Below are 55,477 nucleotides of genomic sequence, written 5' to 3' on the forward strand. Positions count from 1 at the left end.
TGAAACCACGCGGAAGGATGCGCTGACCCGGGAAAACTCGGATTTGCGGTCCAGGGCATTCGAGACCGTCTCTTCGCCTATCCTCCCACGAGGATCGCTGGTGGCGCGGACCCTTGCATGCTGCCTCCGGGACTGCCCGCGTTTCCAAGGCCTGGTCATATGAGGGCAGCTTTGGCCGGACGAATCCTGACCCAATGCTGACTTTACTGACCAGTCATCAGCACATGGTGAAGCGGTGTGCTCACTCCTTGGAGCTCGGCATGAGGGAGAGATCATCTGCGTCGCGTTGTCGGCTGATGCTGCCCCCGGAGCCGATTAGCCTTCGGGGCCGGTCGTCGTAGGCCGACCACTCGGGCGATTGTGGGAACCCAACAGCTTCAGGGGGAGGGGCACTACCGTCCGATCCCGGCGGCGAACATGGCATCCCAAGAAACGACCGCTGCCTGCAAGGCGGCATCCGAACTGCCCGTGACCACGCCCCTGCCCCGAGCGCACACGCCGCCCCGGAGAGGGAATTCCCGGCGATCCGCTTCTTACCGGATCCCGCCTCCGCGCGAGCGGGGCCATGCCCGATGATGGGCAGGCCATGACCAAGCTCCGTACGACGCCGCAGCGCGCGCCGCTCCCTGTTGCGCGGGCGGCCGTGTTCGCCGTCGTCGGTACGGTCCTGGGGGTGAGCGCACACCATCTCGTCGCCGAGGGGCCGATGCCGTGGCGGCATGGCGCGGCTGCGGGCGCGGTGCTGTTTGCCGTGGGGCTTCTGGGCGCTCAGCGCCCGCGCTCGCTGGCCGCCGTGGTGGCAACCTGCGGTGCGGCCCAGGCCGGACTGCATCTGTGGCTCATGACGCAGCACCCGGACGCTTCGGCTCCCATGGCCATGCCGGGGGACATGCATCACGGCACGGGCGCACACGGCGCCTGGCACGAGCGGCTGCACGACTCTCTGGCGATGACGGCGGTGCACGCGCTCGCGGCCGTGCTGGTCGCCGTACTGCTGCACCGAGCGGACGCCGTCTGCTGGGCGCTGGCGCGTGGTCTGACGACCGCGGTCGACGTCGTACGGCAACACATCGCCACAGCCTGGAAGCTGCTCACGCAGCGTGCAGCACCGGCGGAAGCCGGGCTGCCGCCTCTGCTGCACACTTGGCTGGAACGGCCGCCCCTGAAGGGGACGGTGCTCGCGGACGTGGTGGTGCGAAGGGGTCCTCCCCGCACGGGACTGACTCACGCCAACTGACCTTGCGGGAACGGCCGTTCGACCGCCCCGCAGTCCCCCACGCCTGGAGACACCCATGCTTCGTGCCATCAGCAAGCACCGCACCGCCCGCCGCCTGACCATGCTGACCGCCTCGGCCGCCACCGCCGTCCTGCTCACCGCGGGCCCAGCCTCAGCCCACGTCGAGGTCGAGTCCGACCAGGCACAGGCCCTCGCCAAGAACGCGAAGATCACCTTCGAGGCCGAGTCGGAGTCCGACACCGCCGGCATCACCAAGATCCGCGTCGTCCTGCCCGAGGGCATCGCGCCCGCCGACGTCGTCTACGGCGAGGGACCCAAGGGCTGGAGGTTCAGCGCCGGCGACGACGGCTACACCGTCGAGGGCCCGGCCGTGAAGACCGGCGACAACGCGGAGTACTCCATCGTCGTCAAGCAGCTCCCCGACGCGAAGGAGCTGGCGTTCAAGACGCTGCAGACCTACAGCGACGGCCGCACCGACCGCTGGATCGAGCTGGACGAGAACGGCGAGAACCCCGCGCCCGTCCTCAAGCTGAAGGCAGCCGCGCCGGGCGCGAAGCCGATCAGCCCGTCTCCCAGTGAGACCGCGTCGGCCTCCCCCACACCGACCACGCAGGCGACGACCCCGTCGGCCTCTCCCGCCGCCAAGGCCGAGGAAAAGGGCGAGGACGGCGGGCTGTCCGCCAGCACCTGGGCCGGCATCGGCATCGCGGTGGTCGCCGTGGCGGGCGGCGCCATCTATCTCGTACGTCGCCGGGGCACCGCGTCCGCGTAACCAGCTGCTCCGACCGGCCCGGCCGACCCGGCGGCACATGTCCGCTGGTCGGCCGGGCCCTCTCGGTGGTCCGCGCAGACCCGGTCAACCGTGCGGGGCCTGCCCACTGACCCGGTGATCGGCGTGGCTCAGCGCCTCCAGCACCAACCGCCGCAGATGCCCGTCGCGGAGGCTGTAGTAGACATGCCGGCCCTCGCGCCGCGTCTCCACCAGCCCGGCGAGACGCAGCTTCGCCAGATGCTGGCTCACCGCCGTGCGGGACGCCGCACACCGATCGGCCAGCGATCCGACATCCGACTCCCCTTGCGCGATCAGCCACAGCAGGTGCAGCCGGGTTACGTCGGACAGCATCGCGAACACCTCGGTCGCCTCCGCGAGACGCGCGCTGTCCGGGGGGCGCAGATGCGCACCAGGTGCAGTTGGCAAGGGCTCGCGAGCAGGCATGCACACAGGGTAGAGGCCGCCATCGAGCCAAAGCCGCCGCCCTCACGCCGAACTTGGCCGTCAACATGTGCGCAGGTGCGCACCTATATGTACAGTGACAGGCAGTCGCGCCCACCTCCGACGTGCCGAGGGACTCTCGAGTGCTCACCGTCCTGCGCAACCGCACCTACCGGCATCTCTTCACCGCCCAGGTCATCGCCCTGGTGGGCACGGGTCTCGCCACGGTCGCGCTCGGTCTGCTGGCGTACGACATCGCAGGTGCCGACGCGGGCTCGGTCCTCGGCACGGCGCTCGCGATCAAGATCGTGGCGTATGTGGCGATCGCCCGGCGATCAGCGCGGTCGCCGACCGGCTGCCGCGCCGGGCCCTGATGGTGGGCGCGGACCCGACCCGGGCCACCGTCGCGCTGACCCTGCCGTTCGTGGACCAGGTCTGGCAGGTATACGTCCTGGTCTTCCTGCTGCAATCGGCGTCCGCCGCGTTCACTCCGGCCTTCCAGGCCGTCATCCCCGACGTGCTCCCCGCCGAGCGTGACTACACCCAGGCGCTGTCCCTCTCGCGCCTCGCCTACGACCTGGAGAGCCTGTTGAGCCCTACCCTGGCCGCCGCCCTGCTCTCCCTGATCACGTACAACTGGCTTTTCCTCGGCACCGTGGCCGGGTTCCTGGCCTCAGCGGCCCTCGTGGTCTCGGCGGTACTGCCGAAACCGGCCGCCGCGGCCGAGCCCCACACCGGCGGCGTCTACGCCAGGGCCACCGCAGGCAGCCGCCTCTTCTTCGCCACGCCCCAGCTGCGGGCCCTGCTCCTGCTCAACCTGGCCGTGGCGGCGCCGAGCGCGATGGTCACCGTCAACAGCGTGGTGTACGTCCGCGACCACCTGGGCCGCAGCGCGGCCGACCTGTCCTGGGCGCTCGGCGCCTACGGCGGCGGCTCGATGGTCGTCGCGCTGCTGCTGCCCCGCGTCCTGGAACGGGTCTCCGACCGCACGGTGATGCTGCGCGGCGCCCTGCTGATCACCGTCGTCTTCGTCGCGCTCGGCGTCCTCACAGCCGCGGGCGGCGGCACCTGGCGCTGGCCCGCCCTGCTGCTGACCTGGGCGGCCTTCGGCGCCGGCTGCTCGATGGTGCTGACCCCGACCGGACGGCTGATCCGCCGCTCGGCCCCACCCGAGGAGCGTACGTCCGCCTTCGCCGCCCAGTTCTCCCTGTCCCACAGCTGCTGGCTGCTGACATACCCGCTGGCCGGGTGGCTGGGGTCGATGGCGGGCCTGGAGTCGGCCGTGGCCGCGCTGGGCGCGATCACACTGGTGGCCGGGCTGCTGGCGGTGGGGATGTGGCCGTCGAAGGAATCGGCAGTCCTCGAGCACGAGCACGCCGACCTGCACCAGGACCATCCACACCTGGTGGGCGCCGGACGAGCGGAGGGTGGCTGGCGGCACAGCCACCACCCTGTGGCCGACGGCCCCCACGCCCACCGCTGACGGGCCGGGCGGTCCTCAGTCCTCGACGGCTCCGATCGAAGGCCCTCCAGGTGGCAGGGCCCGCACTGGCCATCTGGCGGGGACGTTCCGGACTTCTGGCGGATGGCTACGGCAGGAGTGTGCGTGAACCCTGGAGAGCGCGTCACGCAGCGGGTCGACCGCTCGTGCGCCGCGACGTGGAGAGGAGGGCAGCCGTATGAGGATCCACCTGACACTTCTGTGCGCGCAGCCCGCAGACACATCCGCAGACACAGTCTTCGGTCAGCCCCCGCTCAGGGAGCGCCGGCTCCCCGGCGAGGGCGCTGCCCCGGCATCGGTTCCTCCGCACTCGTCGGCCATGAGATCGCCTTCGGCCGACGCGGCGCTGACCGCCGCAGCCTTCGGGCTGAAGGCCGCAGTGGAGCCCGCACTGCGCGACATCGACTACGGCACCTGGCGCGGCCGCACAGCGGACGACATCGCCGCCGCAGACCCGTACGGATACAGTGCCTGGCTCACGGACCCTGATGCCGCGCCACACGGCGGCGAAACCGTACGCCAGCTCTGCCACCGGACCGCGCACTGGCTCGGCAGCCTGCGCCCGGACACGGGCCGCGCACTGGTCATCGCCGAACGAGCCGTCGTTCAGGCCATGCTCGTGCATGCCCTGTCCGCACCGGCCCGAGCCTTCCGGGCACTCCAGGTACCGCTCCTGTCCACCGTCTGCCTCACGTGGCACGGTGGCGTCTGGAGCGTCCAGCCGGCCGACGCATGTCCTGGCCGAGACTCTGGTCAGCATCCGTCCCTCCCCATCACCGTGCTGACCGGGCCCTTGTGCACAGTCAGCGGTCACGGAACGAACCTCTGCGGGGAAAGAGCGGCGTAGTGGCTGTCGCAGAACGGGTGCTGCGGCCTGACCTGCCTGCTGCTCCGAGCAGCGCGTCGCCTCATCCCGGTACAGGAACAGGCTTGGCCGCGAGGTAGCCGGCACGGTGCAGCCGGGACACGAGCCCCGCGCAGACAAGTCCGGTGCCGGCCAGAGCGGCCCACGGCAGCCACGGCACCCCCGTGTCGAACAACGCGCCGACGGCCAGGTTGCCGAGGGAGACCGCTACGCCCGAGGCGGTGTTGTAGGCGCCGTAGTACGTCGCGACGAGCCGGTCGCCGGAGAGCCGGACGACGGTGTCCATCTCCAAGGGATAGAGCAGCGCCCCGCCCCAGGCCAGCAGCGCCGCGCATACCGCAAGGGCGCTGATCCCGACCGCGGCGTCGTACGACGTGGGGAGCAGCGGCAGGAAGGCGGCCCCCATCACCACGAGCCCGTACACGATGGCCCGTGGTCCGGGCAGAGTGCGCTTCGCCCACGCCGTGAGCTTCAGCTGCCCGGACAGCGCGGCCAGCGCCGAGACGGCGAAGACCGCACCGGTCACCAACCCGGTCTGCTCACCGAAGACGTCACGGGCGCGGAGCGGGAGGGCGAGATAGACCTGGAAAGCCAGGACGTAGGAGCCCGACATGGCGGCGGCGAAGAGCAGGAAAGGGCGGTTGGCGGCGATGGTCCGCCAGTCGGCAGCCATCGCCCGCCAGGCAGGCTCGGCCCCGCGGTCGGCCGGGGGGGTGGGCAGGCAGGGCGCGGACCTGGAGCACGGCCAGCGCCCCGAAGATGAGCGCGGTGACCGCGCATACGGCGCTGAAGTCCCAGGTGAGCAGGGTGAGTCCGGCGAGCGGGCCGACGAGGACGCCGGCCTGGTAGAAGACGTTGAAGGCGGCGAACGCTTCGACGCGCCGGTCTTCGCCCGCATCCTGGGCCAGGTACGCTCGCACGGCCGGGTTGAAGAGTGCTCCGGCCAGGCCCGTCAGTGCCGAGGCCACGATCAGTGCAGGGAGCGAACTCGCCGCGGAGAGAAGCCCGAACGCGACCGTCCTGAGCGTGCACCCGATTAGGATCATCGGCTTGCAGCCGTAGCGGTCGGCGAGGGTGCCACCGACGAGGAACATGCCCTGCTGGCTGAGGTTGCGCACGCCGAGCACCAGGCCGACGGCCCAGGCGGCGAGGCCGAGGCCGTGCGCGAGATGGTCGGCCAGGTAGGGCATGAGCATGGAGAAGCCGAGGTTGATGGCGAACTGGTTGGCCATCAGCAGCCGGACCGGCCGGTTGAAAGAGGCCACCTGGGCTTGCAGCCGCCTCATCGCACACCCGCCTTCACATCAACGCGTTCGGCACCCAGCAGGTCGCGGCTCGCCTTCACGCCGATGCGCTTATCCCCCAGCGGGTCACGGACCCGACGGCACCGCGTCCAGCGGGTCACCACGCGCTCGTCCGGGTCGGCGATCTCGTCGGGCTCGAAGGATTTGTCGCTGTCGAAGAGTTGGTGGTCACGGCATCAGGCGTCGTTGTAGACGGTTTCCAGGTAGCGGTGCGGGCCGTCGGGGAAGATCGTGGCGATCCGGGTTCCGGCCGGGTAGGTCCGTGCGGCCCATCCGGCGACGAGCGCGACCGCGCCAACGCTCCAGCCGCCGGACGCGTAGTGGCGGCGGGCCAGCTGTCGGCATGCCCATACCGCCTCGGCGGGGCCCACCCAGTGCACCTCGGCGAAGGCTGCGTAGTCGACGTTGGCCGGGTGGATGCTGGAGCCCAGGCCGCGCATGGGCCGCGGCCCGGCGGGCTGGCCGAAGATGGACGAGCCGACCGCGTCCGCTCCGATGAGGATCAGGTCGGGGAAGGATTCGCGCAGCACGGCGGCGGTGCCGGCGGAGTGCCCGCCGGTGCCCACTGCGGCCACCAGGACGTCGATACGGCCGAGCTGGGCGATGAGCTCGACGGCCAGCGGCCGGTAGGCCCCGACGTTGTCGGGGTTGTGGTACTGGTCGGGGCAGTAGGCACCCGGGGTGAGGTCCAGCAGTTCGGCGACCCGCTCGCGGCGGGCCTGCTGCCAGCCTCCCTCCGGGTGGGGACGGGCCACCTGGTCGACGTGGGCGCCGAGCGCGGTGAGCAGCCGGACCATCGACGCTTCCAGACCCGGATCGGAGACGACGGTGACCGGATGGCCGTAGGTCAGCCCGGCCAGGGCCAGCCCGAGGCCGAGCGTGCCGCTGGAAGACGCCACGATCGGCGCACCCGGCGCGAGATCGCCGCGCTGCCGGGCCTCACGCCTGGGGGGCGTGGACCGGGTGCTCGGCGGGGACGCTGGTGGAGGCTGAGCTGACGGACCTGGCGCTGCCGTCGCTGCGGCCCGAGAAGGGCGAGGAGCCGGGAGGCCTCTGACCCCGCCCAGGCGTGGCGTCGCCTCCGTCCTACTTGATGTGCCGCGCGGGCCGAGTGGCGAGGTGCAGCAGGTACTCGAGCGGGCCGCGCCGGAACAGCCGGGTCCATACGGTCGCCAGGAGCATGGCAGCCGCGATGAAGCCGAGGAGTACCGGCAACGCGCTCATGGTTTCGCCCTCGATCGCCGGTACGTACCAGACGTCGGCGAAGAACCACAGGGCGAGGATGTGCAGGACGTAGACGGTCAGGGCCATCACGCCGACCGCTGCGACGGGTGTGGCCAGGCGCGTGATCCGCGGCATCCGGTCGGCGACGGCCATGCAGCCGGTCACCACCATCAATGCGACGCCCGTGTTGCCGAGGATCGAAAATGTCGTCTGGCTGTGCGGTGCGGCCACCAACAGCCAGGCGAACGGGGCGCCGTTCTCGGGTTCACCGACGGTGTCGGACCACCATGCCGACGACGCTGAACCGCCGTCCGTCGCGGCCGCGACGGTGGACAGAGCGTGCGGGACCAGACGCAGGGCCAACCAGGAGCCGCCGTAGCCGAACAGAGCGAGCGCACCGCCGGCGACAGCCAGCCGAGACCTGATGACCGACCGAGTGAGATCGAGCCGGGCCACAGCCATGCCCGCGACCAGGAACGGCATCCAGGTCAGAACCGGATACTCACCGGTGAACAGAAGTTCGAGGATGCCCTCTGTGCCGCTGATCCGGGCCAGCGGGTCCCAGCCCATGACAGCGTCCGCCCAGGTTCCCTCCTCGATAGACATCCGTACTACGTACAGGGCCTGGGGCAGGATCAAGGCGACCGCAGCGGCGATGAGGGCGAGCGGACCCGCCCGTAGCCGGTGCAGCGGGAGGACGACCAGGAAGAGCAGCCCGTAGAAGCTGAGGATCACGTCCACCTTGGTGCCCAGGGCGGTCAGGGCGTAGCCGAGTGCCACGAGGAAGGCGGCGCGGATCGCGATCCTGGCCACCGCTTGACGGCCGGCCTGCCCAGTGCGGGGATACGGACGGCCGGTGATGATGACCAGCGAGAAGCCAGCGAGCACCGCGAAGAGGGCGGAGGATCGACCTCGCGCCGTCTCCACCAGGAACCCCACCGGTCCGCCCACTGCTGCGTCGGGGCCGACATGGGCGGAGTACATGCCGAAGACTGCGAGGCCGCGGGCCAGGTCGATACCGATCAGCCGTCCCGTCGAGGACGTCCCGGCTGGGCCGGAGGAGGCATCCGCCTCAAGCTCACGCGGCGCTTCTGTCGGCGCAGCAAGCGTTGCGCTCTGCATCATGTCTTCAAGTCTTGCCAAACACCCGCCACGGATCACCCGGCGCCTTTCCGGAAGCACCCTGCCAACCGGCCACACCCATTCCGGCCGACTGGCTGGGGCCGCGCCGCCAATCGGCGGAAATCGCCTCAGACCCGCCGCATGACGGCTCCCTCGGTGGTACGCATCCAACGGCGGGCATGCGACGAGCGGAGCGCAAGTGATCCGGGTACTGGTGGTCGACGACGAAGCACTGATCCGCACGGGCTTCACCCACATCCTCAATGCGTCAGACGACATCGAGGTCGTCGCGGCGGTTCCCGGCAGCGAGGCCGTGCGGGCGGTTCGCAAGTCACGCCCTGACATCGTTCTGCTGGACATCAGGATGCCGGACGTCGACGGCCTCACAGTCCTGGCTGACCTCCACCGCATGCCGGACCCCCCGGTGGTGGCCATGCTCACCACATTCGACACCGACGAATACGTGACGACTGCGCTGCGCTCGGGCGCCGCCGGCTATCTACTCAAGGACAGCGACCCCGAGCAGCTCCCCTATCTCGTGAGAGCCCTGGCCGAGGGCGGGACGGTGCTGTCGTCCAAGGTGACCCGCACGGTGGTGAACGGTTACCTCGACCAGGACGGCCGCGAGCCCGCCGCCCGCCTCGCCGCCCGGCTGACCGAGCGCGAGAGGGCCGTCCTCGTGCTCATGGCCGAAGGGCTGGCGAACAACGACATCGGCGAACGGATGCACCTGAGCACCGGCACAGTAAAAGGCCATGTCAGCACCGTGCTCAGCAAACTGGAAGTCAGCAGTCGCGTCCAGGCGGCCTTGCTCGCTGAGCGCGCGGGCCTGCTGCGTCCATCGCGGGACGAGGACGCCGGGTGAAGCGCCGAGGGGCACCGGCTCCGCTGGTGGACGCCGTCCTCGTGCTGGTCGCGCTGGCGGACACGTGGGCCAACGTCGACTTCGACCAGCGAGCGGCCATGGCCTGCGCGCTACTCGCCGCCTTCGCCCTCGCTCTGCGCCGCCGCCTACCCTTGACGACCTTCCTGCTCGCTCTCCCCGCCGCTCTGGTCACCGACGCGGTGTTCGCCACCACGGCCGCGCTGTATACGCTCTCCTCGCTCAGCCGCCACCGCGTCCTGCTGGCCGGCTGCGCCCTGACGTACGCGATCAGCGACTTCCTGCCATGGCCATGGACGACCCTGAGGAGCACCGAACTCGCCGGCACCGACAACCTTGTCCGCCTCATCTACGCCGTCGCCACGGCTGCTGCCCCCGTCTTCCTGGGCCAACTCGTCCAGGCCCGCCGCGAGCTGTCGCTCCGGCTCACCGAAATCACCGAGGCCCGCGAGCACGAACGGCTGCTGACCGCCCAGAGCGTCCTGGCGAAGGAGCGCGCACAGCTTGCCCGGGAGATGCACGACGTGGTCTCCCACCAGGTCAGCCTCATCGCCGTACAGGCCGGAGCACTCCACGTGGGCAACCGGGACGCTGAGACCAAGGAAGCCGCGGCTGCGATCCGGCGCCTCAGTGTGCAGACCCTGGAGGAACTGCGGCACATGGTCAGTGTGCTCCGCGCCTCCGGCAGCCGTCCGACAGAACTCACCCCACAGCCCTCGCTCGCCGACCTGCAGCGACTGGTCGACAACAGCGGCATCGACGCAGAACTGAAGACGGACCTGCCCGACGACCTTCCCCCCACCGTCCAGCGCGCCGTCTACCGCACCGTCCAAGAAGCCCTGACCAACGTCCGCAAACACGCCCCGGGAGCCAGAGCCACCGTCCACATCCGCCACGTGAACGGCAGTGTCCGCACTGCCGTCACCAACACGGCCCCCACCCGACCCGCTCTCTCCCTACCCGGCTCCCACCACGGCCTCGTCGGCTTGCGCCAACGCGCCGAACTCCTCGGCGGAACCATCACATCCGGCACCACGCCCGACGGCGGCTACGAACTCAAGCTGGAACTGCCGACCACCTATTCGCCGTGACCGCTGCATGCGAATGCGCTGTGCACCCGCTGTCCCCGTGGCGCAGGGAACTTCCGATTCCTAGTCATCCGGAGTGAACACCCTCGACCTGGCTGTCGATGTGAGCGACGTTCTCGGACCGCAGTACGACAGCGGCGGCTCCTCGTCGGGCGGCGCGCAGACCGACTGCCGACTCCGCAAACTGGCCGTCCCGTATCGCCGCTGCCCGCAGGTCCGGAAGGATCCCGGAGACGAAGGAGCTGTACGGGGGCTGGTGCCGTGGCGGGTACGAGGTCAAGCTCGTCGACATCCCCGCCTGGCGTCTTGCCGTCCTCGAACCCGTCCCGTGCCCTCGCGGCTCGTGCGGCCGCACCCCGTGGTCCGGGCCATGCAGAACGAACTTCGGCCGCTGGGCCTGACCAAGCCCGTCCAAGGGCGTGCTCTCCGACTCGTCCAGGCACTGATCGCCGCCGCCGAGAACGACGGACACTCCAGTTCGGCAGGACAGACTGGCTTCGCACCCCCGTCTCATCGCCGGCGCAGGGCATCTCCCCACTTCACCATCACGGCGCAGGGACAGACCGTGGGGTTCCTCGTCCTCCAGGAGCAGGACCGGACGGAGCACGTCGCCACCGAGAAGGAACTCACCGAGGCGAAGAAGTACTCCTGGGTCAGGATCCCCCGCTTCGACTACACCCCGTCCGAGCGTCTCCGCTTCGTCCTTAGCGGTGGCCAACCGCACCGGGCGGGCGAATGGGCCGACACTCTCGGACGCTTCCTCGAAGAGCAGCTCGCCGAGATCGCCCAGGAGGTGCCCTCCGCGGTGAAGCCGCAGAACGCAGACGTCTCGACGAGATCGAAGCGGCACGCCAGAAGCGCGTCCGCTGGGAAGCTGCCATGGAGGGGGCTCGCGTCCGGTACGCGGAGGCGTACCGCGTCAGGCGAAACTCCGCCCCAGTTGCCCGACGTCCCCGAGCCGCGAGCCGACGACCTGAAGCCCTTCCTCGGGCACTGGAGCCCCTACGGCCCCTGACGCGCCACCCGCCCGACGGCCCGCCCAGCGTCACAGCGAATTGCAGCACGAGGCGTTCAGCAACGGCTACTTCACATCACCGTGAGACCAGGCACATAGCTGGACCCACGGTGACGCACCACAGTTCGTCAGGGCCGGCAGGACGGCCGGACGCCAAGCAACTCGGTCCGCAGCGCGGGCATGCCGTCGACAGGCGCCGGGTCCTGCGAAGTTGGCTCGATACCGCCAGCAGCGATCTTGTCGAGCGTCTTCAGGCCGGCGGCACCGACAGTGCCGAACACCGTGTAGTCCGGTCGCAGCGCGGAGTCGCCGTAGACGACGAAGAACTGCGAACCGTTCGTGTTCGGCCCGGCGTTGGCCATCGCCAGCAAACCGCGCCCGTAAAGGCGACGGACGCCGGTCGGATCGCTCGGTGCCGGCGGCAGGTCCACCGGCAGCTCGTCCTTGTACTCGTACCCCGGCCCACCCTCGCCAGTGCCGGTCGGGTCGCCACACTGCAGGACCTTCAGCGTCGGATACGCCGTCAGCCGATGGCACACCGTACGGTCGTAGAACCGGTGCCGCGCCAGGTGCACGAAGCTCTGGACCGTGCACGGCGCCTTCGCCCTGTCCAGACGCAGCGGGAGCGGGCCCTGGCTGGTCCGGACAGCCATACCGACCGTGCCGTGACTGGGGGTGTGCCGTGGGTCGGGCGGCAGGGGAACCGGCCGCGCCGCCGGCTCGTCCGGGGTCTGGGTGTACTGGCAAGGACCGTGCGTGGTTCGCGGCGGGGCATCGGAAGCGGAGGCGGTGGTGCTGCCCCCGGACACGACCAACGCTGCTGCCGCCAATGCGGTCATGAGAGCTCGGTTCATCCTGCACACCTTCCAAAAGATCGCCAGATTTCGGAGCGGTCGCAGCCTAAAGCGTGGCCCGGCGGGCGAGAACCCGCCCGCAAGCCACATCCGCCTCCCAGCCTTCGGCCCGCGGCCGCAGGCCACTTCGGTCGGATGCGGCACAGCGTCGGCTGGCTGATCAGGGGCACGGACCGACCTGGCGGCTGATGCCGATGGCAGGGGCCAGCAAGGGCGGTCGGTGCCTGCACGAGCCTTTTCAACAGTTCAGCAGCGCGCAACATTGCCCATCATCGCCGGTTGGCCAAACCGGCAATTGACCAGACCCTGGAATCCTCAACGCGCGGTCCACTGACAAGGTCACGGCGGCGGTTGCAGAGCGGACCACAGGACTCTTGAGGGGCTATGGCACCGCAGTTCATGAGCGTGCGAGAAAGGGCAGAATACCTGAACGTGTCCATCTCCTGAACCTGCAAGAATGCCGCCCACGCGGGACTCGCCTCTCACCGGTTCGGAGCAGGGCCTAACGGCGTTCCATGAGGCGGATGAAGCCGTCAACCACCTTGTGGTCGAAGGAGTTCGTCCGTCGGCTGGCGAGCGCCGGATAGAGATGGTGCTCCAGGACGGAGTCGAGGTGTCGCACCGACGCGACAGCCAGGTGCCGTTGCCCGGCCTTCCACTCCTCGACGTACTCCTCGAACCTCATCGACCCGTAACTCTGGATGCGCTCCGCCTTCGACTGAGACCGCGGTGCCGCCTTCTTCTCGTTGTAGATCTCCGTCAAACGTCCAATGGCCTTGTCGCGGTCCGCGAACCCCGACTCCTCCATCTGCTTGCTGGCCGCCGACCGGTATCGGAACTTGTAGGGGTGGGAGCACTTCGACCACCGAGACCGCGGGTGTTCGCGCTCCTTGGAGAACGAGCCCATCCCACGAACCAACGTATCCCGCGCCACGGCCGACCGACTCCTCGCGACTGATGCTGACCTTTTACCCCAGGAGCAGTCGCGCAGGTCGTTGACCTGCGGAAACAGCGGCGGAGTGAGATATGTGGAGGAACTTCGCCGCCCGCTCCCAGGCCGAGATCGAGCAGGCCCGGGAGGACTGGACGAAGGGGGTCCGGTTCGGTGAGGTGCAGGGCTACGACGGGGCCCCGCTGCCCGCACCAGAACTCCGGGAGTACCGCTGAAACCACGAGGAAGGACACGCTGACCTGCGCAAACGACTCGCTCATCGGCGAAGTTCACTCCCCGGCTGGCCGGCGTCGCAGCGCTTCACCTGCACGGACGTCACGACCACCGAGTCGCAGGGCAAGCAGATCGACCAGGCGCTGAAGGGCATCGACTTCTACAAGGCATGACCCGCACAAGACCCAGGCCCGGCCCGCAGCGGCCGGGCCTTCGCGTGTCCGGGAGGAGGCCCGCGCACCCAACCGCCTCACAGGAAAGGTCCCGGCAAGGACCAGCGGCAAACCGCCTCGCAGGAAAGGTCCCGGCAAGGACCAGCGGCGCCCGTCACCGACGCTGACCGCTCAGGGTCTGACGCCCTCACGCCCAGGCCTCGGACCACAACGGCATCGCCCGCGACAGGGGCCGCGGCCCCTGCACCGGCTCCGTCATCGCCGCCGACCTGCGGCCACACCATGGCCGAAGAAGCCACCCGCGCCCGGAGGGACCCGACCAGGTCGGGCACAGGATGTCGGGTCCGGCAGGGTGGTGCCTCCCTAACGTGAGTGATCGAAAGGGAAGGGGACCGGGATGCTGGAGCGGCTCAACCAGGCCATGGAGCACATCGAGTCACATCTCGATCGGCAGATCGATGTGGCCGAGCTCGCGCGCATCGCAGTGATGTCGGAGTATCACTTCCGTCGGCTGTTCTCTGCGCTGGCGGGCGTCCCGCTGTCGGAGTACGTGCGCCGCAGACGGCTGACCGTGGCGGGCGCCGAAGTGCTCGCCGGTGAACGCACGCTGCTGGATGTCGCGATGCGCTACGGCTACGGCTCGGGAGAAGCCTTTGCCCGTGCGTTCCGGGCTGTCCACGGTGTGGGTCCGGGCGAGGCCCGGCGGACCGGTGCGGTTCTGCACTCCCAGCCCCGGATGTCCTTCCGACTCATCATCGAAGGGAGCAGCAGTATGCGATACAGGATCGTGGACAAGGACGAGTTCCGTGTGGTCGGCAAGAAGGCCCGTGTCCCGCTCGTCCATGAAGGGGCCAACCCGGCGATCGCCGAGTTCGTCCGGGGCATCGGCCCCGAGATGCTGGGGCGTATCACGGCGTTGTCCGACCAGGAGCCGGCGGGGATCGTCGCGGTGAGCGATCAGCTCGATCCGAGCCGGGCGGAGGGGACCGAACTCGACTACTACCACGGCGTGGTGACGTACGCCGAGGCACCTGAGGACATGGACGCCCTTGCCGTCCCGGCCGGGGCGTGGGCCGTCTTCGAGAACTCCGGCCCGTTCCCGCAGGCGCTCCAGCACCTGTGGCGGGATGTGTTCACGCAGTGGTTCCCGTCGAACCCGTACCAGAGCAGGCCGGGACCCGAGATCCTGCAGGTGAGCCTGTCGCAGGACGAGGCACAGGCGGACGCCGTGCTGTGGATTCCCGTGGAACGATCCGCCGCCTGAGCGAAGCACCACGCGGCGGCCCGGGCGCAGTCCCCGGCCGCCGCGACCTGCTGAGGACGCGGGCCACACGATCTCGGGGTGGCCCGGGCCGACCTGGCGGGTGAGCAGTGCGCCGTCATCGCGCCCTGAACCCGATGACGGCGCGCCGCCGGGTCACGGCGTACAGCCGATCCAGGGGTGCGCCGGGCCGGCCCCGTCGCAGGTCCACTGCGTGGCTACGGCGCTGTTGGAGGTGCTGCCGCTGCCCTTCTCCGCCAGCGCCCCGAACCGCGCCGCCGTCCCGGCGGGCAACTGCGGCACCACATCGTCCACGGGACGGCAGCACGCTCGGCGTTTCGGCCACCGCCGTTCCCGCGCCGGCCCTTGCGCCGCACGGGTCGGTGCAACCCGCAAGCTCCGGCGGGCGCTCAATCATGGGGTTACCGACACGACCGAAACACATGTGTTCGAAATTCCGGCTGGTTCGTTGAGCCGTACGAACCAGCCGCACAACCGTCAAGGGGGACGACGTTGACTACGGCCGACGCAGACGAACAGATGAGATCGACCGCGATGGCGCGGCGGCTGCCCACGCCGGCTCTTCGGGCGCTGAGCCGGTCCGGGCCGGGAGGCGGCCTGTGAAGAGGTTCTTCGGACGCGTGCGGATGGCCGAGCCGGAGGTCTCCGACGCCGAGCAGGAGCTTTTCGGCGGTCCGTTGCGTTACGACTTCGGCTGGTCGGAACACGAGCGTGCCCGACTCGACTTGACGATGGTGTCGGCTCTGCGCTCCATGCCGAGGCTGGTCGGGGCGACCTTGCGGATGGCGTGGCACGCGGACCGCCGCGCTCTGCTCACCGTCGCGATCAGCGAGATCGGGCAGGGTGCCGCCGCGGCGGTCGGGTTGCTCGCGGTCAACGCCGTCATGCACGCGCTGCTCGGCTCGGGTACCCCCGGGCAGCGGCTGCACTCGGTGCTGCCGGGCTTGCTCGCCGCCGCCGGCGTGGCCGTGGTGAACTCGGGCCTGGCCGGCTGGTCCACCTCGCGGGCGGGCCGGCTGGAGCCGCTGGTCGAGCGGATCGCCACGACCCAGTATCTGGCCGCCGCCGCGTCAGTGGAGCTGGAGGCCATCGAGGACCCGGAGTTCCGGCGGCTGATCGACATCGCCCAGTACGGCCCCGGATCCGCCCGCCGCATGATCGGCGCCTGCGTGGCCGCGCTGAACGGGATCATCTCCCTGATCTCCACGGCCGGCGTGCTCACCATCCTGCACCCGGTCCTCTTGCCGATGCTGCTCCTGATCGCGGCGCCGCGCGGCTGGGGTGCGATGCGGGTGGCGCAGGAACGGTACGTGTCGGTGATGAGCTGGATCGAGCACGTGCGGGCCAGCCGCCTCATCGGCAACCTGCTCACGGAGCGCACCGCCGCCCAGGAAGTGCGCATCCACGCCGTCGGGCCGTTCCTGCTCAGCCGCTACGAGCGGATGGCCGAGAGCGCCGAGGCCGAGCAGGAGCGGCTGGCCTCCGGCAAGGCCGTCACCGAGTGGGTGGCCGCCGCGCTGTCCGGCCTCGCCATGGCGGCGACGTACGCGGCCATGTACGTGCTCATCATGAGCGGGCACATGAGCCTGGCCGTGGCCGGGACCGCCGTCATCGCCGTCCGGTCCGGCTCGGCGAGCCTGGGCGCACTGGTGATGAACGTGAACCAGCTGCACGAGGAGTCCCTCTACGTCCGCGACCACGCCCGGTTCCTGGAGGAGGCGGCACGACGCACCATTCCCAGCGGGGGCGATCCCGTTCCGGCACAGGTCGGGCAGGTCGTCCTCGACCGGGTCGGCTACCGCTACCCGGACCGGGAAACTCCCGCCCTGGACGGGGTCTCACTCACGCTGCCCATGGGCTCGGTCACCGCCGTGGTCGGCGAGAACGGCTCCGGCAAGAGCACGCTGATGAAGGTGTTGTCGGGTCTGTTGCTGCCGCAGAGCGGGACCGTGCTGTGGGGTGATGCCGACGTCGCTTCCCTGGACCGCTCGGAGATCTTCGACCGCGTCGCACTGCTCACCCAGGACTTTCAACGCTGGCCCGTGACCGCGGCGTTGAACATCCGGATCGGCCGGCCCGCCCGGGAAGCGGATCCCGAGGACCTTCAGCCGTCCGTCGACTACGCGGGTGCCGGACCGGTCATCGCGAAACTTCCCGACGGCTTGCACAGCCTGTTGGCTCGGATGTTCCGCGGCGCCAGCGAACTGTCCGGCGGCGAGTGGCAGAAGGTCGGGCTCGCTCGTACCCACTGGCGCAGTTCCACCTCGGACGACGACGGCGTGCTCATCGTGGACGAGCCCACCTCCGCCCTCGATCCGGAAGCCGAGATCGCCGCCTTCGACCGCATCCGCCGACTCGCCGCCCCGAACCGGGCCGTCGTCCTGGTCACCCACCGCATGTCCGGCGTCCGCTACGCCGACCGCATCTACGTCCTGCACCACGGACGGCTCGTCGAACACGGCAGCCACGACGAACTCATGGCCACCCAAGGGCGCTACGCCTCGATGTTCGACGCACAGGCCGCCCAGTACGCCCCCGCGGGCACCATCCCCCACCCCGGCTCCCCCACCGTCGCAGATCCCGCATGACCCCGGCCGCGCCCGCCCGCCCCCGCGTGATCCCAGCCCTGAACGGGCGGGAGCGCAGGGACAACCGCACGAACGGCTCCCCCTACCGCCTCACCCATCGCCGAAACAACAAGGACCGATCCCGTGACCACTCCCCGCCGCGCAACGCCCGACGACGCCGAAGGCATCACCCGCCTGCGATCGGAGCTGATCCTCTCCCAACCGCTCGACTCGGCCTGGCTGGCCCTGTGCCGAGACCAGCTGGCAGAACGTCTCCAGCCCGGTGGCGATGCCCGGGCCTACGTCGTCGACGCACCCGGCACAGGACTCGCCACCTGCGCTCTGGCCCTGGTCAGCCGCGTACTGCCCGCGCCTCGGTACCCGCAGGGACTTGCCGCGCGCATCCAGGCCGTGGCCACCCAACCCGGACATCGACGCCGCGGCCACGCCACGGCCGCCCTCACGGCGCTCCTCGACGACCTGAGGCAGGAAGGCATCACCCTCTTCGAACTGCACGCCAGTGACGAATCCAGGTCCCTGTACGAGGGACTCGGATTCACCAGCGATCCGGCACTCATGCGAAGGACCGAAGTGCCCCGACAATCCCGCGAGCACCGCCCGCATGCCACTGCCGCCGACGACTGGGACACGGTCCAACGCCTGGCCGACACGTTCAGCCGCCTCGACACCGAAAGCGGGCTCCAGCCAGAGGAGCAATGGACGTTGCAAGTACTCAAGCTCGCCGAGGAGGTGGGCGAGGCCGCGCAGGCCGTCATCGGCGCCCGGGGCACCAATCCCCGAAAAGGGCACAGCCACTCGTGGGCAGACGTCCAGGCCGAGGTTGCCGACGCCGTCATCACCGGCATGGTCGCCCTGGCACGGCTGCGCCCCGACGCACGCGAGTACTTCACTGCCGTCCTCGCCCGCAAATCCGTGAAGTTCCTGCAACAGCACGACTCCAGCAACGATGTGCGTCGCTGAGCACGGCGCCGAGTGAGTACCGCCACGGCGACCGCAGAGGCACCGCCGGTAGCCACCCCCCAAGGTACGAGCCCGGCCGTCAGTCCCCCTCGTCCGGCGGCAGGCTGGGTACGTCGGCGCGGAAGAGGCTGACCAGCAGCCCGTACGGCGTGCTGTGTGCGCTGTCGGTGGCCGGATGCGGCTCCTCGGCCATCGCGCGCAGCCGGGCTTCCAGCGCGTGCGCCTCGTCGTCGGTGAGCCACAGGTGGCGCAGCACGGTGTGCGAGGGCCGGCCGGGCTCCGTCGGCAGCATTTCGCCGAGCGCGGCGTTGATCAGGAACTCCGGCCCGACCGCCGCGTCCTCGTGCACCTTGAAGCCGGTGCTGACCAGCGCGAAGTACTGCTCGGTGCCACCGCGCACCTGGCGGGTCTCGGCCAGCCGGACCAGTCCGGCCTCGCGCAGCACGCGCACGTGGTAACCGATGGTGCCCTTGCTCATCCCCAGCACGTCGGCGAGCTGACGCAGCGTTGCGGGACGCTGGCGCAAGACGTTGACCATACGGTGACGCACCGGATGCCCGAGGGCCTTGAACTGCTCGGGCGAGCGCAGCACCAGGTGGCCCTGCTCGTCACGGCGGTGCTCCTCCTGGTCGGCATCGCTCCCGTGGGCGGGGGACTGCTCTTCTGCCATGAACGAAAGTGTCCATGAACCTAAACACTTTTGACAACTCCGTCGTGGCAGCCCCAGAATCCCCCTCAGGAAAGTGGCGAGAATTCTCGTCGCTTAGCCCTGAGACACCCCAAGGAGCACGATGCCCCTCGCCACCGCCCGTGTCGCCACCGTCCGCCCCGCCCGCTACGTCAAGCAACTCGTCTCGCACATGGGCCACAAAGCTGCCGCCACCCTCACGCCCGACGGCCGCGGCACGATCACGGTCGCTTCCGGGACCTGCACCCTGACGCCCACGGCGGACCGGCTGGAGCTGACCGCCACCGCGGTCGACGCCGAGTCGCTGACCCGGGTCCAGGACGTCATCACCCGTCATCTGGTGCGCTTCGCCACCCAGGAGGAACTCGCGGTCGAGTGGACCACCGCGATCGACGGCGGCGAGCTGGAACCCACGGCCCCGGTCGTCGCCGACTACCTGCTCGGTCATCACACTCCGGCCGACGGCATCCTCGGCGAGCTGGCCGTCGCCACCCGTGAGGCCGCCGCCGGCGCTGCACACATGCAGGTCTCCGCCGACGAGGGCACGCTGCTCACGATGCTGACCCGGCTGACCGGCGCCCGCTTCGCGGTCGAGGTCGGCGTCTTCACCGGCTACTCGACCCTCTGTATCGCCCGCGGCCTGGCAGACGGCGGCCGGCTGCTCGCCTGCGACGTGAGCGAGGAGTGGGCCTCGATCGGCCGGCCGTACTGGGAGCGGGCCGGCGTCGCCGACCGGATCGACCTGCGCATCGCCCCCGCGCTGGAGACGCTGCGCGCGCTCGACGCGGAGCCGGTAGTCGACATCGCTTTCATCGACGCCGACAAGACCAACTACCCGGCGTACTACGAGGAGATCGTGCGCCGACTGCGCCCGGGCGGGCTGGTGGTGCTGGACAACGTCTTCCTCGGCGGTCGCGTCCTCGATCCCGCGTACCAGCAGGAGCACCACGTGGCCATGCGGCGCCTGAACGACCTGATCAGGGCCGACGAGCGGGTGGACTCGGTGATGCTCCCGCTGCGCGACGGAGTGACGATCGCCCGGCGCCGCTGACCCGCCGCAGGCGGGTGACACGAGTCCCGGTGGTGTGCAGGCCGGACTCGTGGGGGCGCAACCCGCTCCAACGCCACGGTCTGCCCGCTCACCCATGTAGATGTCGCGGAGCAAGACCGATGAGTTTCGCCTCGCCGCGTCGTCTGCATGTGAGGAACATCCTCCCTTCCGCTGCATGGGGGGGAAGAGCCCCCCCCCCCTTCCGCGCCTGCGGGAGGTCCGAGACGAGATGACAAGGAGTGTGCACACCGTGGACCAGGAGACCGTGGACCGGGAAACCGTGGACCAGGAGAACGTGAGCGCCACCCTGGCTGTCGCCGCGCCCGTCGCGAGGGTCTTCGCGGTGCTGGCGGACCCGACGACCCATGCTGCGATCGACGGCACCGGCTGGGTTCAGGAACCTGTCGACCGGGCGCCGCTGACCGAGGTGGGGCAGATCTTCCGGATGGACATGTACCACGCCAACCATCCCAACGGTGACTACCAGGTCGCCAACAAAGTCCACGTGCTCGACCCGCCGCGCGCCATCGGCTGGCTGACGGGGCAGCAGAAGGACGACGGTCACCTGGAGTTCGGCGGCTGGTTCTGGCGTTACGACCTTTCGCCGCTCGGTCCGTCGGAGACCGAGGTCACGCTCACCTACGACTGGTCGGCGGTGCCGCAGTTCATCAGGGAGTACATCCAGTTCCCGCCGTTCGGTCCGGAGCATCTCACCGACTCGCTGCACCACCTGGCCGAGCTTGCCGCATCGGCGTCCGAGCCTCCACGCCCGGCGGCTGGAGGGTGACATCCGCGGGCGGCGGCGGGGATCGCCGCCGCCGAGCCCGGCCACCGCAACTCTCTCTCCTCCCCCCGAGGCGGGCTGTGCTGTGAGCAGCCGTAATTCGCTTGACCTGGCCACGGGGCGACGCTGCACTGTGGCGGGACACCATGAGTCGTGGTGTCGGTATCCAGGGGGAGGCAGCGGCAGTGATGGAGATCCGTTCCACGACCGACCAGGATCTCGACGTCTTCGTCGACACACTCCATGCCGCGTTCGGGCGCTTCCCGGAAACCCCGGCCGAGGGCGGCGGGGTCTGGTGGTCGGCCTACGAAATGGACCGCGGACTGCTCGCCGTGACGGCGGACGGGCGGCCTGTCGGCACCGCCGGTGCGTATTCCTTCGAGCTGACCCTGCCCGGTGAGGTCCTCGTTCCGGCCGCCGGGGTGACCGGCGTCGGCGTCCTGCCCTCGCACCGACGCCAGGGCGTGCTCAGCGCGATGATGCGGCATCAGCTCACCGAGTTGCGGGCGCGAGGGGAGTTCCTCTCCGTACTGCTGGCCTCCGAGGCCCTGATCTACCGCCGGTTCGGTTACGGACCGGCGACCTACACGCAGCGGCTGACGGTGCAGCGCCACAAGGCCGCCTTCGCCCTCCCCCGAGCGCGCGGAACGGCCGACGCCCCGGCGACCGGCTCGGACACCGGCTCGGTGGAGCTGCTGCGGCGTGCCGAGTGCGGCGAGATCCTGGAAGAGGTTTACGACCGGTACCGCCGCGCGCAGCCCGGCGCGCTGTCCCGGCCACACCATTGGTGGGCCTTGGGCGCGGGGCACCCCCCGGTCTCTCCGGCGCCCCGGTACGTCGCCGTCCACCGGGACGCCGACGGCGTCCCGGACGGGTACGCCAGCTACTCGCTCGGCGAGCCCGGCACCCTGACGGTCGACGAGATCATCGCCACCGACGACGCCGTCTCCACGGCCCTGGTCACGTTCGTACTCGGACACGACCTGGTCACTCAGGTCGTGTTCAAGCACCTCCCGCCCGACCACCCACTGCGCTGGCAGCTCGCCGACTTCCGGGCCGGCCAGGTGAGCGACGACACCGACTGGCTCTGGGTACGGCTGCTGGACGTCCCGCGTGCGCTGACCGCGCGCGGCTGGTTCATGGACGGCGAGCTGGTGCTCGACGTCGACGACCCGTTCCTCGGCGAGCACGGGCGCTACCTGCTGACCGTCCGGGACGGCAAGGCCGACTGCGTCCCGACCGGCCGGGAGCCCGACCTGTCCCTGGACGTGAGCGACCTGGGCTCGGTCTACCTCGGCGGCACCGCCCCGAGCACGCTCGTGCGTGCCGGACACATCCGGGCCCACCGCCCGGGCGCGGCCACCCTCGCCGACGCCCTCTTCCGCGCCGAACGCTCCCCGCACTGCCTGCACTGGTTCTGAAGCGCGCTCGTCGTACCGCACCGGTTCTGAAACGCGCTCGTCGTACTCCTCGAAGCGCCGAACGCCCGATGGCCTCGTCCTCGTCGCGGTCCGCGAGTTCCGGCTCCTCCGCCTGTTTCCCGGCCGCCGGCCGGTACCGGATCGCCGATCTGCCAGTTCGTTGCCTGAAGCTCTTGTTCTGCGAGGTACGTCGAACTACCTCATATTGAGACATGGTGACCTCCCTCAGTGTGAGGTGACGCCCGCGCCCGGGTGCCGGGGACGACCGGGTCCGATCGGTAGTGTCTTCGACGCGGTGGGGGCCGTCCGGACAACGTTGTCCCAGGTCCGTGCACGGCCGGCATCGGGAGACCGACGCCCTCGGAAGTGACGCGCCCTGCGGCGCATATAAGGAGGCTGTATGTCGTTCCACGACACGGCAGTGCTCGACTGCCCCTTCGACTTCGCCGACGCGCTGGAATTCGACCCCTCCCTGGCCTCCTTGGCCCAGCGCGGCCCGGTCAGCCGGATCAGGCTGCCCTACGGTGAGGCCGAGGCGTGGCTGGTGACCAGCTTCGCCGGCGTGCGTCAGGTGACGTGCGATCCGAGGTTCAGCCGGGCGGCGATCGTCGGGCGCGACTATCCGAGGATGACGCCGGAGCCCATCGTGTCGCCGGAATCCATCAACGTGACGGACCCGCCGCACGTCACACGGTTGCGGCACGTGGCGGCCCAGGCGTTCACCCGGGAGCGGGTGGCGGGCATGCGGCCGGCGGTGGACCGGGTGGTGGCCGGGCTGCTCTCGGCGATGGCCGAGGCGGGGCCGCCCGCGGATCTGGTGACCCATCTGTCGGTTCCCCTGCCCCACCTGACGATCTGCGAGCTGCTCGCCGTGCCCGAGGCCGACCGCGAGGACCTGCGTGCGTGCACCATGCGGCTGCTGGCCACCTCGCCGGACGCCCGGCAGGACGCGGCCGACGCCAAGGCCCAACTACGGACGTACTTCGCCGGACTGGTCCCGGCCCGGCGGAGCAACCCGGGCGAGGACCTGCTCAGCGCGATGGCGGCCGCCCCGGTGCCGTCGGGCGAGGAGCCCCTGAGCGACGACGAGCTGGCGGTTCTGGCCGTGACGCTCATCCTCAGCGGCAACGACACCGCGACCTGCCAGATCAGCAACATCGCCTATGTGCTGCTGAGCCGCCCCGAGGAGTGTGCCGCGCTCGCGCGCGACCCCGGCCGGTTCCCCGGCGCGCTGGAAGAGCTGCTGCGGTTCATCCCCTTCCGCAAGGGCGTGGGCATCCCCCGGATCGCGCTGGAGGACGCGGAGATCGAGGGAACCGCGATCAGCGCCGGCGACTATGTGCACGTGTCCTACCTGGCGGCCAACCGCGACCCGGCCGTCTTCCCGGATCCGCACAGGCTCGACCTCGAACGGCCGGTGCGCCCGCACATGACGTTCGGCTGGGGCGGGCACCACTGCCTTGCCGCACCTCTCGCCCGGGCGGAGCTGGAGAGCGCGGTCACCGGCCTGCTGACCCGATTCCCCCACCTGCGCCTGGCCGTCGCCCCCGACGACATCGAGTGGGACACCGGGACCATCCGCCGCTTCCCGGTGCGTCTGCCGGTCACCTGGTGAACCCGGGGCGGGCCGGCAGCCCGGCCCGCCCGGCCTCCCCCTGCTCCCCTGCTGCCCTGCTCTCCCTGCTCCCCGTCAGCACCGGCCGAAGGGACGGATGACCTCTTACGGAGTCGTGACGTACGGGCGCGCTCGCGTGGCCCGGCGTCGCGGCGGGCCTAGCGTGGCCGTATGCGTGTACTGGTCACCGGCGGTGCCGGGTTCATCGGCTCTCATGTCGTGGCGGCGCTGACGGCGCGCGGCCACGAGGCCGTCGTCTTCGACGTGCGCACGGATCCGGGCGCCGACGTGCGCGATCCCGCGGCGGCCGGCCGGGCCGTGGCCGGCATGGACGCCGTGTGCCATCAGGCCGCGATGGTCGGGCTCGGGACGGGGTTCGGGGACGCGGCGGAGTACGTCTCCCGCAACGACCTCGGCACGGCCGTGCTGCTCGCCGCCATGGCCGAGGCCGGCGTACGGCACCTCGTACTGGCCGGGTCCATGGTCGTCTACGGGGAGGGGCGCTACGAGTGCCCGCGCGACGGCATCGTACGGCCGGGGCCGCGGGCCGTGGCCGACCTGGACGCGGGGCGGTTCGAGCCGACGTGTCCGGTGTGCGGTGCCGACCTCGCTCCCGGGCTGGTCGCCGAGGACGCGCCGGCAGACCCGCGCAACGTGTACGCCACGACCAAGCTGGCCCAGGAACACCTGGCCGCCGCGTGGGCGCGCGCGACCGGCGGGTCCGCCGTCTCGCTGCGCTACCACAACGTGTACGGGCCCCGGATGCCCCGCGACACCCCTTACGCCGGCGTCGCCTCCTTCTTCCGGTCCGCGCTCGCCCGGGGCGAGGCGCCCCGGGTGTTCGAGGACGGGCGGCAGCGCCGGGACTTCGTGCACGTACGGGACGTGGCCGCGGCCAACGCCGTGGCGCTGGAGGCGGGGTCCGCGCCGGGGGCGCTCGTCGCGTACAACACCGGAAGCGGCGAGCCGCACACCGTCGGGGAGATGGCCCGCGCGCTGGCCGACGCCCACGGCGGGCCCGCGCCCGTCGTCACCGGGGAGTACCGGCTGGGGGACGTACGGCACATCACGGCCGACTCCTCGCGGCTACGGGCCGAGCTGGGGTGGCGGCCGGAGGTCGGATTCGTGGAGGGCATGCGCGAGTTCGCGGCCTGCGAGTGACCCGGGCTACGGGGCCGCGGGCAGCGTGACCTCGAAGCGGCAGCCGCCGGGGATGTTGCGGACGGTGGCCCGGCCCCGGTGGGCCTCGACGATCCCGCGCACGATGGCGAGGCCGAGGCCCGCCCCGGCCGGCGGGGTGCGGGCGTCGGTGCCGCGCCAGCCGGTGTCGAAGACGCGGGGCAGATCCTCCTCCGGGATGCCGCCGCAGCCGTCCGTCACCGACAGGACCACGCGATCGGCCGACCGTTCGGCGGCGACGGCGACGGTGCCGTCGGCGGGGGTCCGGCGGATGGCGTTGACCAGCAGGTTGCCCAGGACGCGGCTCATCTCCTTGGCGTCGACCTCGACCGGGACCGGCTCCACACCGTCCCCGACCAGCCGTACGCCGTGGGCGCGGGCAAGCGGGTCGGCACCCGCGAGGGCGTCGCCGACGAGGTCGTAGAGGGAGATCCGGGACGGGGTCAGGGGGAGGGTACCGGCGTGGATGCGGGAGAGTTCGAAGAGGTCGCCGACCATGTCGTTGAGGCGCTCCACCTCGGTGCGGATCTGCTTCAGATAGCGGTCGGGGTCGCCGGCGACGCCGTCCTCCAGGGCCTCCGACATGGCGCGCAGCCCGGCGAGCGGGGTGCGCAGGTCGTGGGAGATCCAGGCGACGAGTTCCCGGCGCGAGGTCTCCAGCAGCCGTTCCCGCTCGCGGGATTCGGCGAGTCTCGCGCTGGTGACCGCCAACTCGCGGCTCACTTCGGCGAGTTCGGCGATGGCGGGGGCCGCCGGCGCGGCGAAGTCACCGGCCTCGCCGAACGAGCGTGCCGCCATGGCCAGTTCGTGGCTGCGGGCGACGACCCAGCGGCCCAGTGTCAGCGCGGTCGCCAGGGATACCACGGCCGCCATCGCGACGACCGTCGTCACCACGGTCAGGTCGTGCGGGGACAGGAACATCGCCCATGCGACCGCGAGGGTGCCCGCGAGCACGCCGGCCACGCCGACCGCCGCGACCACGGCGAGGGATGCGGTGAGAGAGCGGCGCCGCAGCAGCCGCAGCGCGACGGCCCCCGCGAGGCCCGTGGCCGCGGCCCCGGCGAAGGCGTACATCGCGATGAGCAGGGTGTCGCGCACGTCAGCCCACCTCTTCCCGGCCGCTCGGGTCGAAGCGGTAGCCGACGCCCCACACCGTCTGGATCAGGCGCGGCCGGGCCGGGTCGTCCTCGACCTTGCCGCGCAGCCGGCGGACGTGGACCGTCACGGTGGAGAGGTCCCCGAAGTCCCAGCCCCACACCTCGCGCATCAGGTCCTCTCGGCTGTACGCCCGCCCCGGGTGCCGCAGGAGGAAGGCGAGCAGGTCGAACTCGCGGAGGGTGAGGGCGAGTTCGGTGCCGTTCTTGGTGGCGCGGCGGGCGCCGGGGTCGACCGTGAGACCGGCCGCGGTCAGCGGGCGGGTGCCGGTGTCCGGGCGGGCGCGGCGGAGCACCGACTGGACCCGCAGGACCAGTTCGCGGGGGCTGAACGGCTTGGTCACATAGTCGTCGGCACCGACCTCCAGGCCCAGGATGCGGTCGTCCTCGTCGCCGCGGGCGGTGAGCATGACGACGGGCACCGGGGCCCGGGCGCGCAGCCGCCGGCAGACCTCCAGGCCGTCCATGCCGGGCAGCATCAGGTCGAGCACCACCAGGTCCGGCCAGTGTGCGGCGGCGCGGCCGAGGGCGCTGGGGCCGTCGTCGGCACGGTCCACGACGTACCCGGCCCGGCCGAGGTATCCGGCGACGACCTCCGCGACGGTCGCGTCGTCGTCCACGACCAGGACACGGGCGGCGCCGGGGGCGGACGGCCCGCAAGCAGACTGGGCGGAGGCGGACTCGGCGGGGGCGGACGGGCCGGAGGCGGACGGGCCGCGGGCGGACTCGACGGAGACGGGCCGGCCGGAGACGGACTCGGCGGAGACGGACGTGCCGGAGGCGGACCGGCCGGAGGCGGACCGGCCGGAGGCGGACCGGCCGGAGGCGGGCGGGCCGGAGGCGGGCGGGGAAGTGGGTTCGGCGGTGTCGGGCGCGGTCGCGTCGCGCGGCTGCGGCCCCGCGATTCCGTCCACGGCGCTCGCCCTCGTGGGCACGTGCGGCTGCTGCATGCCACCAGCCTCGCACCGGGCCGTCACGGCTGTCGCTCCCGGGACCGCGTCCGGGCCCCGACGTCCGCGTTTCGTAAGGAGCGGGAGTCCGATATGTCCGCTCCCGGTTCGTAGGGTGAACGGCGTGACCCCCTCGACACCATCATCACCGGCGGGCGTGGATGTGGTGCTGCCCTGCCTCGACGAGGCCGAGGCCCTTCCCTGGGTACTCGCCCGGATCCCGGCGGGCTGGCGCGCCCTCGTGGTCGACAACGGATCCACCGACGGCTCGGCGGACATCGCCCGCGCCCTCGGCGCGACCGTCGTCCACGAGCCGCGGCGCGGTTTCGGCGCCGCCTGCCACGCCGGGCTGACCGCCGCCACCGCCGACGTCGTCTGCTTCTGCGACTGCGACGCCTCCCTCGACCCCGCTCTCCTCGTCCCTTTCGTACGTGAAGTCCTCGACGACGAGGCCGACTTGGTCCTGGGACGGCGGCGGGCGCGGGGCCGGAGTGCCTGGCCCGCGCACGCCCGGGCCGGCAACTTCGCGCTCGCGCGGCTGCTGCGCCGCCGTACCGGGCTGCGCCTGCACGACCTCGGTCCCCTGCGCGCCGCCCGCCGGGAGCCGCTGCTCGCGCTCGGTCTCAGCGACCGGCGCAACGGCTATCCGCTCCAGATGGTGGTGCGCGCGGCCGACGCGGGCTGGCGGATCGCGGAGCACGACGTGCCGTACCTGCCGCGCACCGGCGCCTCCAAGGTGACGGGCACCTGGTGGGGCACCTGGCATGCGGTGCGGGACATGAGCCGCGTCCTGGCCGAGCCTCCGGCCGGCGGGAGGGCCGTACGGTGACCACGCTGCTCGTCATCGCCAAGGAACCGGTGCCGGGGCGGGTCAAGACGCGGCTCACCCCGCCCTTCACCCCCGCCCAGGCGGCGGCGCTCGCGGAGGCGGCGCTCGCCGACACCCTGCACGCCGTGGCGGCCGCGCCCGCCACCCGGCGCGTCCTGGTGCTCGACGGCTGCCCCGGCCCATGGCTGCCGCCCGGCTTCGACGTCGTACCGCAGTGCGCGGGCGGTCTGGACATGCGGCTGGCCGACGCGTTCGCGCGGTGCGCGGGACCCGCCCTGCTCATCGGCATGGACACCCCGCAGGTGACCCCGGAACTGCTCACCGTGGACTTCGCCGGGTGCGATGCGTACTTCGGTCCGGCGGAGGACGGCGGCTTCTGGGCCCTGGGGCTGGCCGCGCCCGACCCTGCCCTGCTGCGGGGCGTGCCCATGTCCACGGCCGAGACCGGCGCGGTGCAGCGGCGGCGGCTGGTGGCCGCCGGACTGCGGGTGCGCGATCTGCCCCGGCTGCGGGACGTGGACACCGCCGCCGACGCGGCGGCGGTCGCCGCCCTGGCTCCGCACGGCCGGTTCGCCGCCCGGCTGGCCGGGTGCACCGCGCGCACCCGGAGCGGGCGATGAGCACACCGCGGGCCGTCGCCTGGGCCGTGGCCGATCCCTATGCGGCCGCCCTGCGCACCGGGCGCGGCCCGCTGTTCCTGCGTCGTGCCGACGGATGGCTGCTGCCCCTGGAGGTCGAGCGGTGGTGCGCACGGGCGGACCCGGTCGATCAGGCGGTGCTGGACCGCTGCGAGGGTGCCGTGCTCGATGTCGGCTGCGGGCCGGGCCGGCTGGTGGCGGAACTCGCCGCCCGGGGCCGTACCGTCCTCGGTATCGACGTCAGCGAGGCCGCCGTCGACCACACCGTGCGGCGCTTGGGATCCCCGCTGCCCGAGCGAAGCCGAGAGCCGGGGGAAGGCCGGGCGCTGCGGCGCTCGGTGTTCGAGCCGCTGCCCGGCGAGGGAGGCTGGGGCACCGTCCTGCTCATGGACGGCAACATCGGCATCGGCGGCGACCCGCGCGCCCTGCTGGACCGGGTGGCCCGGCTCCTCTCCCCCGGCGGTCTGCTGATCGCCGAGACGGCCGCGGTGGATGTCGACGAACTGACCGAGGTGCAGGTCGTCGACCACACCGGCGTGCGGACCGGCAGCGGCGGCGCGTTCCCGTGGGCCCGGCTCGGCACCCCGGCCCTGCTGCGGTACGCGGGCCGGGCGGGCTGGCGGACCGTCGGTCAGTGGACGGGCGGCGGCCGCCGCTTCGTCGCCCTGCGCAGCCTCCCCCGCGCTCGGATTCGCTCGCGCGGGGGGACCCCCATCGCCAGCAGCAGTGCCGAGCCGCCGAACAGGACCGCGGTGATCAGCAGCCAGCGGTCGAGGAAGCCGTCCGCCGACAGGCCGGTGGCGGACCGGTAGCGACGGTCCACCATCCCGCCGATCAGCGGGAACCACACGAGCAGCAGCAGCCCGGAGAGGGCGGCCGGGACACGGACGTACAGGGTCCACTTCCGGCGACCGGCGGCGCCGAGGCCGCGTACGACCGCCCGGTCCGCGAGCGCGTACAGCGGCAGCAGCACGAGGTCGTGCAGCAGGGCCGCCCCCACCAGCCACAGCGCCACGCCACGCCAGTCGCCCGCGAACAGCCGTACCCCGGCGTAGGCGGCGAGCGCGAACGAGCAGGCCAGCAGGAGGATCTGGAAGGGGTTGCCGAGTGGCAGGCGCGGGCGCATCACAGATCTCCGAAGGTCAGCCGGGCCACCCACTTGGTGTTGAGCACACCGGGCGCGGCGGGCACGATGATCCGCGCCGGGTAGCCGTGGTCGGGGGACAGTTCCTCGCCGTTGACGTACAGGGCGAGCAGGGAGCGCGGGTCGGCCACCTGGTTCGCGCGCAGGGCGGCGCGGCGGAAGGCGCCGTGCCGCTGGAGCGACTCCACGAACACGTCCGGCGGGTCGCCGTCGTAGCCGACCAGCGCCGCGAGGTCGCGCAGCCGCACCCCGCGCCACCACTGGTCCTCCGTCGACCAGCCCTCGACGCAGGCGATGGGCAACGCCGAGCTGTGCAGCGGCAGTCGGAGCAGCGCGGCGCGGGTCAGGCGGACCGTCCCGGTGCGTCCGGTGACGACGAGCCGCCATGCCTCCTCGCCGGTCTCCGCCGTGTCGATGCCGGCGTACGCGGCCGTCTTGTTGATCTGGAAGCCGTTCGGCCCGCTGCCGGGATCGGCTCCGCCGTGCGGGGCGAGGAGGGCCGTGCGGCGCCACGCGCCCCCGATGCTCTGCCCCACGGTCGTGGCGAGGAACAGCAGCGAGGCGCCCCCGACGAACCACAACGCGCCGCGCCGGGAGACGGTCGGCGCGTCGGGCCGGGGTGTCACCAGGTCACCCTGTTCCTGCCGTCGTTGCCGGACGGCCCGGACGGCGGTCGGCACCTTCAGCACGGCATGCGCCACGAACGCGGCGAAGAACACCCAGGCGCCGTAGAAGTGCAGCGGGTAGAAGGAGCCGGGGAAGACGTAGTCGAGCTGGACGTTGAGGACACCGGTCGTGAACTCGAACAGCCCGCCGCCGACGAGCAGCAGCAGGGAGAGCCGCTCCAGGGCGTGCGCGAACGAGCGGGCCGGGGGGAGCGCGAACAGCCTCGGCACCACCGACCACAGCTTGGCCAGCAGGACCGGGATCAGGGTGATGCCGAGGGTGACGTGCAGGCCCTGGGTGAGCCGGTACAGCCAGTACGGGTTCGTCGGCCAGGCGAAGAGATAGAAGCCCAGGACGCCCTTGTCCGGGGTCTGGTCGTTCACCCGTGCCAGGTCCGGGTTGTAGGCGGCGTACGACACCAGGCCCGTCACGAACAGCACCGTGATGCCCACGAGCAGCACGAGACCGAGCACCGAGGTGAAGGTGGGGCCGCGCAGCGGGCTGCGCCAGAAACCGGGCGAGGAGGGAAGCCGTGCGTCGTGGTCTCGCATGTTCCGACGGTAGGCCGGAACAGCCTGGGCAGCGGTGCGCAACCCATGACGAAACGCTGACGTCGTGCCGCCGGTCCGTTCCTTCCCCCGGCTGCCGCCCTAGCGTGCCGGTGTGACCCAGGCTCCCCTCCGTGACCGGTACGCCGGCCTGCGCGCCGACCTCTGTGCCGCTGCCGCCGCCGCCCTGCTCGTCCTCGTCGCCGTGCTCGTCGGCCGGCACGTCCAGGACACCCACCACACCCTGTTCGTCCACTGGCCGCCGCTGTTCGCCGACTGGGGCCCGCATGCGGGCCCGGGCACGGTGGCCGCGGTCCTGGTGGCCGGCGCGGTGGTGGCCTACGGTCCGGCGGTCGCCGCCCGGCTGCCGTGGCAGGGGCTGCTGCTCGCGGCCTGGGCCACCGCCCTGGCCTGGACGTGGTCGCTCGCGCTGGTCGACGGCTGGCAGCGGGGTGTGGCCGGCCGGCTCACCACCCGCAACGAGTACCTCACGGTCATCGGCCGCTTCCACGACATTCCGGCCGCCCTGCACGACTTCACGCACCACATCGTGAGCGGCTCCCCGGGTCCCTGGCCCGCCCACATCGCCGGGCATCCCCCGGCGGCCACGCTCACCTTCGTCCTCCTGGACCGGGCCGGACTGCGCGGTGGCGGCTGGGCCGGCGCCTGGTGCATCACCGTCGGGGCGAGCGCCTGCGTGGCGGTGCTGGTGGCGGTGCGGGCGCTGGCCGGCGAGCGCCTGGCCCGGCGGGCGGCGCCGTTCCTGGTGACGGCCCCGGCCGCCGTGTGGGTGGGCGCCTCGGCCGACGGGTACTTCACGGCGGTCGCCGCCTGGTCCATGGCCCTGCTGGCCCTCGCGGTGACCGGACGGTCCCCGGCCTGGGCGGCGGGCAGCGGGCTGCTGTACGGGCTGACCTGCTTCCTCTCCTACGGCCTCACTCTCTTCGCGCTCATCGGGGCGGCGGTGCTGGTGGCGGGCCGGCGCCGGGTCCGCGCGCGACCGGTGCTGCTGGTCCTTTTCCTTGCCGGGACGGCGGTGGTCCCGGCGGCGTTCACGCTCGCCGGTTTCGACTGGTGGGAGGGGTACCGGCTGCTGGTCACCCGCTACTACCAAGGCGTCGGCGGCACCCGCCCCTACGGCTACTGGGTGTGGGCCAACCTCGCCTGCACGGTACTGATCACCGGTCTGGCCACGGCGGCGGGGCTGCGGCGGACCGGCACGGTACTCACCCGCCACCGCACGGCCCCCGCCACCGAGGCCCGACTCGACCGCCACCACACAGCCCCCGCCACCGAGGCCCGGCTCGACCGCCACCACACAGCCCCCGCCACCGAGGCCCGACTCGCGCTCCTCGTGGCGGCCGCCCTGCTCGCCGTGCTCGCCGCCGATCTGTCCGGGATGAGCAAGGCGGAGACGGAACGCATCTGGCTGCCCTTCGCGATGTGGCTGCTCCCGGCCTGCGCACTCCTGCCCCGCCCCCGCGCCTGGCTCGCCGCCCAGACGGCCCTGGCCCTGCTGCTGAACCATCTGCTGTTCACCGGGTGGTGACCCGCCCGCACGGGCGAGGATCGCGGCACCGGGCACGTTGTTCACCGGGCAGAGGCAGGCGGCGTTCAGCCGGATCGAACGCTCCCGTGTCTCCCGGTGGCTGGACGAGGCGGGAACCCGGCACGGCCCGCAGTGACCTCGGGCCGTGGCCGGTCGGGGAAGGGGCCCGCTCGCTCCGGGCCGGAGAAGCGCCGCCCCTCGGGTGTGGGCCGTGGCCCCCTGTGTCGCCGAGCCTTCCTTCCCGCCGGCGTGCTCGCCCGCGTTGGCGCAGCGGTTGCCCATGGCGGGGTTGAGCAGTCCGGCCACGTTCACGGTGTTCCCGCACACGGTCACCGGGACGTGCACCGGCAACTGGATGCCGTTGCCGGAGATCAGTCCGGGCGAGCCGGCCGCGGCGGCGTCCGCGGCGGAGTCGGCGTGCACCGGTCCCGCGACGGCCAGGGCACCGGAGGCGGCGGCGACGGCGGTCACACTGTTTCGGGTAACCGTTTCATCGGTTCCCTGTCCTTCCGGATACGGTCACGGGCACTCGCCCGCATCCGGTGAAACTCATCGCAAACCGTGCAAGTTATGGCTTATCAACCTTTCGACCGCTAGAACGCGCGTATGAGCACCCCGCACAGATGGCCGAGCGTGCCGCAGCGGTGGAACCCGGGGAACTGGTAGCTCTCGGTAGGGCAGCCGCCGCCGGAACCGACCGACCCGGGAACCGACCGAGGAACCGACCGAGACGAGGAGCGATGGCGACCATCGTGCGCGACACCAGGGCCGAGACCGCGCCCGCCAGTCTTCAGCTGCCCGGGATCCTGCTGGGCGTGGGGCTCGGCGGATTCGCGGACGGCATCCTGCTGCACCAGCTCCTGCAATGGCACCACATGCTCACCAGCACCGACCACGACCACATCGGTGTGAAGTACTACGACCCGCACAGCGTCTCCGGGCTGCGGATGAACACCGTGTGGGACGGCGTCTTCCACACCGTGTGCTGGCTCGCCGTCCTGACCGGGCTCGCCGTGCTGTACGCCCGGGTGACCACGGGCCGGCGGCGGGTGTGGGCCTCACGGGTGCTGTGGGGCTGGATCCTGGCCGGCTGGGGCCTGTTCAACCTCGTCGAGGGCGTGCTGGACCATCACGTCCTGGGGATCCACCACGTCCACGGCGGGCCGCACCAGCTCTGGTGGGACAGCGGCTTCCTCGCCCTCGGCGCGCTGCTGGTGGCCGGCGGCCTGCTCCTCCGGCGCAGGGGGCGGTCCTTCGACCCGGCGGACCGCGGCGCCGGACGAACCGGACACGCCGGCTGATGGGCCACCACGCGCCGCACATGCATCACCAGGAAGGCGGCGGTGCGCTGGGCGTGCTGCTGCCGGCTCTGGCCCTGCTGGCGGGCGCGGGCGGGTATCTGCTGCTCGCGCGCCGGGCGCGCCGCCGGAATCCGGGCCGCGGCTGGAGTCCCTGGCGGACCGTCGGTTTCTGCGCGGGCGTCGTCCTGCTGGCGGCGGCGCTGCTGCCGCCTCTCGCGCCCTTCGCACACCGCGACTTCCGCGGTCACATGGCCCAGCACATGCTCATCGGCATGTACGCGCCGCTCGCTCTCGTGCTCGGCGCCCCCGTCACCCTCCTGCTGCGGGCCCTTCCCGCGCCCCGCGCCCGCCGCCTCACCGCCGTGCTGCACAGCGGCCCGGCCCGCCTGCTCGCCCACCCGGCCGTCGCCCTGCCGCTGTCCGTCGGCACCCTTCCGGTCCTGTACTTCACCCCGCTGTACGGCACCGCCACGGCCCATCCGGCCGGACACTGGCTGCTGCACGCGCACTTCCTGCTGTCGGGCTGCCTGTTCGCGCACTCCGTCGCGGGGCCGGACCCGGCCCCGGCCCAGCCGGGTGTGCGGGCCCGGCTGGTGTTCCTGGGGTGCGCCATCGCCGTGCACGCGGTCGTCGCGCAGCTGATGTACGGCGGGTTCCGGGTGGCCGTCCATGCTCCGATCCCCGAGGTCCGGGGCGGTGCGGAGATCATGTACTACGGCGGTGACATCGCCGAGCTGCTCCTGGCCGCGGCGCTCGTCGCCACCTGGCGTCCCGAGCGCCCCAGGCTCGTGAGCACCACGGCGCCGCAGATTTAGTAGCCATGTACATAATAGCTATGTACTCTATTTTCCATGAGCAGGGTTTCCGAAGGAGCCACGCCCGGTTTTCTGGTGTGGCGGCTGTCGATGAAGTGGCGGGTCGCCGTGGACCGGGCGGTGGCTCCGCTCGGACTGACGCACGCGCAGTACTCGCTGGTGGCCTCGCTGTACGGGATGCAGCGCTCCGGGCTGCGCCCCAGCCAGCGCCGTCTCGCCGACCACACCGGCCTGGAGGCCCTCTACGTCTCCAAGCTGGCCCGCAGCCTGGAGTCGGCCGGGCTCCTCGACCGCACCCGGGACCCGGACGACCCGCGCGCGGTCCAGCTCGCACTGACCGAGCAGGGCCGCGAGACCACCCGGAAGGCGATCGACGTCGTACAGGTGCTGCTGGGCCGGCTGTTGGCACCCCTGGGCGGACCCGACAGCCCGCGCGCCCGGGAGTTCACCCGCGAACTGACGGCCCTGCTCGACGCACCGCTTGACCCGTTCGGCACCACCGATCACGAGACGGAGCAGTCATGACCACCACCGCACCCCGCGCCGACGGCCGCACCATAGCCCTCGCCCACTACGCCTCCCGTGCCGCCCTGGAGCACGTCCTCGACCCGCACGGCATCTCCTACCTCCAGTCCATCGCCCTTCGGCTCACGGCCGTCGCGGACGGGCCGGTCGAGCGGTCCGCCCTGGTGGACGGCGTCGTCAGCGCGGTGAAGGTCGACGAGAGCGACGCACGGCGCGAGATAGAGGGCCTGACGGCTGCGGGCCTGACCGCTCCCGAGGGACCGTCGGGCCTGCGCATCACCGAGGCCGGGCGGGAGCTGTACGCCACGACCTCCGCCGAGACCGCGGTGATCTCCGCGCGGCTGTACGAAGGCATCTCCGAGGAGGACCGGGGCGTGGCCGGCCGCGTGCTCGCCCTGGTCACCGAGCGGGCCGACGCCGAGCTGGCCGCCCTGTGGCAGCGGTAGCCAGGTAGTGGAATTTTGAACAACCACTCTCCGTTGTGGCCGTCGAAGGAGGTCACGAGTGGACACGCACGAGCAGACCACGTACTACGACCACGGCAGCCCCGCCGAGCGCTGGGAGCGCGCGCGGCTGTTCTTCGACGCGAAGGACTACGCGGGCGCGGCCCGGGTGCTGGCCGGGCTGGTCGAGGAGGTGCCGGAGCAGACCGGACCCCGGCTGCTGCTGGCCCGCGCCTACTACCACTCGGCCCAGCTGCGTCGCGCCGAAGCCGAGCTGCGGGCCGTCGTGGAGCACGACCCGGTCGAGCACTACGCCCGGCTGATGCTGGGCCGCACGCTCCAGCGGCAGGCCCGCCACGAGGAGGCGGAGCCGCACCTGCGGATCGCCGCGGCGCTCGCGGGCGACTTCCCCCAGGAGTGAGACGCCTCGCCCTGGGACATGCCGTCGACCATGGGCCCGGCCCCCTCGGGGACCGGGCCCGCGGCATACCTCTCGGCGAGCCGGGCGACCGGCCACGCGGACAGCGGCAGCACCGGCGGCGGCACCACAACGGGCTCGGTTCGCCTGCCGGCGAGCCGGCGCACGCTACTTCACGCCACGGACACTGCCGTGGACACGGCGTCCGCGCCGGTGTGCGATCTCACCGAGGACGATGTCGACGGCGAGGAAGGCGGCCAGCGGGATGCCGAGCAGGGGCATGAACCAGCCGAGCACGGCGATCGCGGCGAGGGCCGGTACGAGGAAGTGGGGCGGCACCTGCGCCCACGCACCGCGCGGGATCGGCCGGCCGAAGGCGGAGCCCCGCCCGCGCTGCCACCACATGCGGTAGCCCCACACGATGAGCAGGATCAGGGCGAGCGCGAGGAGCGCGAGGGCGATCTGGTTGGCGAGGCCGAAGAGGACGCCGGTGTGCAGGTCGATGCCCCAGCGGGTGAGCTTGGCGAGCACCGGGTAGTCGGCGAACCGCAGTTCGTCGGTGACCTGGCCGGTGGCCGGGTCCACGGCGACGGAGTCCGCCTTGGTGGGCCAGGCGCGCTGGATCTGCTTGACGACGTAGGCGCTGCTCGCGTCCGCGGGCGGCACGATCTCGACGGGGTCGCTGAGCCCCTTGGCCCGGGCCGCCGCGAGCACCTTGTCCAGGCTCACCCCGTGCGCGGCCGTGCCGCCGCCACCCGCCGCCGTGCCGTGGCCCGCGTGTTCGCCGCCGGACACGGCTGCCGAGACCGACGGGGTGGCCTGGCCGAGGGAGGTGCGCAGCTCGTCGATGGTGGCGCCCGCGTACGCCGACCAGGTCAGACCGGTCGCGGACAGGAACAGGAAGCCGACGGCGGTCCAGACGCCGACGGTGCCGTGCAGGCCGAGGGTGCGGCGCCGGCCGCTGGTGCCGCGGACCGTGCGTACGGCACGGCGCCGGGAGAACCACAGCACCAGGCCGCCGCCCGCGATCACCCACAGCCAGCTGGCGGCCAGCTCGCTGTAGAGCCGGCCGGTCTCACCGAGGTGCAGATCGCCGTGCAGCCGGTCGATCCAGGTGCGCAACGGCAGCGCGCCGGTGGAGCCGTACTGTTCCTGCGCCCCGCGGACCTCGCCGGTGTACGGGTCGACGAACACGGCGAGCGTGTGCTCGGGGTCGACACCCTGGACGCCGGAGAGCAGCACCCGGGTGGTGGCACCGGCCTCGGGCGAGGGGCGGACGGCCGCGACGGCGCCCTCGGGGTGGGCTTTGCGGGCGGCGGCCACCTGGGCGGAGACCGGCAGCTCGCGCTGGCCGGCCGGAACGGTCAGCTCATGGTCGTACACGAGCTTCTCGGCCTGGAAGGAGCCCGTGTACAGCAGGCCGGTGACGGCGGCGATCAGCACGAAGGGCGCGACGAGCACACCGGCGTAGAAGTGCAGGCGCAGCACGAGGGTGCGCAGGGGTGCCCAGCGGCTGGGGGCGGCGGGGCGGGACGCCTCGGCCGGGGCGGTCGAGGGGGCGGTGGTCATCGGCGGACTTCTCCGGGGTTCGGGGCCAGGGCGGACCATCGGCAGGGATGGCGATGGCGCTCCAGTGGTCGGACCGCGAAAGGGCTGAGTTCCCCGGGGTGTTGGTGAGCTGTGCCACAGGGAGCGGTGGGGGTGCGTGGCATGCTGACGCGATGGCACCTCCCCGTGAAGACACACCGCTCGCCGAGCGTGTCGAGGAACTCCTCGCCGCCGGCGGTCCCTTGCCCATCGTCGCGGCCGGCCGGCCCGTGCTGCGGCGCGGCACCGAGCCGTACGACGGTCAGCTCGGCCCCGCGCTGCTGGCCCGGTTCATCGAGGCCCTGCGCGCCACCATGTACGCGGCCCCCGGTGTCGGCCTCGCCGCGCCGCAGGTCGGGATCCCGCTGCGGATCGCGGTCATCGAGGACCCGGCGCCGGTGCCCGAGGAGGTCGCCGTGGCCCGGGGCCGCGTCCCGCAGCCGTTCCGGGTGCTGGTCAACCCGGTGTACGAGCCGGTCGGGGCCGCCCGGGCCGCGTTCTTCGAGGGCTGCCTGAGCGTGCCGGGCTGGCAGGCGGTGGTGGCCCGGCACGCCGAGGTGCGGCTGCGCGGCCAGGACGAGCACGGACGCGCGCTGGACGAGGTGTTCACCGGCTGGCCCGCCCGGATCGTCCAGCACGAGACGGACCACCTCGACGGCACGCTGTACCTGGACCGCGCGGAGCCGCGCTCCCTGTCGACCAACGAGGCGGTGGCGGCCCTGTGGGCCCAGCCGTCACCGGAGGCGGCGGCCGAGGCCCTCGGCTTCGAACTGCCCTGATAAGCAGCTCAGTTGTCCCGGTACGCCTCCAGTAGCCGCAGCCACACCTCGCTCAGCGTCGGATACGACGGGACCGCGTGCCACAGCCGGCCGACCGGAACGCGGCCCGCGACCGCGATGGTGGCCGAGTGGATGAGTTCGCCGACGCCGGGGCCGACGAAGGTGACCCCGCGCAGGATCTCCTCCTCCAGGTCCACGACCATGCGGGCGCGGCCCTTGTAGCCGTCGCCGTACAGGCCCGCGCCCGCGACGGAGGAGAACTCGACGTCGACGGCGCGGACGCGGTGGCCGGCCTGTTCCGCCTCGGCGAGGGAGAGGCCGACCGCGGCGGCCTCCGGGTCGGTGAAGACGACCTGGGGTACGGCGTCGTGGTCGGCGGTGGCCGTGTGCGCGCCCCACGGCTCGTCCAGGAGGGGGCCGCCGGCCGCGCGGGCGGCGATCGCGGCACCGGCGATACGCGCCTGGTACTTGCCCTGATGGGTGAGGAGGGCCCGGTGGTTGACGTCGCCGACCGCGTACAGCCAGTCGGTGCCGGTGACGCGGAGGCTGTCGTCGACGTCCAGCCAGGAGCCGGGTTCCAGGCCGACGGTGTCCAGGCCGAGGTCGTCGGTGTGCGGGACGCGCCCGGTGGCGAAGAGGATCTCGTCGGCCTCGATCCGGTCGCCGGTGCCGGTGACGGCGACGACGGTGCCGTTCTCCCGGGTCACGGACGCGACGGAGGTGCCGGTGCGGATGTCGGCGCCCGCTTCGGTGAGGGCCTCGGCGACCAGTTCGCCGGCGAAGGGCTCCATCCGGTTCAGCAGGCCCTTGCCGCGGACCAGCAGGGTGACCCGGGAGCCGAGGGCCTGCCAGGCCGTGGCCATCTCGGTGGCGACGACCCCGCCGCCGACCACGATCAGCCGGCCGGGTGCCGCCTTGCCGCTGGTGGCCTCGCGGCTGGTCCACGGCCCGACCTCGGCGAGGCCGGGCAGGTCGGGCAGCTGGGCGCGGGTGCCGGTGCAGACGGCGACGGCGTGCCGGGCGGTGAGCGTGGTGACGGTACCGTCCGGGCCGGTGACCGTGACCGTGCGGGGCCCGGCCAGCCGGCCATGGCCGCGGTACAGGTCGGCGCCGGTGCCCTCCAGCCAGGCGACCTGGCCGTCGTCCTTCCAGTGGGAGGTGTAGTCGTCGCGGCGGGCCAGCACGGCCGGGGTGTCGAGCGGGCCCTGGACCGCCTGGGCGAGGCCGGGCAGGCGGCGGGCGTCGGCCTGGGCGATGACCGGCCTGAGCAGAGCCTTGCTGGGCATGCAGGCCCAGTACGAGCACTCCCCGCCGAGCAGTTCGCTCTCCACGAGCGCGGTGGTGAGGCCGGCCGCGCGGGTGCGGTCGGCGACGTTCTCCCCCACGGGCCCGCCCCCGAGCACCACGACGTCGTACACGTTGGATTCCGTTTCCGTCATGGGGTCAGTCTGGTGGGCGGTGTGCCCGGTGGCCACATGGGTACGCGCGCGGGCATGCTCCGCTGGACTAGGCGGCCCGGCGGCCGTGGAATAGGCGGCCCCGCGGCCGCGTTTCCGCCGTCGGCACACCCCTACACCAGGAAGTGGGAATCACGCCATGAGCAGCACCGTGGAGCTGACCAAGGAGAACTTCGACCAGATGGTCAGCGAGAACGGGTTCGTTCTCATCGACTTCTGGGCGCCCTGGTGCCCGCCGTGCCGGCAGTTCGCGCCCGTCTACGAGAAGGCCGCGGCGGACAACCCCGACCTGGTGTTCGGCAAGGTGGACACCGAGGCGCAGCCGGAGCTGGCCGCGGCCTTCGGCATCCAGTCGATCCCGACGCTGATGATCATCCGCGATCAGGTGGCGGTCTTCTCGCAGCCGGGCGCCCTGCCCGCGCCGGTCCTCGCGGACCTCATCGGGCAGGCCCGCGGGCTGGACATGGACGAGGTCCGCAAGAGCATCGCCGCCCAGGAGGGCCAGGCGCAGCAGTGACCCGTGCCGGGGGCGGCGGGCCGGGTCAGCTGGACTCCCGCTGGACCACCGTGGCCCCCAGCACGGTGTGCACCTCGGGCTCCCCGCCGGGGTCGCGTACGGCGCGGTCGACCAGTTCGGCGAGGTCGCGGCCCGAGGGCAGTTCGATGTGGACCGTGCTGAGCCGGGGCCGCAGCAGCCGGCCGAGCATCAGGTCGTCGGCGCCGATCACGGCGACGTCCTCGGGGACGCGCAGGCCCTCGTCGTGCAGCGCGCGCATCAGCAGCATGGCGTACTCGTCGTTGTACGCGAACACCGCGTCCAGTGCCGACTCGGGCCAGCGGGCGGCCAGTTGGGCGGCGGCCTCTTCCGTGTAGGCGAGCGGCAGCGCGGTCACGGTGGCGTCCGTGCCGTGCAGTGCCTCGCGTACGCCGGCGAGCCGGGGCCGTGAGTAGACCTCCAGCCCCGACTCCTCGGGCATGACGACACCGATCCGGCGCCGGCCCCGGGCGTACAGGTGGGCGCCCGCGCAGTGGCCGACGGCGTCGTGGTCCATCAGCAGGGCGTGTGCTCCGTCGACGCGGTCCGGGCCGAGGGTGACGACGGCCCGGGCGCCGGACCGCTTGAGGACGGCGACGCCCTGCGGGCCCAGGCCGGTCCCGGGCACCAGGACGGCGACGGGCCGCAACTCGGCCCAGGCGCGCGCGGCTTCGTCGCCGTGGAGGCCGACGCTGCCGTACTGGACGACGGTGTAGTCGAGTCGGCCCAGCGCCCACTGGAGTTCATTGAGGAACCCGCTGTAGAGGGGGCCCACCGGGATGGCCGGGGCGGGCATGAGCACCATGCGGCTGTGTCCGGCGCGCAGGCTGCGGGCGGCGGCGTGCGGGACGTACCCCAGTTCCCGGGCGGCCTCGTGCACGCGCCGGCGGGTCGCTTCGCTGATCCGTACGGCGCTGGTGTTGTTCAGGACGTAGGAGACGGTCGCGCGCGAGACGCCGGCCAGCCGGGCCACGTCCGCACTCGTGGGCGTGTTCGGTATCTGCACCATGACAGTCCGCATCTTGGCAGAGGGGCGGAGGCCGGGAGCGGGCGGGGCGACGTGGTTGACCGTTCGACCGACGGGGGCTCACCGCCGCCGTCCCGTACGGGACCACCTCACCGCGGCGTGAGCCGCCGGCGTCCGCCTCAGCCGGCCCGCTCGGTGCGCGTCACCCGGGCGACCAGGTCGAGCCAGCCGGCCTCCAGCCGTTCCATCGGCATCCCGCGCTGCCGGGTGAGGTGATGGATCAGCGCGGGGTCGAGCGAGGCCAGCAGGGTGTGGGCCAGCAGGTCGCAGTCGGCGTGCGGCACGATCTGCCGGAGCAGCATCGTGATGTGCGTGCGCAGGGACCCGAGCGCCGGGTGGGAGAACCGGCGGGTCGGCTCCGGCTGGGCGGCCAGCTGGAGGTCCAGCTGTTCGGCGTGCCGGTAGAGCACCGCCACGCCGAACGCCCGCAGCCGTTCCAGCGGCGGCGCCCCCGGCCCCAGGGGCGGGGACCCGCTCAGGAAGTCGGACTGGAGCTGCTTGGCCGAGTGGTCGAGGAGCGCCATCAGCAGCCCGGTACGGTCGCCGAAGCGGCGGAAGACGGTGCCCTTGCCCACCTTGGCCGCCGCGGCCACCGCCTCCATGGTGACCCCGGCCACGCCGTGCTCCGCGATCAGGCGGGCGGCGGCCTCCAGCAGCCGGGCCCGGTTCCGCGCCGCGTCGGCGCGCAGGCACGGCTCGTCGGAGGCCGAGCCGACCTCCAACAATGTCGGGGTGTCGAAGGACTCCTGAGGCTTCGGGAGGGGCGGCAGCGGGCTGGACATGAAGACAGCGTAAAGCATCGGGAAGAAAACTGGACCGCGGTCCGTTTAGAGTGCTAGAAAACGTAAGCGGACCCCGGTCCGGATCGTGACAGCGATGTTTCAGCCCCTTGGAGTTCCCATGTCCGTTCGCATCCTCGCGCTCGTCGGCAGCCTTCGCGCCGGTTCGCACAACCGCCAGCTCGCCGAGGCGGCCGTGAAGCTCGCGCCGCAGGGCGCCGAGGTCGAGCTGTTCGAGGGCCTGGCCGACGTCCCCTTCTACAACGAGGACATCGACGTCGAGGGCAGCGTCCCGGCCGCCGCCGTGAAGCTGCGCGAGGCCGCCCGGGCCGCCGACGCCTTCCTGTTCTTCTCCCCCGAGTACAACGGCACCATCCCGGCCGTCCTGAAGAACGCCATCGACTGGCTGTCCCGCCCGTACGGCGCCGGCGCGTTCGGCGGCAAGCCCGTCGCCGTGGTCGGCACCGCCTTCGGCCAGTACGGTGGTGTGTGGGCCCAGGACGACACCCGCAAGGCCGTGGGCATCGCCGGCGGCAAGGTGATCGAGGACATCAAGCTGGCCATCCCCGGCTCCGTGACCCGCTTCGCCGAGACCCACCCGGTCGACGACGCCGAGGTCGCCGCCCAGCTGACCGAGGTCGTGGCGCGCCTGCACGGCAACGTGGGCGAGGGCGCGGCCGCCTGAGCCGTACGTTCCCCCAGGGGCCGGAGCCGTCGGGGCTCCGGCCCCTGCCGCGTCTGTGCGCCTCGGTCGGGCGCGGCGCGCGACGGCACCCGCGCCTCCGCGTGGTGCGGCTGGAGCGGGGTGTGCGGGCCGGCCGGCCGACCGCACCGGGCCTGCCACCCACCTGACGGCCCGGCCGGGCACGGGGGCGGCCCGACTGCGGCAGATCGCCCTCCGCCCCCGACGGGGTAGACGGCTCATGACGGCGTACGGGGTTCCGGCCCGGTGCGGCTGGCAGGGCGGCGGACGACCGGCCACCGCCACAGGCAGCCGCACCGGGGCACACGGACCACCGGCCGCCGCCGCGAGCGGACGCGCGGCCGGAACGCCGCCAGGCCCGCGCGGCCGCACCGGACCGCCGACGGTCGCCGCAGCGCAGGGGCGACCGTCGCGGCCGGACGAGTCACGGAAAGGAGCACCCATGTCCCTGGTCCCACCGCCGTTCGACCCGGAACTGGCCGCCGCACTGGAGCAGTTCGGGGACGTGCTCTCGCCCGGTTTCACGCTGGCCGACCTGGCTGCCGCCCGGCAGAGCGCGGCCGTGGAGGCACTGGACCTCACCCTGGACGGCGCCTTCGAGACGGAGGACCGTACGGCACCCGGCCCGGCCGGCGCCGCCGACGTCTCCCTCCTCGTCTGCCGCCCCACGGCCGCCCCCGCCCCGCTGCCGGTGATCTACCACGTACACGGCGGCGGTCTGGTGGCCGGAACCAACCGGACCGGCGTGACGGAACCCCTTGCCTGGGCGCGGGAACTGGGCGCGGTCGTGGTGTCGGTGGAGTACCGGCTCGCGCCCGAACACCCGCACCCGGCGCCGGTCGAGGACGCCTACGCCGGACTGCTGTGGACCGCGGGGCACGCCAAGGAGATCGGCGGGGACCCGGACCGGATCGTGGTCGCGGGCGCCAGCGCGGGCGGCGGGCTCACCGCGGCGCTCGCGCTGCTCGCCCGTGACCGGCAGGGCCCGCGCCCGCTCGGCCAGCTGTTGATGGGCCCGATGCTGGACGACCGCAACGACACCGTCTCCAGCCGCCAGATGGCCGGTCTCGGCGTCTGGGACTGCACGGCCAACGAGACCGCCTGGACGGCCCTGCTCGGCGACCGCCGCGGCGGCCCCGACGTCTCCCCGTACGCCGCCCCGGCCCGCGCCACCGACCTGGCCGGACTGCCCCCGGCCTTCCTGGACGTCGGCTCCGCGGAGACCTTCCGGGACGAGGTGGTCGCGTACTCGTCCCGTATCTGGCAGGCCGGCGGGGTGGCCGAACTCCATGTCTGGCCGGGCGGCTGCCACGGCTTCGACGCCCTGGTCCCGGAGGCGACCCTGTCCCGCACGGCCCGCACGGCCCGGGTGGGGTGGCTACGGCGGCTGCTGGCAGGGTGAGACGGCGGTGGCTACGGCGGCTGCCGGCGGGGTGAGGCGGAGCTTGCGGCGGCACGCGCTCAAGGACACCCGCGCGAAACCCGTACTTCACCCCCGCGCTGACGTTACCGTGCGGTAGACATCGTGACCGGAGTCTCCCGGAGGTGCTCCCCCATGACACCCGACCGTCCCGCAGGACTCGTGGAGACCGGACGTGCCCTTGCCGACGGGGAGGTGACCTCCCGGGCGCTGGTGGAGGAGGCACTGGCCCGGATCGAGGCCACGCAGCCGGCACTGAACGCCTTCCGGATCGTGCGGGCCGAGGCCGCGCTCGCCGAAGCCGACGTCGCCGACCGGGAATTGGCCGCCGGGGTGCGGCGCCCGCTGCTCGGCGTGCCGGTGGCGGTGAAGGACGACATGGACGTGGCCGGCGAGCCGACCGCGTTCGGCTGCCGGGGCGAGTTTCCGCCGGTGGCCACGGACGGGGAGGCGGTACGGCGGCTGCGCGCGGCCGGCGCGGTGATCGTCGGCAAGACGAACACCTGCGAGCTGGGCCAGTGGCCGTTCACCGAGGGGCCCGCGTTCGGCGAGACCCGCAACCCCTGGGACACCGAGCACACGCCCGGCGGGTCTTCCGGTGGTTCGGCCGCCGCCGTCGCCGCGGGGCTGGTCCCCGCCGCGCTCGGTTCCGACGGCGCCGGCTCGGTCCGCATCCCGGCTTCCTGGACCCATCTGATCGGCATCAAGCCGCAGCGCGGGCGGATCTCGACCTGGCCGTGGGGCGAGTCCTTCCACGGCATCACGGTCAACGGCACCCTCGCCCGGACGGTCGCCGACGCGGCCGTGCTGCTGGACGCGGCCAGCGGCAACCACGACCGGGACCCGCACCGGCCGGCCGCGCTGACCGTGGCGGACGCGGCCGGCCGCGACCCGGGCCGGCTGCGCATCGCCCTGTCCCTGAAGCCGCCGTTCACCGCCGTACCCGCCCGGCTGCACCCGGAGATCCGCACCCGGGTCACCGAACTCGCCGCGAAGCTCGCCGAGTTGGGGCATGCCGTCGAGGAGGCCGATCCGCCGTACGGGCAGATCGGGCTGACCTTCGTTCCCCGGGCCACCGCCGGGATCGCCGAGCGGGTCCGCGAGGCCCCCGACCCCGCCCTGCTCGACCCGCGCACCCGGGACGCGGCCCGGCTCGGCCGGCTGCTCGGCGGGGCCCCGCTCAGGGCGGCGCGGCGCGCGGAGGCGGTGCTGCACCGGCGGATCGGCGCCTTCTTCCGGTCGTACGACGTGATCCTCGCGCCGACGACGGCCGTGCCCCCGCCCCGGATCGGCGCCCTGTCCCGGCTCGGCGGCCTGGCCACCGACCGCGCGATCATCGCCGCCTGCCCGTACGCCTGGCCGTGGAACGTGCTCGGCTGGCCGGGCGTGAACGTGCCCGCCGGGTTCACCGCCGCCGGCCTGCCGGTGGGCGCGCAACTGCTCGGCCCGGCCAGCAGCGAGCCTCTCCTGGTCTCGCTCGCCGCCCAGTTGGAGGCGGAGCTGCGCTGGCACGAGCTGTGGCCGCCGCGGCGCCGGTCGGAACCGACGCCGGACCGTCGAGAGACCGGCCCCCTGCGGTGAGGCGCCGCCGCACGATCCGGCGGACCCTACTCTGTTCCCATGGAGGACGCGTCGATGGTCGGGCTGATGGGGCGGGTGACGGGGACGGTCGGGCCCGGTCTGGTCGGCGAGGTGATCGTGCGGGTGCGCGGTGGCGCGGAGCACTTCCTCGCCTATCCGGCCGACGGCACGGGGCGGCTCGCGACCGGGACGGTGGTGATGGTGATGGAGTATCTGCCGCCGCGGACCGTCTACGTCACGGCGGCGTACGACAGTTGAGCGCGCTTCGCCCCAGGTGAGGGCATGTGCGTCAAGATTGCAACAAGGTTTCGCCGGTATCTTCACCCGGGATCCGAACGGGCGCACACTCCCTTCGTTCGGTGCCGAACGGGCACCATGCAAAGGGGGCGTATGCCGATGATGGTCGGCGTCGTTGCGGGGGCGGTCGTCGTTGCCGTCCTCGTCCTGATCGGTCTGTTCAAGTTGATGTGGCGGGTCGCCGAGCCGAACGAGGCGCTCATCATTTCCGGGTCCAAGCACCGCACGGAGGGCATCGAGGAGGGCATGGGCTTCCGCATCGTCACCGGGCGCGGCACACTCGTGCTGCCCGGTGTGCAGGCGGTGCGCAGGCTTTCGCTGGACCTGAACGAGACCGAGCTGCACGTGGACTGTGTGACCCACCAGGGCATTCCGCTGAAGGTGCGGGGCGTGGTCATCTTCAAGGTGGGCGACGACTTCGTGTCGATCGCGAACGCGGCCCGCCGGTTCCTGGACCAGCAGCGGCTGATGGCGGAGCGGGTGCACAACGTCTTCGCCGGTCATCTGCGGTCCATCGTGGGCGGGTTGACGGTCGAGGACATGATCCGCGACCGGGAGAAGCTGACCGGGCAGACCCGGGCGGCCTGCGGTACGGAGATGGAGAAGCTCGGCCTGATCGTGGACTCGTTGCAGATCCACGAGATCGAGGACCCGACCGGGTACATCCAGAACCTGGCGATGCCGCACGCGGCGGCCGTGCAGCGGGACGCGCGGATCGCCCAGGCGGAGGCGAACCGGCTGGCCACCGAGGCCGAGCAGCAGTCGTTCGCGCGGATGGCGGAGGCCACCCGGGACAGCGAGATCCTTCAGGCCGGTTATCAGGCCGAGCGGGACAAGGCGGCGGCGAAGGCCCAGCAGGCCGGCCCGCTCGCCGCTGCCGCCGCCCGGCAGGAGGTCGTCGTCCAGGAGACGCGGGTCGCCGAGCTGGAGGCGCACCGGCGGGAGCAGCAGCTCCAGGCGGACGTCCGCAAGCCGGCCGACGCGAAGGCGTACGAGAAGCGGACGCTGGCCGAGGGTGAGCGCGACGCGCGGATCTCGGCGGCCGAGGCCAAGGCGAAGGAGACGGAGCTGGCCGCGGTGGCCGAGGCGACCCGGGTGAAGGCCGCCGCGGCGGCCGAGGCCGAGGCGACGAAGACCCGTGGTACGGCGACCGCCGCCGCCACCCGCGCGACCGGCGAGGCCGAGGCCGCCGCCGCGCAGGCGAAGGGCCTGGCGGAGGCCGAGGCGACCCGGGCCCAGGGTCTGGCGGAAGCGGAGGCCATCAAGGCCCGGGCCGCGGCCCTCGCGGAGAACCAGGAGGCGGTCGTCGCCCAGCAACTCGCCGAGAAGTGGCCGGAGATCGTCCAGGCCGGCGCGTCCGCGTTCGGCAACGTGGACAACATGGTGCTGCTCAACGGCGCCGACGGCATGGGCGAGTTGTTCGCCAAGGCACTCACGATGGGCGGCACGGGCCTGGGGCTCGCCCGCAAGCTGCTCGCCACGATGGGGGACAACGGGCACTCTCCGAACGGCACTTCGCCCTCCCTCGCCGGCGTGGCGGCCGTCCCGCCGCAGAAGGTGCCGGTGGAGCAGGAGGGCTGAGCGAGGTCGGCGGTTTCCTGCGGCCGGGGTCCCCACCAGGGGCCCCGGCCGGGTGCGCGCGGCCGGGCCCGCGGCCGGAAGGGCTTCACGAGCGCTTCCCGCCGTCCCAGGGAGCCGGTCGATCGGCTGGGGAAACGGCCGGTCGCCGCCCTTACGCCGTGAGCAGGCCGACGCCCAGGGCGATCCGTGTGCCGGTCAAGCCCCCCGGTTCCCCGGCCGATGCCGTCGTGATCTCCCGGCTCGCGGATCCGGATCCAATCCGTTCAGTCGGGCGGCGCCGCTCCCAAGTGCGCCAGGCAGGACTCGGGTTCGGCGAACGGCTCCAGCGCGGTGGCCGTCAGGGGTGCACCCAGCTGTGCCAAGGCGCCCTGCATCAGGCCCAGATGGAGCGGGCAGACCAGCCTGCCGTGCTCCTCGGCGAGTTCGAGGAAGGGGCAGTGCCGCAGCCGGATCCGGTCCGGCGTCCGCCCGGCCGCGCCGCCGCCCCCTTCCGCCTCCGGCGCGAAGCCCAGCTCGGCCAGCAGGGCGAGCAGCCCGGCCACCGACCGTTCGGGCGTCGGCGGCTCGTACGGCGGGAGCGGGTCGGTGAGGAAACGACCCCAGGCACGGCCCGTCTCCAGCGCCTCCGCCTGCGCCTCGGCCGGATCGGCGGCGGCCCACCGGCTGAGCAGTATGCGGGCGAGCAGTCGGTAGTCGCGGAGGCCGCCGCGGTCCATGCCGGGGCGCGCGGTGTAGACGGTGCGCGGCCGGCCGGGACCCGAGGGCGTCTCGGTCCGGCGCTCGACCAGGCCGTCGGCCTCCAAGGCGTCCAGGTGGAACCGCACCGTGTTGGGATGCAGCCCCATCCGCTCGGCGGCCTCCGCGACCCCGAGCGGCGAGGGCGCGGCACGCAGCACGTCCAGCACCTCGCGTCGGCGCGGGCTCTCCCGCGTGGTCAACGTCCGGACACCCCTTTCCCACCTTCGGTCCTTTTTCACGAATCCTACATGTATTAATTGTAGAGTTGTGGGGGACGATGGGCGCGGAGATGCCCGGTGGGTGCAGGGACACGGAAGAGCCGAGGGGAACACGAGATGACGTCGCGGTCCGCGGGGGACACCGGGCCGGCCGGCCGCACGGCGACGGACCCGCCACGGGTGCTGTGCGACACCCGCGCGCTGGCCGAGGCGCCGCCGGTGCCGGCGGGCGTGCTGTGGAAGCTGGCCGAGAGCGGCCGGCAGTTGGACGCGAACGTGGTCCGGCTGGCCCCGGGCGGAGGGGTCACGGCGCACACCGAGGCACAGTTGGACGTACTGGTCGTGGTGGTCGCCGGGGACGGGGTCCTCGGCAAGGGCCCGGCGGACGAGCCGGAGCCGCTCGCCGAGGGCGCCCTCGTCTGGCTGCCGCACGGCGCTGCCCGCAGCATCACCGCCGGCGCGGCCGGGCTGACGTACCTGACCGTGCACGGCCGGCGGCCCGGCATGCGGATCGGCACGCGCCCCGGCAGCGCACCGCTTCCGCAGACCGGTGACACACCGCAGTAACGCACGCAGGGCGGACGCGTGTTGCGCGGGGGGCCACTAGGTCCTGTCGTCGAACTCCCGTCGTCCGCCCGAAGGGCGGGCCGCGCGGTGTCAGGTGCGTGCTCTGGGGTCCTCCGGCCGAAGGCTGGGGTAGTGCCGGGCCCCGGCCCTCGTACGGGATGTACTTGGATCAGGGCCTGGTACGGCGAGAGTGCGTGCATGGCGTCGCGGGGCAGGCGGGAGTGTGACGACAGGGCCTAGGGTGCCTGCGTGAGCACGTTTACCGAAGAGAACGCCCCCGGCCGCGACGGCCCCCACTCCACCACCGAGGCCGACCCGCGCGAGGTCGGCCGGGTGCGCACCGAATACGCGCCGGCCCACGACGGCGATCCGGACCCCGGCGAGATCGTGTGGACGTGGGTGCCCTTCGAGGAAAACGACGGCCGGGGCAAGGACCGCCCGGTCCTGGTCGTGGCCCGGGAGACGGCGGGCACCTTCCTCGCCGTCCAGCTGTCCAGCAAGCGGCATGACGCCGGGCGGGCGGGCGGAGGAAGAGGTGCCCGGGAGTGGGTGGCGATCGGCAGCGGGCCGTGGGACCGGTCGGGCCGGGACTCGTGGGTGAACGTGGACCGGGTGCTGCGGCTGCACGAGGAGGGCATGCGACGCGAGGCGTGCGCGCTGGACCGCATGCGGTTCAACCTGGTCCGGCAGCGACTGCACGAGCGCTACGGCTGGACGTGACCGGCCGGCACCTGCCGCACGAGCACTCGAACTCCACCGCACCGGCCGCGCCGGTCGCACGAGCCCTCAAGCTCGACCGAACACCCGCGCGAACGCCGCCCGTACGGTCGCTTGCGGGGTCCGGTCCAGTACCCCGAACACCACGTGCTCGAAGGAGCGCGCGAACCGGCCGCCGGGGCCCAGTGCGGCCCGGAAGGCGCCCGCGACCTGCGCCGGGTCGTTCTGGAAGACACCGCAGCCCCAGGCGCCGAGCACCAGCCGCCGGTAGCCCTGGGCCGCGGCCGTCTCCAGCACGCGTTCGGCCCGTGCCGCCAGGGCACCGGGCAGCTCGGCCGCCCGCTGCGGCGCCGTACGCCGGATCACGCCCGCGTTGGGGGCGGCGGCCGTCAGGAAGCCCGCGCGGTACGGCTCCGTCAGCAGCCGGCCGCGGTCGTCGCGGAAGACGGGGACGGCCGGGGAGTGGATCACCCGGTCCGTGTAGAACGGGTCGCGGTCGGCGCGGTGGTGGTCGTAGAAGGCGCGGGCCTCCAGCAGGCAGGTGTGCAGCGCGGAGGCGCGGCACAGGGCCTCCTCCTGGGCCTGCGCGCCGTTCAGATAGCCGCCGCCCGGGTTCCGGGCCGAGGCGAAGTTCAGGACGGCGACGGGTGCGCCGGCCAGCCGGCGAGCCGCCTCCAGGCTGCTCTCACCGGTGACCTCGAAGACGGTGTCCGCGTCGGGCGCCGACACCACCGGCACGGGCTCGGGGCCGTACATCCGGGTGCCCGCCCGGGCGGCCGCGACCGCTTCCGCGACCGGCACCTCCCGGCCGTCCGGCGCCCGGTACCGGCCCGCGGCCACGATCTGTTCGGTCTCCGCGGCGATCCCGCGCAGGCGCGCGCTCACGGCGCCACCCCCGTGGGCGCCGCGACCGCGGCCTGCTCGTCCCCTGCCGTCGTGCTCATGCACGCATCCTGGGCGATGCTGGTGAGCGGTGCAACGGAGTTTCCCGCGCCCGGAACGGCCCGGAAATGCGCAAGGAAACGGAGGTGCCCAATCCGGGACGTCCGGGCGGGCACTCTTGTGCGAAGAGGCCGAAGGGTTTTGGGTGGGACGAGTGCCCGCCCGGCCCCCCCGCCGGGCGGGGGCACAGCGGAACCTCAGGAGGATCCAGACATGTCCGATACGAGGAGTGACGGCGGCGACTGTACCGCGCACCGCACCGCCGTCACCGAGGCCGAGGTGGAGGCCCTGGTGCGGGGCATCTGCTTCAAAACCGGGCCACCCCGCACGCTCGGTGTCGAGCTGGAGTGGCTCGTCCACGCACGGGAGCTGCCACAGCTCCCGGTCACACCCGAACGGCTCGAAGCGGCCTACGCCACCTTGCGGACCGTACCCCTGGGATCGGCGCTCACCGTCGAACCCGGCGGCCAGCTGGAGCTGAGCTCGCCGCCCGCCTCCTCCCTGATGGAGTGCGTCGACACCGTCTCCGCCGATCTGGACACCGTCCGGGCCGTCCTGGCCGAGGACGGTCTCGGCCTCGCCGGCATCGGCCACGACCCCTGGCACGCGCCCCGCAGATTCCTGCACGAGCCGCGCTACGACGCCATGGAGACGTGCCTGGACCGCACCGGCCCGGCCGGCCGCCACATGATGTGCACCTCGGCCTCCGTCCAGGTCTGTGTGGACGCCGGCCACGAGGAGCCCGGCCCGCTGGGGCACGTCCGGCGCTGGTGGCTGGCGCACCAGCTGGGCGCGGTGCTGGCGGCCGCGTTCGCCAACTCGCCGCTGATCGGCCGGCGGCCCACCGGCTGGCGGTCCACCCGGCAGCTGCTGTGGATGGAGATCGGTGCCGGCCGGGCCGGCGCTCCCCCGCTGACCGGCGAACCCCGGGCCGCCTGGGCCCGGCATGTGCTGGACTCGCCGGTGATGTGCGTCCGCCAGGACGGCGGGCCCTGGGAGGTGCCCGAGAGGCTCACCTTCCGGGAGTGGACCCGCTCCCGGGCGCCCCGGCCGCCCACCCGGGCGGATCTCGACTACCACCTGACCACCCTCTTCCCGCCCGTCCGGCCGCGCGGCCATCTGGAACTGCGGATGATCGACGCGCAGCCCGGCGAGGACGGCTGGATCGTGCCGCTCGCGGTGACGGCGGCGCTGTTCGACGATCCGGAGGCCGCCGAGACCGCCTACCGGACCGTGAAGCCGCTCGCCGAACGGGCCCTGAATCTGCCCGCCCCGCACAACCCCCTGTGGGTCGACGCGGCCCGGCACGGGCTCGCCGACCCGGAGCTGCGCGAGGCCGCCGCCGGCTGCTTCGCTGCGGCCCTGGAGGCCCTGCCCCGGCTCGGCGCCACCACGCGGGTCACCGAGGCCGTGGCGGCCTACCGGGACCGCTATGTCGCCCAGGGCCGCTGCCCGGCCGACGACCTGCTGGACCGGCTGCCCGCCACGGATCCGCAGTCCCGGCCCGGCCCGGCCGGGGGCACCCCCACCGCCCACGGGAGGAAGGACATCCGCACATGACCGCCCCCGAGTCCGGCACCGAGACCGCCGAGACGGACACCGAGGCGCTGCGCAAGCGCGCGCTGGCCTCCCTCACCACCGCCCGTGACCGCACCACGCTGCTGACCACCTGCGTCGACGAACCGGACCTCACCGCCCAGCACTCCCCGCTGATGTCCCCGCTGGTGTGGGACCTGGCGCACATCGGCAGCCAGGAAGAGCTGTGGCTGCTGCGGGCGGTCGGCGGCCGGGAGGCGATGCGGCCCGAGATCGACAGCCTCTACGACGCCTTCGAGCATCCGCGCGCCGAGCGCCCCTCGCTGCCGCTGCTGCCGCCCGCCGAGGCCCGCCGGTACGCGGCCGACGTGCGTGGCCGGGCGCTGGATCTGCTGGAGACGGCGGACTTCCACGGCACCCGGCTGACCGAGGCCGGTTTCGCCTTCGGGATGATCGCCCAGCACGAACAGCAGCACGACGAGACCATGCTGATCACGCATCAGCTGCGCAAGGGGCCCCAGGCCCTGACCGCCCCGGAGCCGGCCCCGGCCCCGCTGTTCACGGGCCCGGCCGAAGTCCTCGTCCCCGGCGGCCCGTTCACCATGGGCACCTCCAGTGAGCCCTGGGCGCTGGACAACGAACGCCCGGCGCACCCGCGGGAGGTGGCACCGTTCTGGATCGACACCACCCCGGTCACCAACGCGGCGTACCAGGCGTTCATCGAGGACGGCGGGTACGACAGCGAGCGCTGGTGGGCGCCGGAGGGCTGGGCGCACATCAGGCGGCACGGCATCACCGCCCCGCTGTTCTGGCGGCGGGACGGCGACCGGTGGCTCAGGCGCCGGTTCGGCGTCACCGAGCCGGTCCCGGCCGACGAGCCGGTGCTGCACGTGTGCTGGTACGAGGCGGACGCCTACGCCCGCTGGGCCGGGCGGCGGCTGCCCACCGAGACGGAATGGGAGAAGGCGGCCCGCTTCGACCCGGCGACGGGCCGGTCCCGGCGCTACCCCTGGGGTGACGCCGACCCGGCCCCCGAGCACGCCAATCTCGGCCAGCGGCACCTCAGGCCCGCACCGGCCGGCAGCTACCCGGCCGGTGCGTCACCGCTGGGCGTGCGCCAGTTGATCGGCGACGTGTGGGAGTGGACGGCGAGCGACTTCCTGCCGTACCCGGGCTTCAGGGCCTTCCCGTACAAGGAGTACTCGGAGGTGTTCTTCGGCCCCGACCACAAGGTGCTGCGCGGCGGTTCGTTCGCCGTGGACCCGGTGGCCTGCCGGGGCACGTTCCGCAACTGGGACTACCCGATCCGCCGGCAGATCTTCTCCGGGTTCCGCACCGCCCGCTCGGGGGCCGTCTGATGTGCCGTCACCTCGCCTATCTGGGACCGCAGGAGCCGCTCGGCCGGCTGCTGCTGGAGCCTGCGCACAGCCTCTTCCGCCAGTCGTGGGCGCCGCGCCGGCAGCGGTACGGGACGGTCAACGCCGACGGCTTCGGGGTCGGCTGGTACGCGCCGGAGGATCCGGTGCCGGCGCGCTACCGGCGGGCCGGGCCGATCTGGGCCGATCTGTCCTTCGCCGACCTGGCCCGGGTGGTGCGTTCGGGTGCCGTGCTCGCCGCCGTCCGGGACGCCACCCTCGCGGGGGCGGACGCCGAGGCCGCGGCGGCGCCGTTCGCGGCGGGGCGGTGGCTGTTCAGCCACAACGGCGCGATCGCGGGCTGGCCGGACGCGGTGGCGCCCCTGGTGCCCGCGCTACCCCCGGTCGACCTGCTGTCGCTCCAGGCCAGCACCGACTCGGCGTTCATCTGGGCGCTGGTCCTGCACCGGCTGCGGATGGGCGCGGAACCGGGCCAGGCCCTGGGGGAGACCGTGCGCCGGCTGGCCGAGGCGGCCCCCGCCTCCCGGCTCAACCTGCTGCTGACGGACGGGGACACGATCACCGCCACCGCCTGGGGCGACTCGCTCTGGTACCGCACGGAGCCCGGCCGGTGCACGGTCGTCGCCTCCGAGCCGTACGACGACGACCCGCTCTGGCAGGAGGTCCCCGACCGCACCGTACTCACCGCGAGCCGTGCCGGTGTGCTGCTCGCCCCGCCGATGGATCCGGCGGCCTCCCCCACTCCCGACTCCGCCCGAGCGGGGGCGCCCCCGTCACCGAAGGAGCCCTGCCGTTGAGTCCCCTGCACGTCACCCGCACCCTTCCTGAGGACACGGCGGACGCCGCGCTGCGCGCCGACGTCCTGCACGGCCTCACCGTCACGCCCAAGTGGCTGCCGCCCAAGTGGTTCTACGACGCCCGGGGCAGCGAGCTGTTCGAGCGGATCACCGAGCTGCCCGAGTACTACCCGACGCGCGCCGAGCGGGAGATCCTCGCCGCCCGGTCCGGTGAGATCGCCGCCGCCAGCGGTGCCCGCACCCTGGTCGAACTGGGCTCGGGTTCCTCGGAGAAGACCCGCTATCTGATCGACGCCCTGCCCTCGCTCGCCGCCTACGTCCCCGTCGACGTCAGCGAGAGCGCCCTCGTCCAGGCGGGACAGGCCCTCATCGAGGAGCGACCGGATCTCGATGTGCACGCCCTGATCGCCGACTTCACGGCCCCGCTGGCCCTGCCCGCCACGCCCGGCCCGCGGCTGCTGGCGTTCCTCGGCGGCACGATCGGCAATCTGCTGCCCGCCGAACGCGCGGACTTCCTGGCCTCCGTGCGCTCGCTGCTCGCTCCGGGCGACGGGCTGCTGCTCGGCACGGACCTGGTCAAGGACGAGCGGGTGCTGGTCCGGGCGTACGACGACGCGGCCGGGGTGACGGCCGCGTTCAACAAGAACG

The 55,477-nt window shown here is 72.7% G+C and carries 52 protein-coding genes and 5 pseudogenes (2 of these 57 cut by a window edge); 39 read left to right on the forward strand and 18 right to left on the reverse strand.

Annotated elements, in window-relative coordinates; all coding sequences use genetic code 11:
• The 3 genes from ACZ7DL_RS12570 to ACZ7DL_RS12580 form a co-directional block, all read left to right on the forward strand.
• Positions 1–26, forward strand: partial view of a pirin family protein gene (locus ACZ7DL_RS12570; protein WP_470773797.1) — the final stretch only. The gene continues 940 nt to the left of window position 1, outside the view; 26 of the gene's 966 nt are visible here — the last part of the coding sequence; the start codon falls outside the window, past its left edge; the stop codon is at positions 24–26.
• A 560-nt stretch (positions 27–586) separates the two neighbouring features.
• A complete protein-coding gene (locus ACZ7DL_RS12575; RefSeq protein WP_470773798.1) occupies positions 587–1,237 on the forward strand; it encodes a hypothetical protein in 651 nt (216 codons plus the stop codon).
• Between the two features lie 55 nt (positions 1,238–1,292).
• A complete protein-coding gene (locus tag ACZ7DL_RS12580) occupies positions 1,293–2,009 on the forward strand; it encodes a DUF1775 domain-containing protein (RefSeq protein WP_470773800.1) in 717 nt (238 codons plus the stop codon).
• An 84-nt stretch (positions 2,010–2,093) separates the two neighbouring features.
• Here the strand turns inward: ACZ7DL_RS12580 and ACZ7DL_RS12585 are convergent, their stop codons facing one another.
• Positions 2,094–2,453 carry an ArsR/SmtB family transcription factor gene (locus tag ACZ7DL_RS12585; protein WP_470773801.1) on the reverse strand — a complete coding sequence of 120 codons (360 nt, stop codon included), beginning with the start codon at positions 2,451–2,453 and terminating at the stop codon, positions 2,094–2,096.
• 140 nt (positions 2,454–2,593) lie between these two features.
• Between ACZ7DL_RS12585 and ACZ7DL_RS12590 the strand changes: the two are divergent.
• Positions 2,594–3,933, forward strand: a pseudogene (locus ACZ7DL_RS12590) (MFS transporter).
• Between the two features lie 337 nt (positions 3,934–4,270).
• Positions 4,271–4,798: a histidine phosphatase family protein gene (locus ACZ7DL_RS12595; RefSeq protein ID WP_470773803.1), complete on the forward strand. Its 528-nt coding sequence runs from the start codon at positions 4,271–4,273 to the stop codon at positions 4,796–4,798.
• 61 nt (positions 4,799–4,859) lie between these two features.
• Here ACZ7DL_RS12595 and ACZ7DL_RS12600 read toward each other — a convergent pair.
• The 3 genes and pseudogenes from ACZ7DL_RS12600 to ACZ7DL_RS12610 form a co-directional block, all read right to left on the reverse strand.
• Positions 4,860–6,102 (reverse strand): annotated as a pseudogene (locus ACZ7DL_RS12600) (MDR family MFS transporter).
• Positions 6,099–7,187, reverse strand: a pseudogene (locus ACZ7DL_RS12605) (PLP-dependent cysteine synthase family protein). Before ACZ7DL_RS12605 ends, ACZ7DL_RS12600 begins: the two co-directional pseudogenes overlap by 4 nt.
• A gap of 19 nt (positions 7,188–7,206) precedes the next feature.
• Positions 7,207–8,466, reverse strand: coding sequence for a DUF418 domain-containing protein (locus tag ACZ7DL_RS12610; protein WP_470774082.1), 1,260 nt, complete (start codon positions 8,464–8,466; stop codon positions 7,207–7,209).
• Between the two features lie 199 nt (positions 8,467–8,665).
• Here ACZ7DL_RS12610 and ACZ7DL_RS12615 point away from each other — a divergent pair, with 199 nt between their 5' ends.
• From ACZ7DL_RS12615 to ACZ7DL_RS12625, 3 genes are all read left to right on the forward strand, one after another.
• Positions 8,666–9,331 carry a response regulator gene (locus tag ACZ7DL_RS12615; protein WP_470773804.1) on the forward strand — a complete coding sequence of 222 codons (666 nt, stop codon included), beginning with the start codon at positions 8,666–8,668 and terminating at the stop codon, positions 9,329–9,331.
• Positions 9,328–10,440, forward strand: coding sequence for a sensor histidine kinase (locus tag ACZ7DL_RS12620; protein WP_470773806.1), 1,113 nt, complete (start codon positions 9,328–9,330; stop codon positions 10,438–10,440). Before ACZ7DL_RS12615 ends, ACZ7DL_RS12620 begins: the two co-directional genes overlap by 4 nt.
• A gap of 367 nt (positions 10,441–10,807) precedes the next feature.
• Positions 10,808–11,452, forward strand: a complete 645-nt coding sequence (locus ACZ7DL_RS12625) for a hypothetical protein (protein WP_470773808.1) — start codon at positions 10,808–10,810, stop codon at positions 11,450–11,452.
• Between the two features lie 128 nt (positions 11,453–11,580).
• On the opposite strand, the gene ACZ7DL_RS12630 is transcribed toward ACZ7DL_RS12625, so the two are convergent.
• On the reverse strand, positions 11,581–12,105 hold the full coding sequence (locus ACZ7DL_RS12630) for a peptidylprolyl isomerase (protein ID WP_470773810.1): 525 nt from the start codon (positions 12,103–12,105) through the stop codon (positions 11,581–11,583).
• A gap of 703 nt (positions 12,106–12,808) precedes the next feature.
• Positions 12,809–13,213 carry a hypothetical protein gene (locus tag ACZ7DL_RS12635; protein WP_470773812.1) on the reverse strand — a complete coding sequence of 135 codons (405 nt, stop codon included), beginning with the start codon at positions 13,211–13,213 and terminating at the stop codon, positions 12,809–12,811.
• Between the two features lie 140 nt (positions 13,214–13,353).
• Between ACZ7DL_RS12635 and ACZ7DL_RS12640 the strand changes: the two are divergent.
• Together ACZ7DL_RS12640 and ACZ7DL_RS12645 are read left to right on the forward strand one after the other, a co-directional pair.
• Positions 13,354–13,496: pseudogene (locus tag ACZ7DL_RS12640) on the forward strand (pirin family protein); the annotation flags it as partial.
• 545 nt (positions 13,497–14,041) lie between these two features.
• Complete coding sequence (locus ACZ7DL_RS12645) at positions 14,042–14,908, forward strand: AraC family transcriptional regulator (protein ID WP_470773814.1); 867 nt, start codon at positions 14,042–14,044, stop codon at positions 14,906–14,908.
• A gap of 153 nt (positions 14,909–15,061) precedes the next feature.
• Here the strand turns inward: ACZ7DL_RS12645 and ACZ7DL_RS12650 are convergent, their stop codons facing one another.
• A complete protein-coding gene (locus tag ACZ7DL_RS12650) occupies positions 15,062–15,220 on the reverse strand; it encodes a hypothetical protein (protein ID WP_470773816.1) in 159 nt (52 codons plus the stop codon).
• A gap of 305 nt (positions 15,221–15,525) precedes the next feature.
• On the opposite strand from ACZ7DL_RS12650, the gene ACZ7DL_RS12655 reads away from it, so the two are divergent.
• Together ACZ7DL_RS12655 and ACZ7DL_RS12660 are read left to right on the forward strand one after the other, a co-directional pair.
• Positions 15,526–17,514, forward strand: coding sequence for an ABC transporter ATP-binding protein (locus ACZ7DL_RS12655; RefSeq protein WP_470773817.1), 1,989 nt, complete (start codon positions 15,526–15,528; stop codon positions 17,512–17,514).
• A gap of 123 nt (positions 17,515–17,637) precedes the next feature.
• Positions 17,638–18,474: a GNAT family N-acetyltransferase gene (locus ACZ7DL_RS12660; protein WP_470773818.1), complete on the forward strand. Its 837-nt coding sequence runs from the start codon at positions 17,638–17,640 to the stop codon at positions 18,472–18,474.
• A 79-nt stretch (positions 18,475–18,553) separates the two neighbouring features.
• On the opposite strand, the gene ACZ7DL_RS12665 is transcribed toward ACZ7DL_RS12660, so the two are convergent.
• Complete coding sequence (locus tag ACZ7DL_RS12665; RefSeq protein WP_470773820.1) at positions 18,554–19,144, reverse strand: ArsR/SmtB family transcription factor; 591 nt, start codon at positions 19,142–19,144, stop codon at positions 18,554–18,556.
• A gap of 121 nt (positions 19,145–19,265) precedes the next feature.
• On the opposite strand from ACZ7DL_RS12665, the gene ACZ7DL_RS12670 reads away from it, so the two are divergent.
• From ACZ7DL_RS12670 to ACZ7DL_RS12690, 5 genes are all read left to right on the forward strand, one after another.
• On the forward strand, positions 19,266–20,213 hold the full coding sequence (locus ACZ7DL_RS12670; protein ID WP_470773822.1) for a DUF2218 domain-containing protein: 948 nt from the start codon (positions 19,266–19,268) through the stop codon (positions 20,211–20,213).
• A gap of 250 nt (positions 20,214–20,463) precedes the next feature.
• On the forward strand, positions 20,464–21,000 hold the full coding sequence (locus ACZ7DL_RS12675; protein ID WP_470773824.1) for an SRPBCC family protein: 537 nt from the start codon (positions 20,464–20,466) through the stop codon (positions 20,998–21,000).
• Between the two features lie 185 nt (positions 21,001–21,185).
• Positions 21,186–22,418, forward strand: coding sequence for a GNAT family N-acetyltransferase (locus ACZ7DL_RS12680; protein WP_470773826.1), 1,233 nt, complete (start codon positions 21,186–21,188; stop codon positions 22,416–22,418).
• 400 nt (positions 22,419–22,818) lie between these two features.
• Entirely contained in the window at positions 22,819–24,033 is a 1,215-nt protein-coding gene (locus ACZ7DL_RS12685; protein ID WP_470773827.1) for a cytochrome P450, read from the forward strand.
• Positions 24,034–24,204: 171 nt separating this feature from the next.
• Positions 24,205–25,194, forward strand: a complete 990-nt coding sequence (locus tag ACZ7DL_RS12690) for an NAD-dependent epimerase/dehydratase family protein (RefSeq protein ID WP_470773828.1) — start codon at positions 24,205–24,207, stop codon at positions 25,192–25,194.
• Between the two features lie 6 nt (positions 25,195–25,200).
• On the opposite strand, the gene ACZ7DL_RS12695 is transcribed toward ACZ7DL_RS12690, so the two are convergent.
• Positions 25,201–26,310: a sensor histidine kinase gene (locus tag ACZ7DL_RS12695; RefSeq protein ID WP_470773833.1), complete on the reverse strand. Its 1,110-nt coding sequence runs from the start codon at positions 26,308–26,310 to the stop codon at positions 25,201–25,203.
• Between the two features lies 1 nt (position 26,311).
• A complete protein-coding gene (locus ACZ7DL_RS12700) occupies positions 26,312–26,992 on the reverse strand; it encodes a response regulator transcription factor (protein WP_470774083.1) in 681 nt (226 codons plus the stop codon).
• Positions 26,993–27,431: 439 nt separating this feature from the next.
• On the opposite strand from ACZ7DL_RS12700, the gene ACZ7DL_RS12705 reads away from it, so the two are divergent.
• Genes ACZ7DL_RS12705 through ACZ7DL_RS12715 form a run of 3 tightly spaced genes read left to right on the forward strand, consistent with a single transcriptional unit; the run spans position 27,432 to position 29,595 of the window.
• On the forward strand, positions 27,432–28,145 hold the full coding sequence (locus ACZ7DL_RS12705; protein ID WP_470773835.1) for a glycosyltransferase family 2 protein: 714 nt from the start codon (positions 27,432–27,434) through the stop codon (positions 28,143–28,145).
• Positions 28,142–28,765 (forward strand): TIGR04282 family arsenosugar biosynthesis glycosyltransferase, encoded by a 624-nt coding sequence (locus ACZ7DL_RS12710; RefSeq protein WP_470773836.1) that lies wholly within the window; start codon positions 28,142–28,144, stop codon positions 28,763–28,765. Before ACZ7DL_RS12705 ends, ACZ7DL_RS12710 begins: the two co-directional genes overlap by 4 nt.
• Positions 28,762–29,595, forward strand: a complete 834-nt coding sequence (locus ACZ7DL_RS12715) for a class I SAM-dependent methyltransferase (protein WP_470773837.1) — start codon at positions 28,762–28,764, stop codon at positions 29,593–29,595. Before ACZ7DL_RS12710 ends, ACZ7DL_RS12715 begins: the two co-directional genes overlap by 4 nt.
• Positions 29,596–29,908: 313 nt before the next feature.
• Here ACZ7DL_RS12715 and ACZ7DL_RS12720 read toward each other — a convergent pair whose 3' ends face one another.
• A complete protein-coding gene (locus tag ACZ7DL_RS12720; RefSeq protein ID WP_470773838.1) occupies positions 29,909–31,144 on the reverse strand; it encodes a molybdopterin-dependent oxidoreductase in 1,236 nt (411 codons plus the stop codon).
• Positions 31,145–31,256: 112 nt separating this feature from the next.
• Between ACZ7DL_RS12720 and ACZ7DL_RS12725 the strand changes: the two genes are divergently transcribed.
• A complete protein-coding gene (locus tag ACZ7DL_RS12725) occupies positions 31,257–32,690 on the forward strand; it encodes a hypothetical protein (protein ID WP_470773839.1) in 1,434 nt (477 codons plus the stop codon).
• Positions 32,691–33,011: 321 nt separating this feature from the next.
• On the opposite strand, the pseudogene ACZ7DL_RS12730 reads toward ACZ7DL_RS12725, so the two are convergent.
• Positions 33,012–33,161, reverse strand: a pseudogene (locus tag ACZ7DL_RS12730) (chaplin family protein); the annotation flags it as partial.
• A gap of 269 nt (positions 33,162–33,430) precedes the next feature.
• Between ACZ7DL_RS12730 and ACZ7DL_RS12735 the strand changes: the two are divergent.
• The 5 genes from ACZ7DL_RS12735 to ACZ7DL_RS12755 are packed head-to-tail and all read left to right on the forward strand — an operon-like array spanning position 33,431 to position 36,195.
• Positions 33,431–33,991 (forward strand): DUF2243 domain-containing protein, encoded by a 561-nt coding sequence (locus ACZ7DL_RS12735; RefSeq protein ID WP_470773840.1) that lies wholly within the window; start codon positions 33,431–33,433, stop codon positions 33,989–33,991.
• 20 nt (positions 33,992–34,011) lie between these two features.
• A complete protein-coding gene (locus ACZ7DL_RS12740; protein ID WP_470773841.1) occupies positions 34,012–34,806 on the forward strand; it encodes a cytochrome c oxidase assembly protein in 795 nt (264 codons plus the stop codon).
• Positions 34,807–34,842: 36 nt separating this feature from the next.
• Positions 34,843–35,331, forward strand: coding sequence for a MarR family winged helix-turn-helix transcriptional regulator (locus ACZ7DL_RS12745; protein ID WP_470773842.1), 489 nt, complete (start codon positions 34,843–34,845; stop codon positions 35,329–35,331).
• Positions 35,328–35,777: a MarR family transcriptional regulator gene (locus tag ACZ7DL_RS12750; protein ID WP_470773843.1), complete on the forward strand. Its 450-nt coding sequence runs from the start codon at positions 35,328–35,330 to the stop codon at positions 35,775–35,777. The genes ACZ7DL_RS12745 and ACZ7DL_RS12750 overlap by 4 nt, the downstream gene beginning before the upstream one ends.
• A 58-nt stretch (positions 35,778–35,835) precedes the next feature.
• Complete coding sequence (locus ACZ7DL_RS12755) at positions 35,836–36,195, forward strand: tetratricopeptide repeat protein (protein WP_470773844.1); 360 nt, start codon at positions 35,836–35,838, stop codon at positions 36,193–36,195.
• A 165-nt stretch (positions 36,196–36,360) separates the two neighbouring features.
• Here the strand turns inward: ACZ7DL_RS12755 and ACZ7DL_RS12760 are convergent, their stop codons facing one another.
• Positions 36,361–37,761, reverse strand: coding sequence for a PepSY-associated TM helix domain-containing protein (locus ACZ7DL_RS12760; protein WP_470773845.1), 1,401 nt, complete (start codon positions 37,759–37,761; stop codon positions 36,361–36,363).
• Positions 37,762–37,913: 152 nt separating this feature from the next.
• Between ACZ7DL_RS12760 and ACZ7DL_RS12765 the strand changes: the two genes are divergently transcribed.
• Positions 37,914–38,558, forward strand: coding sequence for a peptide deformylase (locus ACZ7DL_RS12765; protein ID WP_470773846.1), 645 nt, complete (start codon positions 37,914–37,916; stop codon positions 38,556–38,558).
• An 8-nt stretch (positions 38,559–38,566) separates the two neighbouring features.
• On the opposite strand, the gene ACZ7DL_RS12770 is transcribed toward ACZ7DL_RS12765, so the two are convergent.
• Positions 38,567–39,997 (reverse strand): dihydrolipoyl dehydrogenase family protein, encoded by a 1,431-nt coding sequence (locus ACZ7DL_RS12770; RefSeq protein WP_470773847.1) that lies wholly within the window; start codon positions 39,995–39,997, stop codon positions 38,567–38,569.
• 157 nt (positions 39,998–40,154) lie between these two features.
• Between ACZ7DL_RS12770 and ACZ7DL_RS12775 the strand changes: the two genes are divergently transcribed.
• A complete protein-coding gene (locus tag ACZ7DL_RS12775; RefSeq protein ID WP_470773848.1) occupies positions 40,155–40,532 on the forward strand; it encodes a thioredoxin family protein in 378 nt (125 codons plus the stop codon).
• A 25-nt stretch (positions 40,533–40,557) separates the two neighbouring features.
• On the opposite strand, the gene ACZ7DL_RS12780 is transcribed toward ACZ7DL_RS12775, so the two are convergent.
• Positions 40,558–41,571 (reverse strand): LacI family DNA-binding transcriptional regulator, encoded by a 1,014-nt coding sequence (locus ACZ7DL_RS12780; protein WP_470773850.1) that lies wholly within the window; start codon positions 41,569–41,571, stop codon positions 40,558–40,560.
• Between the two features lie 125 nt (positions 41,572–41,696).
• Positions 41,697–42,377 carry a TetR/AcrR family transcriptional regulator gene (locus ACZ7DL_RS12785; RefSeq protein ID WP_470773851.1) on the reverse strand — a complete coding sequence of 227 codons (681 nt, stop codon included), beginning with the start codon at positions 42,375–42,377 and terminating at the stop codon, positions 41,697–41,699.
• Positions 42,378–42,477: 100 nt separating this feature from the next.
• On the opposite strand from ACZ7DL_RS12785, the gene ACZ7DL_RS12790 reads away from it, so the two are divergent.
• The 5 genes from ACZ7DL_RS12790 to ACZ7DL_RS12810 all read left to right on the forward strand — a co-directional run bounded on the left by ACZ7DL_RS12790 (position 42,478) and on the right by ACZ7DL_RS12810 (position 47,938).
• Positions 42,478–43,041: an NAD(P)H-dependent oxidoreductase gene (locus ACZ7DL_RS12790; protein ID WP_470773853.1), complete on the forward strand. Its 564-nt coding sequence runs from the start codon at positions 42,478–42,480 to the stop codon at positions 43,039–43,041.
• A 460-nt stretch (positions 43,042–43,501) separates the two neighbouring features.
• Complete coding sequence (locus ACZ7DL_RS12795) at positions 43,502–44,461, forward strand: alpha/beta hydrolase (protein WP_470773855.1); 960 nt, start codon at positions 43,502–43,504, stop codon at positions 44,459–44,461.
• Positions 44,462–44,614: 153 nt separating this feature from the next.
• The gene (locus ACZ7DL_RS12800; protein WP_470773858.1) at positions 44,615–46,060 is read left to right on the forward strand and encodes an amidase; all 1,446 of its coding nucleotides are present in this window, start codon (positions 44,615–44,617) and stop codon (positions 46,058–46,060) included.
• Between the two features lie 39 nt (positions 46,061–46,099).
• Positions 46,100–46,318, forward strand: a complete 219-nt coding sequence (locus tag ACZ7DL_RS12805) for a hypothetical protein (RefSeq protein ID WP_470773860.1) — start codon at positions 46,100–46,102, stop codon at positions 46,316–46,318.
• Positions 46,319–46,450: 132 nt separating this feature from the next.
• Entirely contained in the window at positions 46,451–47,938 is a 1,488-nt protein-coding gene (locus tag ACZ7DL_RS12810; protein ID WP_470773862.1) for an SPFH domain-containing protein, read from the forward strand.
• 263 nt (positions 47,939–48,201) lie between these two features.
• Here ACZ7DL_RS12810 and ACZ7DL_RS12815 read toward each other — a convergent pair whose 3' ends face one another.
• Positions 48,202–48,876, reverse strand: coding sequence for a helix-turn-helix transcriptional regulator (locus tag ACZ7DL_RS12815; protein WP_470773864.1), 675 nt, complete (start codon positions 48,874–48,876; stop codon positions 48,202–48,204).
• Positions 48,877–49,011: 135 nt separating this feature from the next.
• Here ACZ7DL_RS12815 and ACZ7DL_RS12820 point away from each other — a divergent pair, with 135 nt between their 5' ends.
• Positions 49,012–49,461 (forward strand): cupin domain-containing protein, encoded by a 450-nt coding sequence (locus ACZ7DL_RS12820; RefSeq protein ID WP_470773866.1) that lies wholly within the window; start codon positions 49,012–49,014, stop codon positions 49,459–49,461.
• Between the two features lie 249 nt (positions 49,462–49,710).
• On the forward strand, positions 49,711–50,181 hold the full coding sequence (locus tag ACZ7DL_RS12825; protein WP_470773869.1) for a type II toxin-antitoxin system PemK/MazF family toxin: 471 nt from the start codon (positions 49,711–49,713) through the stop codon (positions 50,179–50,181).
• Between the two features lie 66 nt (positions 50,182–50,247).
• Here ACZ7DL_RS12825 and ACZ7DL_RS12830 read toward each other — a convergent pair whose 3' ends face one another.
• Positions 50,248–51,063 (reverse strand): TIGR02452 family protein, encoded by an 816-nt coding sequence (locus ACZ7DL_RS12830; protein ID WP_470773870.1) that lies wholly within the window; start codon positions 51,061–51,063, stop codon positions 50,248–50,250.
• Positions 51,064–51,333: 270 nt separating this feature from the next.
• Here ACZ7DL_RS12830 and egtA point away from each other — a divergent pair, with 270 nt between their 5' ends.
• The 4 genes in view from egtA to egtD are tightly spaced (each overlapping or abutting the next) and all read left to right on the forward strand, a layout consistent with a single transcriptional unit that may run on beyond the window.
• Positions 51,334–52,680 carry an ergothioneine biosynthesis glutamate--cysteine ligase EgtA gene (gene egtA / locus ACZ7DL_RS12835; RefSeq protein WP_470773871.1) on the forward strand — a complete coding sequence of 449 codons (1,347 nt, stop codon included), beginning with the start codon at positions 51,334–51,336 and terminating at the stop codon, positions 52,678–52,680.
• On the forward strand, positions 52,677–54,014 hold the full coding sequence (gene egtB, locus ACZ7DL_RS12840; protein WP_470773872.1) for an ergothioneine biosynthesis protein EgtB: 1,338 nt from the start codon (positions 52,677–52,679) through the stop codon (positions 54,012–54,014). The genes egtA and egtB overlap by 4 nt, the downstream gene beginning before the upstream one ends.
• Positions 54,014–54,829, forward strand: coding sequence for an ergothioneine biosynthesis protein EgtC (gene egtC, locus ACZ7DL_RS12845; RefSeq protein ID WP_470773873.1), 816 nt, complete (start codon positions 54,014–54,016; stop codon positions 54,827–54,829). The genes egtB and egtC overlap by 1 nt, the downstream gene beginning before the upstream one ends.
• A protein-coding gene (egtD, locus tag ACZ7DL_RS12850; protein WP_470773875.1) for an L-histidine N(alpha)-methyltransferase crosses the window boundary here: on the forward strand, positions 54,826–55,477 show its 5' portion. Its footprint extends 311 nt past the window's final position; only the first 652 of its 963 coding nucleotides appear in the window; it begins with the start codon at positions 54,826–54,828; its stop codon lies beyond the right edge, outside the window. Before egtC ends, egtD begins: the two co-directional genes overlap by 4 nt.

The organism is Streptomyces sp. NPDC036984 (assembly GCF_055607665.1).

Excerpts from the sequence above, each read along its gene's own strand:
- ACZ7DL_RS12575 (WP_470773798.1), top strand. The coding sequence starts at position 587 with ATGACCAAGCTCCGTACGACGCCGCAGCGCGCGCCGCTCCCTGTTGCG.
- ACZ7DL_RS12580 (WP_470773800.1), top strand. The coding sequence starts at position 1,293 with ATGCTTCGTGCCATCAGCAAGCACCGCACCGCCCGCCGCCTGACCATG.
- ACZ7DL_RS12585 (WP_470773801.1), bottom strand. The coding sequence starts at position 2,453 with ATGCCTGCTCGCGAGCCCTTGCCAACTGCACCTGGTGCGCATCTGCGC.
- ACZ7DL_RS12595 (WP_470773803.1), top strand. The coding sequence starts at position 4,271 with ATGAGATCGCCTTCGGCCGACGCGGCGCTGACCGCCGCAGCCTTCGGG.
- ACZ7DL_RS12610 (WP_470774082.1), bottom strand. The coding sequence starts at position 8,466 with ATGCAGAGCGCAACGCTTGCTGCGCCGACAGAAGCGCCGCGTGAGCTT.
- ACZ7DL_RS12625 (WP_470773808.1), top strand. The coding sequence starts at position 10,808 with ATGCAGAACGAACTTCGGCCGCTGGGCCTGACCAAGCCCGTCCAAGGG.
- ACZ7DL_RS12630 (WP_470773810.1), bottom strand. The coding sequence starts at position 12,105 with ATGGCTGTCCGGACCAGCCAGGGCCCGCTCCCGCTGCGTCTGGACAGG.
- ACZ7DL_RS12635 (WP_470773812.1), bottom strand. The coding sequence starts at position 13,213 with ATGGGCTCGTTCTCCAAGGAGCGCGAACACCCGCGGTCTCGGTGGTCG.
- ACZ7DL_RS12645 (WP_470773814.1), top strand. The coding sequence starts at position 14,042 with ATGCTGGAGCGGCTCAACCAGGCCATGGAGCACATCGAGTCACATCTC.
- ACZ7DL_RS12665 (WP_470773820.1), bottom strand. The coding sequence starts at position 19,144 with ATGGCAGAAGAGCAGTCCCCCGCCCACGGGAGCGATGCCGACCAGGAG.
- ACZ7DL_RS12670 (WP_470773822.1), top strand. The coding sequence starts at position 19,266 with ATGCCCCTCGCCACCGCCCGTGTCGCCACCGTCCGCCCCGCCCGCTAC.
- ACZ7DL_RS12680 (WP_470773826.1), top strand. The coding sequence starts at position 21,186 with ATGGAGATCCGTTCCACGACCGACCAGGATCTCGACGTCTTCGTCGAC.
- ACZ7DL_RS12685 (WP_470773827.1), top strand. The coding sequence starts at position 22,819 with ATGTCGTTCCACGACACGGCAGTGCTCGACTGCCCCTTCGACTTCGCC.
- ACZ7DL_RS12690 (WP_470773828.1), top strand. The coding sequence starts at position 24,205 with ATGCGTGTACTGGTCACCGGCGGTGCCGGGTTCATCGGCTCTCATGTC.
- ACZ7DL_RS12715 (WP_470773837.1), top strand. The coding sequence starts at position 28,762 with ATGAGCACACCGCGGGCCGTCGCCTGGGCCGTGGCCGATCCCTATGCG.
- ACZ7DL_RS12720 (WP_470773838.1), bottom strand. The coding sequence starts at position 31,144 with ATGCGAGACCACGACGCACGGCTTCCCTCCTCGCCCGGTTTCTGGCGC.
- ACZ7DL_RS12735 (WP_470773840.1), top strand. The coding sequence starts at position 33,431 with ATGGCGACCATCGTGCGCGACACCAGGGCCGAGACCGCGCCCGCCAGT.
- ACZ7DL_RS12740 (WP_470773841.1), top strand. The coding sequence starts at position 34,012 with ATGCATCACCAGGAAGGCGGCGGTGCGCTGGGCGTGCTGCTGCCGGCT.
- ACZ7DL_RS12745 (WP_470773842.1), top strand. The coding sequence starts at position 34,843 with ATGAGCAGGGTTTCCGAAGGAGCCACGCCCGGTTTTCTGGTGTGGCGG.
- ACZ7DL_RS12750 (WP_470773843.1), top strand. The coding sequence starts at position 35,328 with ATGACCACCACCGCACCCCGCGCCGACGGCCGCACCATAGCCCTCGCC.
- ACZ7DL_RS12760 (WP_470773845.1), bottom strand. The coding sequence starts at position 37,761 with ATGACCACCGCCCCCTCGACCGCCCCGGCCGAGGCGTCCCGCCCCGCC.
- ACZ7DL_RS12765 (WP_470773846.1), top strand. The coding sequence starts at position 37,914 with ATGGCACCTCCCCGTGAAGACACACCGCTCGCCGAGCGTGTCGAGGAA.
- ACZ7DL_RS12770 (WP_470773847.1), bottom strand. The coding sequence starts at position 39,997 with ATGACGGAAACGGAATCCAACGTGTACGACGTCGTGGTGCTCGGGGGC.
- ACZ7DL_RS12775 (WP_470773848.1), top strand. The coding sequence starts at position 40,155 with ATGAGCAGCACCGTGGAGCTGACCAAGGAGAACTTCGACCAGATGGTC.
- ACZ7DL_RS12780 (WP_470773850.1), bottom strand. The coding sequence starts at position 41,571 with ATGCGGACTGTCATGGTGCAGATACCGAACACGCCCACGAGTGCGGAC.
- ACZ7DL_RS12785 (WP_470773851.1), bottom strand. The coding sequence starts at position 42,377 with ATGCTTTACGCTGTCTTCATGTCCAGCCCGCTGCCGCCCCTCCCGAAG.
- ACZ7DL_RS12790 (WP_470773853.1), top strand. The coding sequence starts at position 42,478 with ATGTCCGTTCGCATCCTCGCGCTCGTCGGCAGCCTTCGCGCCGGTTCG.
- ACZ7DL_RS12795 (WP_470773855.1), top strand. The coding sequence starts at position 43,502 with ATGTCCCTGGTCCCACCGCCGTTCGACCCGGAACTGGCCGCCGCACTG.
- ACZ7DL_RS12800 (WP_470773858.1), top strand. The coding sequence starts at position 44,615 with ATGACACCCGACCGTCCCGCAGGACTCGTGGAGACCGGACGTGCCCTT.
- ACZ7DL_RS12805 (WP_470773860.1), top strand. The coding sequence starts at position 46,100 with ATGGAGGACGCGTCGATGGTCGGGCTGATGGGGCGGGTGACGGGGACG.
- ACZ7DL_RS12810 (WP_470773862.1), top strand. The coding sequence starts at position 46,451 with ATGCCGATGATGGTCGGCGTCGTTGCGGGGGCGGTCGTCGTTGCCGTC.
- ACZ7DL_RS12820 (WP_470773866.1), top strand. The coding sequence starts at position 49,012 with ATGACGTCGCGGTCCGCGGGGGACACCGGGCCGGCCGGCCGCACGGCG.
- egtA (WP_470773871.1), top strand. The coding sequence starts at position 51,334 with ATGTCCGATACGAGGAGTGACGGCGGCGACTGTACCGCGCACCGCACC.
- egtB (WP_470773872.1), top strand. The coding sequence starts at position 52,677 with ATGACCGCCCCCGAGTCCGGCACCGAGACCGCCGAGACGGACACCGAG.
- egtC (WP_470773873.1), top strand. The coding sequence starts at position 54,014 with ATGTGCCGTCACCTCGCCTATCTGGGACCGCAGGAGCCGCTCGGCCGG.